Consider the following 44,903-nt stretch of genomic DNA (forward strand, 5'->3'; position numbering starts at 1 on the left):
ACCGAATACGTTGACGGTTGGATGCAGTAAGGCCCATTGATTTACAGTTCACTCCAACCATAATATAACTGGAAATTTGCCCTCAAACAAAACACACCAGCCTCAATCTGGTCCGCACAGCGGACCCTACTGTCCCTGCGTTTAGCCATGGCGTTTCGGTTCCCGCAACCGCGCGAACCGTCTACGTTGGTGGCCAGAACGCGACTGACGCTGATGGCGTACTCGTTGGTGAGAATGATCTGTTTGCCCAAACGGTCAAAACGTTAGAGAATCTCCAAGCCGTTCTGGAAGACGCCGACGCAACCCTGCACGATGTGGTGAAATGGTCGGTCCTCGTCATCGAGGGCCAATCTGCAATGGATGGCCTTCGGGCATTTGGCTCTGTTTGGGGCAACCACCCGAATCCGCCTGCAATCACGGTGGCGTTCGTTTCGGGGCTGGCGATCCCCGGTGCATTAGTAGAAATCGAAGCCGTCGCCGTCGTCGAAGCGAAAGTAGGGTCTGCTATGCGGACCGAATACGTTGACGGTTGGATGCAGTAAGGCCCATTGATTTACAGTTCACTCCAACCATAATATAACTGGAAATTTGCCCTCAAATAAAACACACCAGCCTCAATCTGGTCCGCACAGCAGACCCTACTGTCCCTTCGGAGACTTTTAAGTGTCCAACCACACACGGGGTGCTACTCCGTAGCTGCGGGAGTTGGGTTGAGGATCATTCCCTGGTTCTTGCCGGGTAATGAACCGATGGAGCGGATCATTTCAAGGATCGAGGACTCTTCCCAATTGTCTTCGTTGACTCGCATGGAGAGTAGGACTTCTCCGTTTTTTCCGGGGAAGGCTCCTTCGACAAGGTGATACTTTTTGCGTGTGGGGGGATCTTGGCCGACTTCAAAAACGAAGAGGACTTCTTCTCCCTGAACATCGATCGGGAGACGAACCGTTTTCGATTCGTCCACAACAAGCGGCGTCCCTCCGCCCCCTTTTTCCATTAACGTTTTTCGAATGTGTCGTTGAACGTCCTCATCGGACCGGAACTGGCTGTTGATTTCAATCAGCGTCAACAATCCATCGCCTGCAAACCGTTCATAATAGACCCCTCGAATGCTCATCAAATAGGCTGCGTTAAGTTCAATGGTTCCCTTCGGTTGGTAGCTGTCAGGGATGTGGATCTCAACAATTTCTTGAGTCAGTTGCATGGCCCGGTCGGGATCTTCATAGATCTCCGGTCGAAACCACCACATTGCGCCGCTACATGCGCAGCAGAAGAAGAGCAGAATCGCTGAGACAAACCCGGCGACCAGTACCAGCATCGGGTGAGTGGGGCGGTCCTTCTCACTCTCTTCTGCAGCCAGCATTTTCTTACTGGTCAGTGGCTCCTTCTTGTCTGCCATGGTTTCCTTAATTTAAGAGCTGTTTTTAGAACCAGTCCGGAAACTTGTGGAATAGTCGTTGTTCTCAATGTTTGAGACAGCGAATTCAAGTTTCAGGATCTGTTCTAGAAATGATGTACGCGTTCTGCCTCGTGGAAATGAGCGATATTCTACATCAAAAGCACTCTCCTGGGGCACACGAAATATGTAAGTGTTCTAGAGGGGAATCTCCAGTTGCGACGCTGGAGCCGTTAATTGATCACGATGTGCTTTAACAAGCTTTTCGATTTTCGAAAGGATCTCAGGGTACTTTTCGTTCAAGTTGAAACGCTCACTGGGATCATGATGGAGGTTGTACAGCAGCGGGACTTCGTGCTTCTCACGTTTTCGGGCATCGGCACCATAAGCGCCCTGTGTGTAATAGTGTGCTTTCCATTCCTGATACCGCACCGCCATCAACTCTGTGCCACGATAATAGTACATAGTTTCGCGAGGGCTTTTCCCTTCACCGAAAAGAACGGGCGAGATATCGAGACCATCGACGATCCGGTCATCTGGGACTTTTCCGCCTGCCAGAGTGATGAATGTTGTATACAGGTCCATTGTACTTGCAAGTTCCAATGAGACCTGACCGGCAGCGATTTTCCCCGGCCACCAGGCGATTCCCGGCTCTCTCATCCCACCTTCCCAGGTACAGCCTTTTCCATCCTTGAGGAGTCCGGCTGTTCCGCCATGCTCATTAAAGATCAGCCATGGGCCATTATCACTTGTGAAAAAGACACAGGTGTTTTCGGCGAGTCCTTCGTCTTGCAGTGTTTTTAAAACCTGACCGACGGACCAGTCAATTTCTTCAATCACATCACCATACAGTCCACGGGCACTGTGGTTTTCGAACTCCTTGCCGCGAAACAACGGGATATGAGGAAGTGAGTGTGGCAGATACACGAAGAATGGCTGCTCTTTATTTTTCTTGATGAAGTCGACAGCGTGTTCGGTGTAACGCCGAGTGATCGTTGTTTGATCTGCAGGACGTTCTACGACTTCAAGATCCTGAAGGATGGGGACATTCCAGTATTCGACCTTTGGTTCAAGAAAAGCGGTCCGTCCCTTTGGAGCAGCGTCATTCAGGCGATCCATATCATTGGAATACGGAATACCGAAGTAAGTGTCGAACCCATTGTTCGTTGGCAGAAACTGTGGCAGGTGCCCAAGATGCCATTTTCCGAAACAGCCTGTCGCGTAGCCCGCTTCCTTGAGAGATTCAGCGAGTGTCACTTCCGATGCAGGAATTCCGCCACCTGAGTTCGGAAAGAGAACTCGTCGTTTGTCGCTGCACATTCCGTTTCGAATCGGAAGTCGCCCGGTGAGCAAAGCGGCCCGGCTCGGCGTGCAAACTGATGATGCGGAATAGAATTGCGTGAATCGCATCCCTTCCGCAGCCATACGATCCAGATTCGGCGTTCGAATCGTCGGGTTCCCGTAACAGCCGAGGTCACCATACCCGAGGTCGTCAGCGAAGATAATGACAAAATTAGGCTGGTCAGCTCCCTTCGCCGACACCGAAGTGAGTTGTGTGCTCAGAATAACACACAAAAAACCGAGGAGAATACGATTCATCTTGAGCAGATCCTTATTTTGATTAGAGGTGGTCCTGAAACTTGAAATTGCTCTCTCAAACGTTGAGAAAAGCGACGATCTCAGAGGTTTTCGGACTGGTTCTAGTTAAGATCTGCATCATGAATGGAATCGACTTCAGAGTCAATCAGCAGGCTGCGGGCTGATTGACTCGTCGAGCCACGAAAAGTTCAATCCTCTTAGAGCGGCTTGCTCTACCGTGTGCCCGTGAAGAACGCATTTCTTTAGAACTGATCCTGAAACTTGAAATTGCTCTCTCAAACGTTGAGGAAAGCGGCTATTCCAGAGGTTTTCGGACTGGTTCTATTAAAAATGCTGTTCGCCACGAAGCAGAACCTGCAAACCAATTCGAAAGAGGCTCTAAGCTGGGGAGAGTTGGTGCTCTGCCCAAAGTGCTGCTCCTAGCACGCCGGCGTCATCTTCGAGTTTTGCCGCGACGACTTCAAAACTGTCTCGGTAAGCTGGCATGACACGTTTGTTTGCTGAGCGTTGAACTTGGGGCACGAACAGTTCTGGCATCGCTTCGACCAAGCCACCACCTAGAACGACCATTTCTGGGCCGATCAGGTTCACAGCACTGGCGACAGCAATACCGATGTAGCGGGCAGCTTCGGAGATAATATCCTCGACCGCCTGGTCACCTTTTTGGATCGAAGATGACAACGCTCCACTGCGGATTTTGGAGAGATCAACGCCGGAGTTGTCTAAGAGGTTCGGGGCATCTCCACGGTAGGCGGTTCTTGCAGCTTGTGCAGCAATCGCAAGTCGACTCGCGACTGATTCCAGACACCCACGTTGCCCACACCCGCAGCGTGGACCGTTTGACATCACCTGAATGTGACCAATTTCAAAAGCGGAGATGCGCGAGCCGCGCAGAATTTCTCCCCGATAAATACATCCGCCGCCGATTCCTGTTCCAGCAAAGACAGCGATTGCTGTTCGAGTTCCTTTCGCAGCTCCGACTCTGTACTCGGCGTATGTCCCTGCATCGACATCATTCAGAACGGCAACGGGGCAACCCAGTTCTTTGGAAACCTGCTCTTGAAGTCGAACCTCTTCCCATCCCAGGTTGGGGAGATCAAGCAGGACACCTTTCTCCATATCGATTGGGCCGGGACAGCCAATCCCGATTCCCTTGAGTTGTTTCGGCGTGAGGTCCGCTTTTTTCAATGCATCCTGAATCGTCTCGATGATTCTGTCGACGCCCTGTTTGGCGCTTGTTCCTGGTTTAGTCCGTTTCTTTTCCTTGGCGAGGACTTTCCAGTCAGCGTCATAGATCTGGGCGAGCATCTTTGTGCCACCTAAATCGAAACCCATCCAGTATTTTAACTCATTGTCTGAAGTCATTGTTCCTCATTAACACGGTTGTCCCTGAAGGTTCAGGGGAGAGCGCGGGTTTGCCGTACTCGAATCACTATCGATGAAAACGGTCGATTCAAGGTCTCAGGGGCAGAGCTTATCAGTGATGCCAATTAATCATCACTTCAATTCCCTTCAACGTCAAATCCAGATTGAATCCGTTCTCTAAAGTGGGGACATGTGTGAAAAGAAAATCGTAAGCAGGCTCGACTTGCGATTGACGGTAGCTTGCATAGTACAGGAGATGATTACAGACGTACCGCCCGGCATTTCTGCTGAGTTCAGTAGGGACTCCATCTCTGAGTAATTCTCTGGCCAGAAATTCAAGATCAAGACGATTGGCAATTTCCGGTGGGCCATCTGCCACAATGGGTTTGTTCTGGCGGAGTTCGCCCGCGTTGTCCTGAATTGAAGCATCGTCCAGGTTCACACCCAGCGTTTCGAGCCGCAGAGTGCTCTGATGTCTACCAACGCCGAACGAGAGGACTAGAGATGGTTGAATTTCTGAAATGAGTCGATCGAAGATTTTTTCGACTCCTCGATACTCAACCGGGACAAGTTCTGAAACCAACTCGACTCCGTTCACAGTAATGACATCGTTTCTGATCGCGTCCACCAATTGTTGAGTCGGGTTGATGGGACAGCCCGGGAATGGTGGGAATCCGGTGATCAGGACTCTCATGGCAACTGCTTTGAATCAGGAGATTAGCTTTCAAGCCCTCTTTTCCGGGGCATCTTAAGCGTCTGGTTAAAATTGAAGGCAACTCTCGCCATCAGATCGAAACTTTCCCGGGAATTCGGGCTCACCTTGTTGACGCCCCCGATCATCTCGGAATAATGTCGATAAAGTTGAGATTTCCAGGAAGAGTCAACGCAAAACGCGACGACACCCTGTCAACACGATACTCAATGGATCGTGTGAATCATACAGTTTCATGCGATCTTGAGTGATGAATGTCATGTGTGATCAGAATTTGTGCATGCTTGTGGGCGTGCAACTGAATGAGAGCAACAAGACATTTTAGCATTGATGAACGATTCGCCCCTATCCGGAAACTTCCATCACAAAGAATTTCCTCAGTGTTTGAGAAAGGAAATTCAGGTTTTTGGATCAGCTCTTAGTGAGTTTGAGAAATGACATCTGCGACAAAAAGTGTTCCTGACGAACAGGGGCGATTTGGAGAATTTGGACGTCGATTCGTCCCGGAAACTCTGATGGCTGCTCTTGATCAATTGTCTGAAGAGTATGAGCGAGCAAAAAAAGACCCCGACTTTCAGTCTCAACTCGATCATCTGTTGAAGACATACGTGGGACGTGCCAGTCCGCTTTACTTCGCTGAGAGACTGACCGAACACTGCGGCGGCGCGAAAATTTTCTTCAAGCGAGAAGATCTCAACCATACCGGAGCACACAAAATCAACAATACCATCGGGCAAGCGTTACTGACGCTCCGCATGGGGAAAAAACGTGTCATCGCTGAGACCGGCGCCGGACAGCACGGTGTTGCGACAGCCACGGCATGTGCCCGGTTTGGGCTCGACTGTGTTGTCTATATGGGAGAAGAAGATATTCGACGCCAGAAGTTGAATGTCTTCCTGATGCGCAACATGGGGGCTGAGGTCCGCGGAGTTTCATCAGGTTCGAAGACGCTCCGGGATGCAATTAACGAAGCGATGCGAGACTGGATGGGGAGTGTTGACTCGACACATTATATCCTTGGCTCTGTTGTTGGACCGCATCCGTTTCCGATGATCGTTCGAGACTTTCAGTCAGTGATTGGAAAAGAGACCCGCGAACAGTGCATCGAATCGCTCGACCGACTCCCGGATGAAATTGTCGCCTGCGTTGGTGGTGGATCAAACGCAGCGGGGATGTTTTATCCGTTCATTGAAGACTACGACGTGAAGTTGACTGGAGTTGAAGCGGGCGGTCGAGGTCCAAATCCCGGCGACCATGCGAGCACGCTGACTTATGGGGCTCCTGGTATTTTGCACGGCAGCTACAGCTACGTGATGCAGAATGAAGATGGACAAACGGAGGACGTTCACTCGATCTCGGCAGGGTTGGACTATCCGGGAGTCGGCCCAGAGCACAGCTACTGGAAAGATTCCGGTCGCGTTCAGTATACCATCGCCAAAGATTACGAAGCGCTGGAGACCTTCCAATTGGTTGCAAAGCTGGAGGGAATCCTGCCCGCTATCGAAAGTTCACATGCTGTGGCACATGCCATGAAAGCTGCAAAGGAAAGATCAAAAGACGAAGTTGTTGTCGTCTGCCTGTCTGGTCGTGGTGACAAAGACATCAACGAAGTTGCCCGGCTTACAGAATTGGATGTTTAGAGTATCTTTCGAATTGGTTTGCAGAATCTGCCTCGTGGCGAACAGCATTTTTCTTAGAGAAATGCGTTCTTCACGGGCACACGGTAGAGCAAACTGCTCTAGAGTATTTCCAATACTTCTCGTGCCGGCGAAGATCGTAAGCGCTCGCCGTGAAGCGGAACGAGAAGACCAATATTGGATTGACCTTCATTTGCAGCATTTAGTTGAAGATTTATTCGCTCTAACAAAATTTGACCAAGAGATCGAAAGTCGTATAAGTCACCACGATTTCAACACTCTTGTCAGAGCTTCTTAGACGACGTTCATTGGTATTGGCTCATCGGTTTTCGATGTTGGGAGTGTTTTGTGGGATCTCGAATATCTGAAGTCTTTGCGACGTTGAAGCAAGACAAAAAAATGGCATTTATGCCTTTCATCACAGCTGGCGATCCTGATCTGGCTGGGACTCAAGAGGTTTTGAAGAGCTTGGCAGCCGCCCAGGTTGACCTCATCGAAATTGGATTTCCGTACAGCGATCCGATTGCCGATGGCCCAGTGATTCAAGCGTCATACACTCGCGCACTCGGCGCCAAGGTTACGGTCCACGCGATTTTTGATTCCATTTCAGAATTAAAGGATGAAGGCCTTCCTCCGCTGGTCGCAATGGTCAGTTACGCGATTGTCTTTCGGGTTGGGCTCGATTCGTTTCTGGAGCAGTGTGCCGAATCAGGAGTTTCAGGGCTGATTATTCCTGATCTTCCCGGTGCGGAGGCGAAAGAGGTCTTCGAGGCTGTGACATCAAAGGGGCTTGATCTCATTCAACTTGTCGCTCCAACCACTCCGCGCGAGCGTGTGAAGCAAATTCTCGAATGCTGCTCCGGATTTGTGTATTGCATTGCCGTTGCCGGAACGACTGGGGAAAGACGTGAAGTTGCTGATGCGTTGCTGCATCAGTTGAAATGGTTGCGAGAAGAGACTGATTTGCCGTTGGCTGTCGGATTTGGGATCAGTCAGCCGGAGCATGTTGAGCCACTGCGCGGCTTGGCAGAAGGGGTCATCGTTGGTTCGGCACTGGTTCGAGAATTCCAAAAAGTTGCGGATGGAGAGATTCCCGCTGACAAACTTGGAGAAGCGATCTCTGCATTCTCAAACAAAATGGTCGAAGCAGCACACGCGACGAAGCAGTAATCGCTTGGTAGAAAGTGCAAAGAGGGCTCGGATTCCTTGAAATAGTTGCAAAGAATCGATGAGAGGAGTTCGATGCCGATTTGGACAGAAATGCTCTTACTCCAGTCTTTGCAAGGGCTTGTTGCATTCCTGAAGAAATTTGAACTTGAATTGGCACGTGGAATGCAATGACTTATTTTGGTGACTGAGTTGCTTCGGCCTGAGAAACCGAAGCTGGGGGATTGAGACCCACCTCGTGAGAAAGGGTGAGTTAATATCTGAATCACCTACCATGAATGCATAAAGGCCGAGCGATGTGAGATACCGCTCGGCCTTTTTTGCGTTGATAGGTTTGAGTTGAACTCTTTGCCCTGTTCGCTTCTGGAAAGAAGTACGTCTGAAAAAAGTTAGTCTTGCTCAACCGAAGACGATTCTTCATTGAGAGATTGAATTTGATCGCGTAATTCCGCTGCCTGCTCGTAGGCTTCTTCTTCGATGGCCAATTTGAGCTCGTTCTTCAAGCGGATCAGTTCGTACTGCTTGCGGCTCTCTTCCGAGACTTTTGGTGGGATTTTCCCCACGTGCTGAGTTTCGCCGTGGTGAATACTTTCCAGTAACGGGATCAGCTCATCATGAAAGTGCTGGTAGTCATGCGGGCAGCCCAGGCGTCCCTGGCTGCGAAAGAGTTTATATGTCATCCCGCATTTTGGGCACGCTTCGGAAGTCGACTCGACGGGACTGTCCGAAGCGATACTTCCGATCGGTCCGATGGAGAGGGGATCTTCCAGGTCATCAGGAATTCCACCAACGTCGACCGTGTTGAGATATTCGCCCACACACTGATCACATAAGTGCAGTGCAACGGTTTTGCCGTTTTTGATTTCCGTAATATGGTGAGTGGCCTGCTTGTTGCAGCGGAGGCACTTTTTCATCGGAGTCCCAATTATTTTGGATGGTGAAGAGACCGCGCTGCGGCTGGAGATGACATCTCAGCTTCGGCACTGCTACCCATCTCAATTCTATTCAGCTGGAGTATCAAGTCAATCGGTACCGGATCTGTCGAGAAAAGGCCAGATGACCGACAGTTTAAGAAACGTAGGTCGCAATTCGATTGAAAAACGGTCTCTGACTCTCGCTCACCTCTTCGACAATCCATAAGATGTTGATACAGATTTTCTTCTCAGGCAGCGACGATGCATTACCACCCTTCATTTGAACAACTTGTCGGGCGAGTGGGGAACGCTGGATTCATTCCAGTGTACCGCAAGCTTTATAGTGATACATTGACTCCCGTTACGGCATTCTGCAAAGCCAATTGGTCGGGACAATCGTTTCTCTTCGAAAGTGTCGTCGGTGGTGAAAAAGTCGGCAGATACAGCTTTCTAGGAGGTGATCCGTTTCTGCGAATCGACGCTTACGGCAATGAGGTCGAAATCACTCGAGATGGTCAGACCGAAAAGAAAACCGTCGACGATCCACTTGTCACCTTGGGCGACTGGATCGACCAGTTTTCATCGGCCCCGCACCCGGATTTACCCCGTTTTGTCGGGGGAGCCGTTGGGTATGCCGGGTATGATGTCGTTCGATACACCGAGAATTTGCCCAATCCACCCGAAGATGATCGGAAGTTACCGGACTTTTCGTTCGCGTTTTACGATTCGATGATCATCTTCGATCATATTGAGAAGACAACGCTTGTTGTCGCTCAAGTTCCCACAGACACGGGAGACTTAAGAGGTGAGTACGACCGGGCATGTTCGCAAGTTGATGACCTCTGTGCTCGCCTGCAATCACCTCAGCGAATTCTTTCGTTGACTGATGTCTCACCAGATCCTCCCATGAGCCAGTCGTGGAAGTCGAACTTTTCTCAAGAAGAATATGAGCAAGCTGTCGAAAGCTGCAAAGAATACATCAAAGCCGGCGATATTTTTCAGGTGGTTATCAGCCAACGCCTCGAAGTCGAAACATCAGCGACACCCCTTGAAATTTACCGGGCACTGCGGGTTGTGAATCCGAGCCCGTTCATGTTCCTGCTGCAAACTCCCGGAGCGACTCTCGTTGGAAGTTCCCCAGAAATCATGGTCCGTGTCGAGGATGGAGAAACGACCATTCGTCCTCTCGCAGGGACACGAAAACGTGGAGAAACCGAGGAAGAAGACCGGGCACTTGCTGAAGAATTATTGTCTGACCCCAAGGAGCGGGCTGAGCACGTCATGCTTGTCGACCTGGCTCGTAATGATGTTGGTCGCATAGCGAAATACAACTCCGTCACTCTGAGCGATGTGATGGTTGTCGAGAAGTACAGCCATGTGATGCACATCACATCAAATGTCAAAGGCCAGCTGAGAGAAGGTTTGACCTGCCTTGATGCTCTTCGCGCAGGTCTGCCAGCCGGGACAGTTTCCGGGGCTCCCAAAGTGCGGGCCATGGAAATCATTGATGAGTTGGAAAAGCATCGACGCGGTCCCTATGCCGGAGCAGTCGGATATATTGACTATACAGGCGACATGGACACCTGTATCGCTCTTCGAACGATGGTCATGATCGGGAATAAAGCGTATGTCCAAGCTGGGGCAGGAATTGTGGCCGATAGCGTTCCCTCAGAGGAATATCATGAGACCCTCAACAAAGCCAAGGGGCTTTTGAAAGCCATTGCCGTCGCTGAGGCGTCAAAATAGTCGCTCAAAATCAGCGATTCACGGGACCTCTCAAGTGTCCGATTTGGTGTCTGGTTTATTGATTTTTTTGCGAATTGGCGATCTTAACACCTTCAGCTTGGCAGAACTTGCCGATCTGCGTGTTCGGAATGGCGTAAACTGATTCGAATCTTGACCATTCGTCTTCTTTCTCACTACAAGCCCCGATGCTTGGGCTTTTCTCAAGTGAAATTGACCTACCGCGGCTCGGAATTCTCCGAAAAATCCGCAAATCCCTGACTTCAGCCTTCCAATCCTCAGTTCCGGTCCAGTCGGCACAATCGGCTGCCGATAATTGATATGACCGGTACTACCGGATCAACTGGAAGAACGTATTTACCTGCAATACTTGGCACAATCGTCGTACTACGGATGGCGACGAGATGGCCACGGTCTCAGCTTTTGGGGCAGACAATGACGTCGCGCAAACCCTACCTCTTCGGATTGCTATTTCTCTTGTTCTTACCTTCCCTGTCTCATGGGCAGGTCGGTTACACCACGGACGAACAGGTCACGGGTGATGCCAGCGGAACGCTCTATTCCGCAGTCGTCCCACTCGCATTTCCGCGGAGTTACATCTTCGCGAGAGGTGATTTTGGTGACCGTCCAGGTGTTTTGGACAACTACTTCGCAACTGGTGGGTTCATGCCCATGCAGTTCCACGGACCTGACGAAGTCTTCTATCTAGAAGGCCAGGTCTGGTTGACGGAGCAGAACGAGAAATCCCTCGTCGGAGGTAACTTCGGTGTTGGTAATCGTTGGCTGATCAGAGACTTCTCACAGATGGTCGGTATCAATGCCTTCCTCGCCTGGGACCAAAAAGGTTCAGGGAACAACTACGACGGTGCGGGCGTCGGAGTGGAATGGCTCAGCGATTACCTCGGGGTCACAGCCAACGCTTACATCCCTTGGAATCGACGGGTCAACAAGTTTGGGAATGCGACACCCATTAAGGAAATGACTCACTTCACCGGGTCCAACCTGGCTTATGTCACCCTGCAGCCTGTCGAAGAACAGCTCCTTGGAGCAGACTTCGAAATCGGCTCAGCCATTCCGCGTGCGGAGTGGCTATCGCTGTTTGGTGGAGCTTATTACTTCGATGCTAAACAAGGAAATGATTTCTCCGGAATCAGCGGTCGAGCTCAACTCGACTTCACGAGCGCGATCGTGAACCTCGCTGTGACCGACGATGACCGATTCGGAACCAGTGTGAACCTCACTGGTGAGTTGCGACTTGGCGATGGTCCACTCGACTTCACTCCTCGATATCGGACTCTCGACAACCAAATGTTTGATCGTGCACGACGTCAGGCACGTATCCAAACTTTGCAGTACATCGCACAAGGCGAAGAAATTGCTATCAATCCTGCGAACGGATTGCCCTTTGAATTCATCCATGTTGATAACACAGCTGCTCCTGGCGGAGACGGGACATTCGAAAGTCGATTCAATCAACTTGACGATGCCAGCAATATGCCGACGGCTGATATCATCCTGGCATACAGCGGAAATACCGAGCACGGCGGACCGCATCTTAATGCGAACGGTGGTCTAGTTCTCGAAGACAATCAAATTGTTCTCGGAGAAGGCTACAACTTCTTACTGGAAACAGCGAACTTCCCCGGACTTCCTTGCCCATTGCCAGACTTTGCAATTGGTGCAACCGACAACCCGTACATCGCCGGAAACGCTGGTGCTGATCTGATTACCCTGGCGAACAACAACCAGATTCTCGGATTGAACATGCTTGCTCCGACTGGTGGGAATGCCATCGTTGGTACGGACATCACAAACACTGTCATCGACGAAATCAATCGTGATGTCATCTTCGGTGTTGAAAACACAGGTGCCGGTGGTGGAATTCTGCTGACCAACATTGGTGGAACTGCAGACATCACCAATATCGGGTTCGATATCACTGACCCGGCTGCCGCAGGCGGAATCGTTATCAACAACACAGATACTGCAGACCTGACTCTGACGATCAACAACGATCTGATGAAATTCCCAGGCTTAGTCGTGATGGGTGGTCAAACAGGAATTGGAATCGCAGCAGACAACTCAAATATTGCTGCTGATATCGACAACATCAACAACAGTGACAGTGAAACGGGAATTGCGATTGTAGGCCGCAATGCTGCGAACATCACAGCGGTTGTCGACAACAGTAACTTCACCGATTCAACTGGCGATGGATTGAATGTTGACCTCGACATGTCCACCGCGACTGCGATGTTCACGAATGGTTCATTCGACAATTCTGGTGACGCTGCTGGCGACAACGCGATTGATGTGACTCTCACGGATAATTCCGTATTCAACCTGGGATTGACGAACATCACAGGCGACAATGCGTTTGATGACGGAATCTTCGGAAGCATTGATGACGGTTCACAGCTGACAATCGTGGCCAACGATACATCCTTCTCAGGTGCACAAAATGGAGACGGACTTGATATCGATGCCACGATGGGTTCAATCTTTAGCGGGTCATTCATCAATGGCTCCTTTGCTGATGCTGGTGGCAACGGAATTTCACTCGACTTCGATGGTATGGGAACCACAGGTGTTCTGACTCTCGACAATGTTCCGCTTGATAACGCAGGGTTGAATGCTCTGGAAGTGATCGCGGACAACAACGCTGTTGTGACTGTCACAGGAGACGGAATTTCCGGATCTGGTGCGGGTGAGGATGGAATTCACCTCGACGCTGACAACACTGCGACAATTGGTGTCGTCTTGACAAACACTGGATCGTTCGCAGGTGCGGGCAATGATGGTGTTGATCTGACCAACGACAATGGTGGTCGTATCATTCTGAATGCAACTGGCGAAATGGGAATGCCAATCGACTTCAGTGGTGCCACCACTGGAAACGGATTGATCTCAACAGCCAACGGGTTAGGAACTCGTACTGATATCGATCTCGTATCAGGTGCGAACTTTGACAACGCTGCTATCGACGCAATTAACATCAGTTCAAATGCTGGTGCTTTTACCACACTTGATGGAACGATGATCTCAGGTGCTAATGCTGGAGATGACGGAATTCAGCTCAGCAGCAATGCTGGAAGAATTGATGTCAACATCACGCAAGCTGGCTCCTTCGCAAATGCAGGTCAGGCAGGTGGTGGAACTGGAGATGGAATTGACATCTTCAACGAAGCTGGTGGAAGAATCACTCTCAACCTGGCGGGTGATGGCGGCAGCATTATCGACTTCAGCGGAGCGGAACAAAACGGACTCGTTTCGAATACCGATGGCGATGGGACTGTGACGGGCATCAACTTGTCAACAGGAGCCATGTTCGATAACGCCGGTGAGGATGCAATCAATCTCACCAGCACCGACTTGGGCATCACTCAACTTGTTGGAAGCATGGTTTCTGGATCAAATGCTGGTGACGATGGGATTGATCTGAACAACGATGGTGGAATGATCAACCTCCAACTCACAAACACTGGCTCATTTGCAAATGCTGGTCAGAATCTGCTGGGTGGAGGCGATGGAATCGATTCCGTCAATGACAACGGCGGAGTGACAGCGATCAATATCTCTGGAGCCGGCGGGATGCCTGTTGACTTCAGTGGTGCAGAATTGGATGGACTCTACTCCTCGACTGGCTTAAATGCCTCGACGGACATCGATTTCAACACTGGGGCGATGTTTGACAATGCTGGCAATCATGCAATTCATCTCGAAGCCAACGATGCCGCTGGTGTAAGCCTGACCGGAGACAATGTTTCTGGCTCAATGGCTGGCAGCCATGGAATTCTCATCAACGCTGAGAACTCTGCTGGCGTCGTGAGCACTGGAGTAGACGTGAATCTCACCAACACAGGTTCCTTCGCAGGAGCAGGTGGCGATGGCCTTCAATTCAACGGTACAGACGGTGCTGATATCAACATCAACATCGCTGGCACAGCTATGACTCCTGCTGACTTCAGCGGGGCTGCGGTCCGAGGAGTGAACGGGAATCTTGATGCCTCTATGGGTATCTTGACGCTCACCAACACCAACTTTAATGGACCACTCGGTAGCGATGGCATGTTCATCGATGCCAACAACGATTCTGTCTTTGTCGGAACAATCACCGACTCGACCTTCAACGACGCCACAATGGGTGACGGAATTGAAGTCAACATGGATGGATCAGCAGGAATGTTGACCCTGACCAATGTTGATGCCAACAACGCCGGTGACAACGGGCTCATGCTTCGAGCCGATGACACTCTGGCACTTGGCAGTTCGACGCTCGATGTGAATCTGAACAATGTGAACCTCAACAGTGCAACTTCGGACGCGATCAATGTGATTGCCATGGATGGCGGATACATTGATATCGATGGCACCGATGTCGACGGCATGGACGCCGGAGACATGGGTGTCCAACTCAGTGCTATTGCGAGTCGTATCGACTTCACACTGAACAGCACCGGGACAAACAACTTCACAAACTCTGGCGATACCGGTTTGGTCTTCAACGGATCAAACATGGCCACCATCAATGTGAATGTTTCGGACACCAACTTTGATGACACAGTTCCTGGCGGATTTGGAATCAACGGAAGTCTGACCGATTCCGTAGCAACATTGAATCTCACCGACGTGACTGCGAACAATGCCGAGTTCGCTGGACTGCGAGTGCGAGCAGATAACTCAACCGTAAGCGGAACACTCTCAAATGTTGAGCTCAACGATGCAGGAACCGATGCAATCTTTATCCAGGGGCTCCTTGGAGCAGATGTTGACTTCACGATGAGTGATATCTCTGGCCTGCGAGCTGGAGACGACGGATTTGACATCGTCACAACGGATGCAATGACAGACGTCAACATTCAAATTGACGATTCAGATTTCAGCAACTCAACGAACAACGGACTGGAATTTGACTTCCGTTCCTCGTCAAACATTACATTCAACTCTGACACAGGGTTGACAGTCAATATGGCTGGTGCTGATTCACTGAACCTGTTCGGTGACACACTGGCAACAGCAGATATTGACATCACTAACGGCTCATTAATGCCTGCTTTCGATGACATGACCGACGCCACCATCATGGGTGGGGCCATCGGAGATGTTCTGATCGATCCAACTTCAGCGGCTGGAGCAGGTGACAACGGTCTTGAATTCAACGTCACGACTGGTGGTCAGCTGAACTTCACACTCGGTTCTCCAATGGGACCAGATCCTGACTCACCACTCTCAACAACGATGGACCCTGTTGGAAGCAATGGAGTCATCGGAACAATCGATGCTGGTACAGTCAACCTGACCTTCAACAACAGCGACATCAATTCTGATGGAAGTTCCACGGGTGACGGTATTAACGTGACCGGAACCAACGCTTCAACCTTCAACCTGGATCTCAACAACAGCGATGTGAACGGCTGGGGGAACGGCAATGGTATTATCGTTGCGATGACCGACTCAACAGCTGGCATCAACTTCAATGGCAGCACTGTCAATGATGCGGGATTGAATGCAATCGACCTGACATCAAACGGGACATCGACAATCGATGTTGGATTTGATGCCAATGGGACAACAATCCAAAACACTGGTGGCACTGCAATCAATGCACTTGCCAATGGTGGAACAATCAACTTCGACTCTCCTGGCTTCTTGACAGTTGACACCACTGGCGGACAGGGAATTGCCCTGAACGCTCAGAACGCTGGTACCATCGACTTCCAGGCGATGAACGGATTGACGATCGATGGAGCTGGACAAGCTGGTCTTCTCATCGATGCGGAAACAGGCTCGATGGTTACCGTCGATGCAATGGGCACGATGGCGAATCCCTTGTTGATCCAAAACTCTGGAGGTCAAGGTGTTGCCGTCAATGCTGATGGAGATTCCATGGTCGATGTGACCCTCCGAAATGGATCGATCCAGGGCAACGGCACAGATCCAATGTTCCTTCCCGGGCATGGTATTCAAGCTGTCGCGAACGGTGACATGGTGATGGGTGATGGATCATTGATCAACCTCACGCTGATGGACATCGATATCACAGGCAACACAGGAGACGGTGTGAATCTTGTCGCCAACATGGGTGACAACACAATGATGGGAATGCCAATCACATCGGGAATTAATTATTCACACAACGGTGGAACGATTGGAAACAACGCTTTACCACCAACAGATGGCGTGACCGGCTTCGGAATCAGTGCGACCGCCAATGGTGGCGGAATGGGATCTGACACGATCATCGGACTCTCGTTGAACAACGTGTCTGTTCTGAGTCCTCCACAACCACCAGGAAACGAAGAAGGTGCAATTAACCTTGTCATGAACAATGGTGGTGTGATTATTCAGGATATCACCGGCGGAGAACTCTCCGGACCAGTTATGGTTTGTGCAGATGGAAATGGCTCGTTTGCCTCGCTGTCTCTGGACAACGTTCTGATTAAACCAAGTGTTGATGGAGCTATGGATCCGGACGCCGCTGCGATTGTCCTCAAGGCAATCAATGACGGTAGCGTCGAAGCAAACTTCAGCAACATGACTGGAGCAACAGCGATCAGCGGTCATGGGGCCCAAGCTGTCGCCTTCCTGGCAGACACCGGTGGTCAAATTAACGCGACTTTCACGAATATCGAAATGAACAACAACCTGCTTGGGCTCGGGACTCTCACAGGTCCACTTCCAGCAGGTCATCCGGATGAGCCAATCTTCACGGGTGTGGGCTTCGGACTTGAATCCGTCGTTCAAGGTCTTGTTCAAAATTCAGGTATGGCAGCTTCCTCAGCGAATGTCACATTCACCGACGTGAACATTTTTGACAACGCCGGAGCGAACGCTTTTGAAGTTGATGTCTTAAATGGCGGTCAACTCAATCTGACGGTTGACAACATGACGACCTTCAACAACGGTGCACAAGCCGGCGAAGGTGAGTTCCAGGTCAATGTCGAAGATGCAGGATCAGTTGCGACGATCAATATTGATGGCCTCACAGCCAACGACAGCGGAGGAATCGGTGTCAACCTGATCTCCAGCGGTGGCGGAGCCTTTAACATCGAACAACTCAACGACATCACAGCGAACAACGCTACCGAAGGTGGTTTTGTCCTTCAAGGAGATTTGGTTGACAACGGAGATGCACTCAATCCAACAGTTGTGACTCTCAGCAACTCCAGCTTCAACAATGCCATGGGAGGTGAAGGTGTTCTCATCGGCCTCAACACTTCAGGAGAGACTGAGTTAAACGTGACGAACGTCATGGCAAACAACGCGAATGCAGCAGCATTATTTGGAGGAGTTGATCTCGTCCTTAATAACAACGGTGTTGGTGGTGATCAAACAATTAACGTAACGAACGTTCAATCAAATGATTCCACTGGTGTTGGGTTGTATTCTGCAATTATCGGGCTTGATGCCACGAGTACTGGTTCGATCAACGTAACCGGATCATCTTTCAATAATGCTACAGAGGAAGGCATCCTCACCGAGTTCGTAGGAGCCCCCGGTTCAACTGTAACCATCGACATCACAAACACCAACGCGATGAATGCTGGTGCAGATGGATTCGGAGTGGACAACATGGGTGCAGCTATCACTGACATCAGCTTGGATACAGTGAATGTGAGCGGAGCGGGTGACAACGGTGTTGATATCACAGTTGCAAACCAGATCGTTCCGATCAACGTTTCGCTCGACGCAGTGACAGCTGACGATACCGACAGCACTGGAATCTTAATTGATCTGGACAACATTACTGGTGGTGACTCAGCAGTCAGTATTGCAAACTCAACTGCTAACAACACGATGATGGGAACCGGTGGTGGAATTGACATCAACCTCGATGGCGTGACCGGCGGAACTCAAGCGATCAGCCTGGACAATGTCTCCGCACAAAATGCTGCGGGAGTTGACGGACTGGACATTACCGTTGCGAACACTGTCGCAACCGACATTGTTGACATCGACATCACTGGCTCCAACTTCGACGGAGCAGCGATGACCGGAGTTGACATCAACGTCACAGGTCCAGCGATTTCCAACATCGATATGACCGACACCACAGCGAACATGGCTGGGCTGGGCGGAGTTGACATCAACCTCGCGGATGCTCAAGACATGAGCAGCATCACACTAAGCAATGTTGACGCAGTCGGATCAATGGGCGGAAACGGACTCCTCGTTGACGCAACACTCGCAATGGGTGCAACCATCGACGTCGGCATCAACGGCGGCATGGGCGGAGTCAGCGACTTCTCCAACTCCTCCGGAAACGGCGTGCTTCTCGACATCACCGGAGATGCAACCAACACCATCAATTTGTCTGTTGACGGCTTAACCGCCAATAAGAACGGTGGAGACGGATTTAACTTTGCAGTGATCAATGGTGAAACTGTGGATGTTAAAAACTTCACCAACGTCACCACGAACGAGAACATGTTGAACGGAATTGATCTCCAGGCAACGAATGGAAGTAAGGTTGAATTCGACTCGATTGGGGGAGGTTCCTTTGGTGATATCACTTCTACAGGTAATCAAGAAAATGGCATGAACATTGAAGTCAATACGGGGGCAATGTTTGGCCCGGTTGATTTTGCAGGGGCGAACAATCTGTCGAATAACAGTCTTGGAAGTGCAAACTTTCATGCTCTGAACATTGACGTTCGCGATTCTAATTCGTCAGCAGAATTGAGCTTCAATGATCTGACCATTGCAAATACGGCTCTCGATGTTGGCGGCAATCCTCTAGGCGGCGGGATTAATCTGGCGGTCCAAGATATGAACGCATCTTTGATATTTAACTTAAACGATAGTTTAGTTCAAAGAAGTGTTCGATCTGGAATCAGATTGAATGCTACGAATGGTGGAGATTTCGAGGGGACGTTCAAGGGCGTTGAGATCCTTGATAACGGAGTTGGAGCAACAACTCGAGGTGAAGGTTTCATTGCGAACATTCAGGGAGCAAACACAACCGCTGAAATCGTCTTTTCTGATGTTCATTCAGACAACAACTCCACAGGCAGTGGATATCTGATCAGTGTCGAGTCTGAAGGATCACTTGACTTAGCCATCAATGATGGCACAAGTGGAAATGGAAATGCTAACACTGGTATGATCATCAATGCCGACGGAATGAATACGAATCTGACAGTCACTTCCACCGGTGCTAATGTCTTCAGTAACAATATGGGCATGGATGTAGGTGCTCCAGTTGCTGTTACAGGTGACGGTGGCGGTATTGAGATCAGTTTGACTGATCAGGTGACTGCTGGATTGGGACTAAGTGTTTCAGCTACGGGGAATGCTGGCGATGGTGTGAGCATTGTGACCGACAACTCCAGTGTTGATCTGACGATGTTGAGTCTGAACGGTGGAGGATTGGCTGTTGATGGAAACGCAGGGAATGGACTTCGAATCGATCTAGATAACCTTGCTAATCCGTTCGATTTCATTCTTGATGATTTCACTATCAACAACAATGGTTTAAGCCAAGCAGACATCCGACTGGCAAATATGTCGGTTGATAATATCTTCATTGGAGATGAAAACGATAATGGTACCGGCGTGAGTGTAGCGAGTGCCTCAGGTACCGGAGATGGTGTTCGCTTGAGTCTGGATAACATGACGGTGAATAACAACTTCAGTATCCACCGCCTCTCTGCGTCAGGAAATGTTAACAGCGGACATGGCCTGAACATTGAGATAAACGATAGTACACTGACGAACCCCGCTACAATCACGGAGAGTACATTCACATCGAATGGACAAGCTGGTGCAAGAGTCCTGCTGGAAAATGGTTCACAGGCAACATTCCAGGCATTCCAGACAGTTGATGGTGTGAATCGGTTTACCAATAACTTTGAGGAAGGGATGCTATTCGAACTGCATGATGAGATGAGTAGTTTGGATATTAATAATTTTTATGGAAACCTGATTACAAACAACATGGGAATAGGATTGCATATCATTGCAGACGAGCCTCTTCAAGCTCCGAACGATCTTGATATGATCGGACCAAGCTTGAATGTTGTTATTGGAGACTCTGCTCGTACTGTGAATACTATTACAGGCAATAGAGATGCAGCAGTTGCTCTCGATATGAGAGCTGATTCAACTGGAACGTTCAGCATCGAAAATTCAATTCTGGCTGGAACGCTCAATGGTGCTGATGCTAAACACTTCGGAGATGGGTTGGCGGTCTTGCTTTCCAATGGTGCTAGGCTTACGGGATTAGAATTGGATGGAGCGGGAGCAATGCTCAATCTTAATAACAATGCTGGCAGTGGTCTTAGAACCAATATTACTGATGTCTCAGAGATGACTAATTTCGTAGTTCTCAATAGCTTGATTGAGGGGAATCAGCAGCATGGTATTAGTGTTGAGAGAATGGTTGAAGCGGTTTACACCAACGGTGTAGTTATTGGTGGTCCTGGAGAAGGTAATATCATTCGGAATAATGCCCTGAACGGTATTAATATTGTGCATAGCAACTCACCGTTGACGCTGACGATGGACTTGGACATCACCGGGAACCAGCTGTCTAATAACCGCCAAGACGGAATATTTGTTCAAGCGAAATCTGATGGCCGAGTCACTGGTAATATCACTGATAACGATATCACTCTTAGCCAGGTAGGTCGTGACGGAATTCATTTCCAGATTGACAATGATGCCGATTTAGGAAGCGAGTTGCTAGCAAATGAGTTCTTCTCGATTGATGGGAACTTCATAAATCAAGGGGCTCTCGGTCGTGACGGAATTCATTTCGATATCAATCGTAGCGTTGGTTTCGTCGCTGGTCCCGGAAATGCTTTTGCTCATGTACTGATCAACGATAGTCTGACTCGACAATCACAAATTATAAACAGTGGTCGTCATGGAGTCACGATTCTGGATGACAGCGGCTTTTCGAACCCTGGAGGACCGATTACACAAAGCCGCTACAGGATCAATGACACTCTGATTCTGAACAGTGTGCAAGACGGCGTTCACGTTGAACAGCGTACAATCAACCCACAATTTGTTGACTCTCGTCAAGGTGGTGTTAGCGTGGAACTCACCGGTAGCGATGGCGTGGGGGCAAACGGCATGCGAATCGTTGGAAGTGGTAATAACGGAGTTGATTTCGATTTCCGATCTGCAGCAGTTAGTGCAAACGAAGCGGGTCGAAGAATAGATAATGTTCGTAACAACGTGTTGATTCAAAACGCTCGTGTTACCTCCAGCGGAAATAATGGAGTCGATTTCTTCTTCACTGATTCATCTAACACTGGAGTCCCGTTACAAGCAGGCGGTGCTAACATTCAATTCGGTGGCGACAGTGCTGATTATGTTCACGCCAATGGGCCACTTCCAGCTTTGACCGATTCACGTGTGTTCGTGCAAAGTAATACTAACGATGGTATTCATGTACAAATTGACTCTCGAGGGTTCTTGGGCACAACCAACCGAACAGTGACCAACACCACTATGAAAGGGACAGAAGTACTATCCAACGGTGGGCGAGGGTTGTTTGTGAGTGCTCAGCATGACGCAATGTTCTCTACTACAGGTAGTTCAACACCATCGGACACATCAACTAGGTCGGTTTGGGTGATTGGCGATTTGGCAGCTCCATTTCCATCTAACCGTTTCAATAACAATATGATGGAAGGTGTTATCTTCGACACACAAGCACGTGCGATTAGTCAGAATGTATTTACAGGTACTGTGGCTACAGCAAGAACACGTAACAACCCCGATGTGTTTGTGCTTGTAAACGTGAATCGTAACCCAAATAATGGTACTCGTGTGAGTAGCCAACACTTCTTTGGAGACATTCTTAATCCGAACATTGATCCATCTGGAGATGAAACTCGACGACGTGTAACGACAGATGTTGAGTTTTATAACAATCAAGTCAACTCGAATGGTACTTCAGAAGGACGTGATGGTTTGGTCTTTTCAGTTGGAACTCTCACTCGTATGAATGCCAGAATTCAAGCAAACCAGTTTGATGGTAATGGCGGTTTCGATGTGAATATTTTCCCTGTGCATTCCAATGAGCTAGTATTGCCAACGTCAATTGATGTTGGAGCACCAACTGCAGACGACCGAATTGTTTATGACCCAGTTGCTTACATGGACGTCATTTTCGGAGGTCCGCTAGCTTCAGATCGAAACAGTGCGCAATCTGTTCAAGTGCTTTCAAACGGTACAAACACATCAGCGATCACACAGACTGGCATCATCAACCAAGCTGATGCGTTTAAAGCAACAGTACGACCGGTTTATATGATGGGACTAGTACGCTTCGATTCGGAATGGCAGACTTCCTTTGAGGATAACCAGAACCCCGGCAGCTTCCTGGATTTACCAGCGACTGGGCTGGCTGACTTCATCAACGGTACTTTTGCGACTCCAGTCTGGCCTGATATGGTATTCCCCCCATCTCCGTAGTTCTAAACCACTTAAGACAGCGTAGAGTCCGCATTACGGACCTTGGGTTGGCGAATTACTAACACATCAACTTCAACATGGTCGCGAGTCACTACGGTGGCTCGCGACTTTTTTATTTGATCTCGGGAGAGAACGCAGTGGGGGCGTTTGGGCTCATCGCTGGCGAGTCATCGACATGTTTTTCAGAGGCGTCAACAGGGGCGGCTCGCTGAGTTGATTCGCTGGTCGCTTTGAAACAGTGGTTGGTGAATCTCATCATCTGAGAAAACGCTTGGGATTTCAAAAGCCGAGGGCAACATATGTTTCCCTCGGCTTTTTTGTGGATTCGTTGGCGCTGTCTTGAGCCGACATTGAGTGGGGTCGCTGCCGTCGAAGAGGCTTCCATATATTCGACACCTGAGTGCTGGGGCAACTGTCATCGTGAAAGGCCTCAATCCTAGAGCATCTTTCGAATCGGTTTGCAGGTTCTGCCTCGTGGCGAACAACATTTTTACTGGAGAAATGCGTTCTTCATGGGCAAACAGTAGAGCTAACTGCTCTAAAGTGGAGAGGCGAGGTGCTGTCTGTGGAGGTGGGCTCCTTGATTCTTTCACACAGGTTTACGACAGTATCTGCAACATGAACGACCAGTTTTCAGACAGGATTTTTTGATGCCACGCTTTTTGGTCCACACTCTTTTCTTGTATTTCCTCTTGAGCGTTCTCTCTGCCCCCTGTTTCGCGCAGCGATTAGAAATTCCTCGCCGTCACGAGAAGCCGCCTGGACCTCCTCTTTCTGCAGAGGAAGCAGTCAAGAAGATGGTGGTTCCGGAGGGGTTTTCTGTTGAACTCGTCGCTCATGAACCGGATGTCATGAATCCGGTCGGAATGGCGATTGATGAAAAGGGACGCTTTTGGGTTACCGAAAGTTTCGAATATCCGCGACGCTCCCCAGGTCCGGGACGAGACCGTATCAAGGTTTTGGAAGATACCACTGGTGATGGAATGGTCGACAAAGTGACGGTCTTCGCTGAGGGGTTAAACATTCCTTCGGGGATCGCTGTTGGTCATGGCGGTGTGTGGGTTGCGAACGCACCGGATCTGCTCTTCATGCAGGATACCGACGGAGACCTTAAAGCGGACAAAATCGAAACCGTTCTGACTGGCTTCGGTCGCACCGATACTCACGAGCTGCCCAACTCTTTGACGTGGGGACCAGATGGTTGGCTGTACGGATTGAACGGTGTCTTTAATTATTGCCATGTTTATTATTCGAAAGAGAACCCGAACTACGAAGCTGATCATCCCGGCTTCAAGTTCACTTGTGCGATGTTCCGCATTCACCCTCGCACACGCGAGTTTCAGATTTTCGCAGAGGGAACAAGTAACCCCTGGGGAATTGCATTCAATGGTGACGGAGAAGCGTTCATTTCCGCCTGCGTGATTGATCACCTGTGGCACATTTCCGAGAGTGCCTATTACATTCGCCAAGGTGGACCTTATCCACCGCACACGTGGCCAATGGGTTCGATCGTCGATCATAAACACCAAAAGGCTGCGTACTGCGGAATCACCTGGTTCGACTCGGAAGCCTATCCCGAAGAATATCGCAACGTTCTGTACATGGGGAACATCCACGGTGGTTGCATCAATGCTGATATCGCAGACCGTAGCGGAGCGACCTACAAAGGCCGCCCACATCCCGGATTCCCCGCACCTCAGGGCGCCTTCGAGCACGATACCGTTCGCAAAATCGGTGAAGGTGACGATGCGAAACTCGCCGACTTCCTGACCGCCAACGATGCGTGGTTCATGCCGGTTGTGCAAAAGGTCGGCCCCGATGGCTGCCTGTATATCTTGGATTGGTACGATCGCTACCACTGCTATCAAGACGCAAATGCTGACCCGGAAGGTGTTGACCGATCCAAAGGCCGCCTGTATCGCGTTGTTTATCAAGGGCATGAAAACAAGAAGGCTGAAGACCTGGGAGCCAAATCGGATGATGAACTGATCACCCTTCTGGGGGATTCAAATGTTTATAAACGAAACACAGCTCAGCGACTTTTGCAGGAACGAATGACGTTCGATCTGGCGAAGCAGGTCCTCGCTGTCGTGAAAGACGAAAAGACAAGCCACACGCAAAGAATGCACGCTCTGTTTTGTGTTGTTTACAGCGAAGACTTCACGAAGCTGTATGGGGAGATGCGAAGCATGTCGACGTCGGTTAAAGATGAGATCGAGCCATGGTTGGTTCGCCGGACTTTCGACGACGCTGAATTTTCTAAACTCGCGCCGCAGCAAATGAAAAAAGATCAGAATCTTGATCAGACATTTAAGAAGTACTCTCCACAAATGCTGGCTCAGATGATCATTGGAGCCAGCAAGTTTCAAGGGGAAGAAGAGTTCGCTGTTAAATACTTGCTAGCGATCTTGCGTGTTTCCGGCAACGATCCAATGCTCAGGCATCTCGTCTGGCAAAACCTGCTCCCTTTAATTGATGATCAACCTGACGCAGTTATTGATGGGCTTCGCGAATCACTCAATGGTGCGAAGGAAGATTATGCAAGTGGGATTGGACCAATTTGCGAAAGAGCAGTGCCCGTTTTATGTGAGAATCGATCTCTGTCGGGAAAAACTTTGGGAGGGCTGTTTGAAGCGGTTCTCAAGTCTCCAAACTCTACGCCCGCATTCAAGTCCAATACTCTCGCATTGCTCAGCCGATTATTACGTGAAGGACAACTTTCAAAGGATCAGCGAGCTGAGTTGTATCAAACTTTGAAGCCTGTTCAATTTGACAACCCCAATCTGACCGTTGTCCTGGCTTTGCTCGGGGATGTCGAAGCGATGCAGGTCGTTCGCAAAACTTTCAATGACAGAAGCAAGCCACAACCAGAGCGTTTGGAAGCTCTCAGGGTTCTGGTGGCTGCCAGAGCCCCTCGCATCGTCAGTAATCTAGGTGACGCCATCGGCGGATTGAAGACAGCGAAGTCGTTCCGCATTGCAGCGATCGAAGCGGTCGGCGGAGTCAATGACCCTGAACTCGCGGGCTTCTTGCTTGACAATTATCCGACATGGGAGGCGGATGTTCAGCCACGCGTGATCGAAGTTCTCACGCAGCGAGACACCTGGTCTGTTGCTCTACTTAAAGAGATCGAAGCCAAGAAGATCGACAAGGAAGCGGTCAACTTGAATCAGTTGAAACGAGTTTCATCTTTCAAAAATGATGAACTGCAAAAGCTTGTTGCCAAAGTTTACGGACAAATTCGAACAGATCGTCGATCCGATCGGCAGCATGTCATCAATTTCCACCGAGATTTTCTTAACGGGACACCGGGAGATCCGCACAAGGGGATTGCTGTCTTCAAGAAAGTTTGTGCGCAGTGTCACAAGATGTATGGCGAAGGGGCTGAGGTCGGGCCAGATATCACCCGCAACGGCCGCAGCAACTGGAATCAGCTGTTGCAAAATGTGTTCGATCCGAGCGCCGTCATTGGTCCCGGATACCAGGCGCGACTTTTGGCGACTGAAGATGGCCGGATCTTAACCGGATTGCCTGTTGAAGAGAGCGACGAGCGAGTCGTTCTTAAGATTCAAGGAGGCAAGATCGAAACGATCCCGCGAGATAAAATCGAAGCCTACAAAATCAGTGAAGTCTCCATGATGCCCGAAGATCTGGAGAAACAGCTCAAACCACAAGAACTCGCAGATCTGTTCGCCTTCTTAGCCTTGGACCGTCCACCGAATGATCCGAATGCAAAGATTCTGAGCGGAGCACCGAAGCAGAAAATTCGAGATTAAGCATTTTCATTGGCTGTCTCGCCCGTGAGGTCACAGGGATAACTTCGTGAACTTCTCGCCGCGAACCAGAGCGTGAACATCAATTCGCAAGATGCGAAAAAGATTCTGAGCCTTCGCTGTACATCTCTGCTTGTGCTGCGAGGGTTCCCTATGGAGTTTCTTCGACAGTTGAACGTTGACTCCTGTTGAGCTTTTGCTGGGCAGGAGTCTCGAAGCGGTGTTCGATGACTTCTTCCAAGACGTTAATAACAGCGAGGTCAGTATTGCCTTTGAAATCGACTTTCAAGTCTTTGATGGCTTCCTCATTGCTGAGGTGAGCTGAGGCCAGTCCGGACTGTGTCAGCTCGACGTAGTGGCGTACGACTCGCAGCACTCTCGCCCCGATTGGAACGGTTTGGGCTTCGGCTTTTGTCCAGTCGCTGTTTTGCATTAAGACCAGCGGAAAGGCCCCCGAAAGAGAGGCTCCCAGCGATTTTACAAGTTCCGTCCCATGGAACGTGTTCTCTTCGCAAACGATATTCTGATCCAGATCACCGACAGCTTTGCGGATGACGCGGGCAGTGATTTCGATATTTGTGACATCCATGAGCAAGGCTGCCACGCGGAGGTCATCAATTTCTCGCGGGGTCATTCGCATGCGGATTGCGACTTGTTCGCAGAGATGATTCACTCGTTTCGTACGGACTTGAAGTACAGGGTCCGCACATTGCAGGTATCGAGAGAGGACTTCCACAACGCCCACGTGGGCTTCATGAACTTCGGTGACTTTGGTGTTTCGATCTTCGTTGAGTGTCCCGATGAGGATCGCAGTGATTCCAAGGATCGCTCCCCAAACCATCACACTCAGAGCGACGATGACAGGTGTTTGCTCAAACGAAAAGCGTGTGAGGTCAGCCATAATGACAACCGTTGCCGTCACGACAGAAAGCAACGCCAGTGTTCCGGCTCGATAGCGTCCAAGGAAGAAGCCTGCGAGCACTACGGGCAAGTAGAACAGGTTTAACACGACAATTCGTGAATGTTCAATCGAGTACAACAGGGCCCCTAACGCAAGGGTGATCAACACCAGGAAAATTTCCAGTTGTCGTTCGGTTGATTTGTCGATCATTGCCATTGGTCCCTATTTAAAGCAAGCAGTATGTCAGTGTGAGTCGTAGTCGTGTGTGAGAGCAGGACTATAAGTTGAAAGAGGACTCTTGAAAATTTGGGTCGTTCACTCGTTTCCAAATGGAGCGGAGAAGTTTTTTTCGCTTTGGAAAACTGAAAAGATGCACGTGACTTCAGTCGATCGCTGCAAATTTGACAGTCTTGTCAGGGTCTTCTTGTCAGGTCTTCTTATTTGCCCGATTGTGCCTCTGGAATTTTGTTGTATTGAATTGCGGTCGGTGTATAGCTGCCGCCCCGGTCGGAAGGGATGTGATCTCCTTTCAAAGGAGAGGCATCCCGGAAACGTTCGGCGATGTCTGCAAACTGTTCATGAATTGAAAGGAAGACATCGACGATGTCGGCATCGAACTGTTTGTGAGCGTTCGCTTCGATCTCAACCACGCAGTCCACATGTGGAACGGCATCCTTGTAAACCCGTTGGGATGCCAGCGCGTCATACACATCAGCGACGGCAACGATCCGGGCGGCAAGGGGAATTTCTTTTTCTGCAAGTCCGTAAGGGTACCCTTTCCCGTCCCAGCGTTCGTGGTGGTACAGGGCGATGTCTCTGGCCATGGAGAGGAAGTCCGAATTGCCTAATCTGCATTCGATTTGATGGATGCAGTCACTTCCGAGTTCAGCGTGCAGCCGTATTTTTTCACGTTCTTTTTCGCTGAGAGTGTCTGGCTTTAGCAGAATTGCGTCTTCAACTCCGACCTTTCCAATGTCATGTAATACGGAACTGATTCCAATCATGCGGACAAAGTCAGAATTCACCACCTCAGCGAATTTCGGATGCTTCCGCATCGCTGTGGCGAGTCTCACCGAGTACATGCTGATGCGTTCCAGGTGTTGCCCCGTTTCCGGATCTCTGGATTCTGCAAGCTTGGCCAGTCCGAAGATGATCGCGTCACGAGTCCGAACGAGTTCGTTGACAGCAACGAGCGAGTCTTCACGATGTTTCTGAATACGATTTTCAACCGCTGTGTAAACTTTGGAAATGACCATCCAGTTCACACAGAATTGAATCCCTGTCAGCCAGATGACAATTCCAGCTTGAAGAATGCAGTTCGACAGCGCATGGTGTGGTGTCGCGGCAGCTTCGAGATGACTTTCAGCGGAGACGACGAGAGATGCGTGCCCAACTGTGTGTTGAATCCAGAGCCCGAATATAAGGCAGAGTGCCTGTGAACAAGTCAAAGTGACTATGATTTTTTTAAGAGATGACATATTTAGCCCGGTGTAGTCAGATGTCGTAGTCGAAGCTTAGATCGGAAATCGCTAGAATGCCGGGAATTGTCCTCAGATAGGAAAAGCTTGAAGCGGTTTCTACTGATTGTTGGACCTTTGCGGTTTCTGGCTGGATTCTGCACGGAAGTCGTGCTCAAACTTTTCCCATACAACCAGTCGAATCCGTACGATTCGTACATCACGGCTTTAGCGAGCTCTTCAGTCCATCAGGTCAATCGCTTAGCTTCTTCACCGAATTCGAAAGCGGAGAATCAACACTGCGTACTCTACGAATCTACGATACCGATACAGCTGCATCTTTGATTCAGGACGGAAAACTGGTTGCCTTCGCAACTGAGACGGTCTATGGACTGGGGGCGAATGCGCTGAACCCAGTCGCAGTTGCAAAAATTTTCGAGGCAAAAGAAAGACCACATTTTGATCCGTTGATTGTACATCTCTGTGATCAAAGCCAGTTGGAAGAGTTTGTTGAAAGCGTTTCTGAAACAGCGCAGGCACTTGTCGATCACTTTTGGCCGGGACCGTTGACGCTTGTCTTGCCGAAGAGGGATATCATCCCGGACCTCGTCACATCCGGCTTGCCAAACGTTGCCATCCGGATTCCAGAGCGGGACTCTGCTCGGGAACTGATTCAAAAGGCAGGTGTCCCTATTGCGGCTCCGAGCGCCAACCGATTTGGAAGCGTCAGCCCCACAACAGCTGAGCATGTCCTCGATGGACTTGAAGGTCGTATCGATGCTGTCCTGGATGATGGCGCCTGTGACATCGGCGTGGAATCAACGGTTCTTGCTTGCCCGGCGGATGGGACAGCCACTCTACTTCGACCGGGTGGGCTCTCTCTGGAAGAAATCGAAAAAGTCATCGGGAAAGTTAATCAGCTTGATCCCCATGAAAATCGTGACGATTCCCCTCAAGCAGGCCCGGGAATGCTCAGTCGACACTATGCTCCGTCCAAACCGATTCAAATTGTCAGCAGCCTGCAAGAGATTCGTGACTGCAACAGCAAGGGCGCCTTAGTGATGGGCTGCCAGGAAACGAATCATTTCGCAGTGGTAGAAAATCTTTCTCCGAGTGGTTCGCTCGTTGAAGCAGCAGCCAATTTCTTTGCAGCACTTCGACGACTCGAAAGGACCGAGATCGATTCGATTGTCGCAATGCCATTTCCCAATGAAGGTCTGGGCCGCGCACTTAACGATCGTTTGAAAAGAGCCGCTGCGGAATAAGGCCGCCTATCGTATTTACTAGAACCAGTCCGGAAACTTGTGGAATGGTGGCTTTTCTCAGTGTTTGAGAGCACAAGTTCAGGTTTCAGGATCAGTTCTAAGATATGTGTGCAACCGGTCTCGTGGTTGTGAAATGTTTACGTTTTGGCAGGTTTGCGTTGTTTGAGTGGCGGCAGGCCGACGGCGGCTTCGACTTGTTCAGCGGCGTAAGCGAAACGGGAGAAGAGTCGCATCTGAACACCGGCGAGTCGCTCGAATGTTTCTTGAGTGACATGGGCGATTCCGAAAAGGTCTTGCGGTTCGGGAAGAATGGGAAGCGCGTAGTCAGCGAGTGTCGTTCCATCGTCGTCGTGGTCGAAGGGATACATTTGTTCCTTCATTTCTTCCTGAAGTCGTTTCAGGACGCTATGCAAACTTCCCATCTGTGCTTCGATCGCTTCGAAGAGTCGGGGGCGATGTCGGTTGTCGAGTCGACCGCACAAGACACGGAGCTTACTGAACGACAAACGGAGATCGGGAACCTTGTGCATCATTCTGATGACGTAACGCGAGTCTTCTGCATGTCGTCGAATTTCCCACATTAAGTCCTCGCCACGTTCAATCTTGTTGTGGACCTGTTGCACTTGCAGAAGTTGGAGTGCGTTCGAGAGTCGTTCCTCCGCGACTCCCTCAAATTCGAGCATTTTCGCCCCCAGATTTTGGACACTTTCCTCTGCCTGTTTGACTCGCCGCCGGACCAGGTTCTGGTTTTTTGAATTAAGCCGAAAGTCGACAGGTTTGATTTTCAGGTCCGCATTTTGCAGCGAAGCGGCCTGGGCTGCGAGAATCCAGGTCGTTTCTGCTTCGTCGTAACATTTCGTGAGAGTTTCGTACTCATCAACAAGCGAGAGCATTCGTTCTCGGCTTGCCTTGAGATTCTCAAGAACTTGCTTCGGGTTTTCCGGAGCGACCGAGACATTCTCGAAGATGCTCAATGGACGAAGAATAGGAATGTGGACTTGAAAATAGCGGTCCAACGCTTTCCCTGCTTCGTACTCTGCATCCCGTTTTGCAATGAGGCTTTTCGTCGGGCGAACTTTCTTCTTGTCGAAGTCTTCTCCAAGGACAGATTTGTAGTATCGAATCGTCGCAGCTTTACAGATCTTTTCGAAGTCGTGAAACAAAACCGATGCAGGCAATTCACCAAAGTTCATCGGCGGTTGAAATTCACCTTCTGATCCATCGGCCTGAGAAGACTTCACTCGATCACGATTCGTGGGATGTGAATCAAACCATCCTGTGACGGATTCGCGTTCATGCTTGTGTAACGCTTTTTTAAATTCAGGTGTGATGTGCGGAATGTTGCTGATCGAAAGTTGCGGGAAATTATCAGCCAGTCTGCCCTCCGCATAAAATTCTTGTGCATCATTCGACGCCATCTGATGAGCCATCATGATTGAGGATAAATCTTTACAGGTCCTGGCGAACGTCTTGGTGCCGACCATGCGGGTTTCGTAGCGATCGGCGTCGTATTCCATTTGTCGGAGCAGGTAGCTGCAGATTCCGTGACCGACAATCCCGACAAAAGCGATCAGCTTCCGCGCCAACCAGACAAAAACTCTGGCTGCGTAAATGAAGATGGCGAGTCGCATATCGATTGATTGCGACGCGCCGGTCAAGAAGTTGTCCCAGCCGTCTCGATCGTAGGCCGCTTTCAGAAACCAGTAATTGATTGAGCGGATGACTGCGCTCAGCCTCATTCCGTAACTCTGTGAGAAGTGACCAAATTCGTGAGCCAGGACCCCGGTGAATTGTTGAACGTTCAGCCCGGCCGCCAGCGGCAATCCGATGACCAGAGTTAAGTTTCTGTCGAACAGGCTGCGAAGTCCATCACGAAATCCAGCTGAAGCATTCGGTTCACAATTGACTCGAATCGATTTCGGAACCGGAGCCCCCACGGCTTTGCAGATCGCTTCGACATAATCAAACAGAAACGGCTCGACTTCTCGTTTTAATCGAACAGGCTTTTCTTGATTCCCCCAGCCTGAGAAAACAGGTTTGATCAAAAAGAGGATTGTTACAATTCCAAAGAAAATCGAAACCACATTCCAGAAGGCGGACTCACTATGTCCCGCGGCAAGGTGTGTCCAGTTCCACCAGACTGTGTGGCTAATTAAACCGATCAACCCGAGATAAATCAGCGGCAGCAGAAGCATTGCGATCCCGACTGTGGTCAGCCCGATGCGATATCCAAGACTGACTGGAGTCCTGGGGACCGCCACATTCAGAGCAGAGAGAATCTCTTCCTGAATCAGAGTTCGATTTTGCCTCTTTCCCATCGTCACCGACTTCTGTCTTCGAATTCTTTGTGAGCGAACTGAATTCTGTCGATCGGGACATCCTCGTCCCAGCTCTCTGCCCAACCTCGATAGTGTATCCGTACGCTGTTTGAAGCGACCTTTAAGACGTCAGCCGGAAACCAGCTTGTGTTCCAGCGAACAAGCACAACTTGACCTTTTTTTAGCTGAGAAGCCATTTGAACGGTTCGCCCCGACGGGACGATTGAGCCTGGTCCATCGTAATTCAGTGTTGAACCGGTCGATTGGGAAGCGACAGTCGTTTTCTTAGACGGCTGGTTTTGAAAGCCACTCCCTTGAGAAAACGTTTTTTGATTTGGAACAGGAGATGAAGGAGGCGGTGAAACTGATGGAAGGTTGAGGTGTTTAGGATCCGTGCCAATTTCTGGAGAATCCGAAAATCTCATCGAAGGTGCCGGGATCGGCTGCAGATTGAAATCTTTCGCCGTTGGGACATGCATGTCGAGTTTCGGAATCGCCATCTTCCTTTGGATCTCCCGCATCCGCTGTGCATGAGCTTGATTCGATGTCGGGACAGATGTGTTCGGCTTTGTGTGTGGATTTTTGCCCGGTGTGCGGGCGAATGGATTCGAGGCAAAGCTTGAATTACGGCCAGAGGAGGAATGTTTCCGACGCGTACTTGCTGTCGATGTGCGAGGATCGGTGAAGATCAATGAGACCATGAATACCAACACCGCCAGAACAACCACTCCTGTGCCGCCATGGCCGAGGCGTTGCATCACTTGCCAGAAAGGCGATACGGAATCGGGGTCATTGTCTGCCTCGTCAGTTTCTGGGGCTTCTTTAAGCTTGAAGACCGATTCGCAATATTGACACTTCCGCTTGGTGCCCAGTCTCTGCTCATTGGCTTGATACCGATGCCGGCAGATGTCACAAGCGACTGTCACCTTCACGATTTTGCCCCGCACTGAAAACTTGTAGTGATTTCGATTACGAAACTCTCGGCTCATCCAATCTGGTTTGAACGAGTACGACATCCAGCAAGCGAGCCAGTGAGTGTACGGGCCGACTGATGCGGAGTCTCATTCTAAGTCTGACAATGGAAAGTCTGACAAAAGACTATACACCAATGTTCAAATTTGGAGAAGCGAGTATCAGTGGTTGTTGATGCGAATGGCGGTTTTCTTTGAGAAATGCTGTTCGCCACGAGGCAGAATCTGAATACCAATTCGAAAGATGTTCCAGAAGCAGCGGTTCTCTGCATGCGGTTTTACTCTTCGCGAGTGGTTGTCTCCAACTCGACGAGGACAGGCTCAGGCGGGGGAGCAGATGTTGCTCCGACCAAAACCGAAGGGGCCGATGCTTTTGAATGGTCACGACCATCGTACGCGTGGAAGTCATTAAAGAAGTGCTTCTTGGCGATGCGATAGGCCCAGCTACGTTCCGGAATCGCCAGCTCTGGATTGTATTGTGACGGTCGGACTTGCATCGCCTCAAGTTCTTCCATGGCTGTGTGGCGGACTGTGCCGTCTTCTGCGCCGTGCTTTTCGATGAGTTGTTTCAACAGGTCTGGCCGTTCCAGCACAATACATCCGCGAGTTGTGTCTCTGGCGAGTTCACGGAAATCTTTGATGTATTCCGAGTCGAGTTTCTCAGCGAGTGAGCGTTTGTCGTCGTGGATATTGTCCTTGGTGAATTGCACAATCGGACAGGGTTCGACACCGCCCCAAGGGTTGATGTGATGAGTGATTCCTGTTGCAGCAGGACAAAGTGCTTGCCCGTCGTGGTCGTAGTAGGCATCGACGAAGATGATCGGTTTGTTGACTCGACTTTCGACGACAAATTTACGAATCCGCTGTTGTTGCTCCTGCGTCAGGCAGAGATCGGGTGAGGCATCTGGTCCCATTGGACGGTACACATGGAACCAGGTGTAGAAGACTCCCATCTCGATGAGACGGTCTACCCATTTGTCGGTCACAAGGTCGTCGATGTTTGTCTTGCAAACGCTGGTGCAAACTCCAGTGAAAACTTTGTTGTTCAAGCAGTTTTGAATGCCCTGCATTGTCTTCGAGAGCACGTCTTTACGACCGCGTCGTTCATCGCTGACAATTTCACTTCCCTCGACGCTGATGAGCGGAGTGACATTGCCGAGCCGGCGGAGTTCTTTAGCGACCTCATCAGTAATGAAGTGCCCATTCGTGAAGACCTGAAAGTAACAATCAGGATGGGCAGCCAGAATCTCAAGAATTTGAGGATGCATAAACGGTTCACCACCGACGATCCCAAAGAAAACGTTTCCGTTCGCTTTGGCCTCATTGATGAGTTTGTTCATTGCTGTGACATCGATCGTCTGCTGCTTCGCAGCCACATCCACCCAACAGCCGGTGCAACGGAGATTGCAGGAATTGATGATTGAGATGTACAGAAACGGCGGAAAGACCTGTCCGGTTTTCTTCATCCGCTTTTTGAACTTGTGGACGGATAAAGATCCCTTGATCCCCATGTTCCAGAAGAGTTTCCAGACGAGCCGCTTGTCGGTCTCGAAGAGTACTCGTTTTGCCATCCGCAAATACATTGAATTGCCTCGGTATTGAATCAAGTGCTAGTCGGCGATGCCAACAGCAACAAGAAAAAGGCTGTCGATCTCAAGTCTAACAGATCGTATAATGAATGATTCCGGCACGTTCGTCGAACGGGTCGGTTTGAAGACATCTCCAGTCTAGAGCATTTTCGTGAATGATGTACGCGTTCTATCTCATCATGTCTATGATTTTTTCTGACAAAAGTGCGTTCTTCACGGACACGAGAAACACAAACGTCTTCCAGCAGTGACGTGTTCCCTTGTACCGAAATGATCTACAATCAAAATAACCAAGAAAGACCATCTCTGCCACTGGTGGAGAAGAATTGAGTTGGGGGATTCCGTGTATACGCCGGTTAAACAAGATCAATCCGGGACATCTTGTTTTGTGGCTGGCGATCGAAATGGATTTTCAGCGATTCCGGGATATCATTAGAGGTCAACACCTCCACCTTCTGGGTATGGAACGGACCTGAGTCTCTGGGACTTATCAGAGACTTCATTACCAGAAACCTGAGAGTACGAAGACAAACTAAACGACTCATTCATATAAGCTGATGTGATATCCTGTCATTTGAGATGAGCAGGTTCTCTACCTGCCAGGGAATCGTGACAGTTGGCAATTCAGGTCCACAAAGAGACTTATTGAAAGACGAATCCGTTCGGAACGGAAACAGAAATGACCGCGAAACAAGAAGCAACAAATTTGGATCGCCAGAAATGGATGTGGCCGTTCGAACTGCTTGAGCAAATTGGCGAAGGCGGGATGGGCGTTGTGTATCGCGCTCGCTATGTCGTTAACGACCGTGAGGTCGCTCTGAAAATGCTCCCAAGTGATGTCACCGATGAAACCACGCTCGCACGTTTCGAACGCGAGCTTGAGGTGCTGAAAAACCTGAAGCATCCGAATATCGTCCGCTGCTTTGGTGGCTCGTGTGAGAATAAACGTCGCTTCTATGCGATGGAACTGATCTCCGAAGGTTCACTTGAGGACAAGCTTCAGGAGAAGAAAAAACTTCCTTGGGAACAGGTGATTTTCTATGCTCTGCAGATGTGCGATGCACTCGAGTGCTCTCACGAAAAGAAAGTCATTCACCGCGATGTGAAGCCCAGCAACTTCTTGATTACAAAATCAGGTCAGTTAAAACTGAGTGACTTCGGGTTGGCTTCCGTCGCAGCCGCTCGAAAAATTACGGCTGCTGGAAAAACTGCGGGAACATTTCTTTACATGGCTCCCGAGCAGATCCGGGGCCTTGAAGTTTCCCCACAGACAGATCTTTATGCGCTCGGATGTGTCCTCTACGAATTGGTCACGGGTGAACCGCCCTTTTTAGGATCAACTCCGGCAGCTACCCTGCACATGCACTGTCGGGATACGCCACCACGACCGACAGAGAAGGCATTCGATTGCCCGATTGCGCTGGAACGAATTATTCTGCAACTTCTTGAGAAAGAAGAAGGAAATCGTCAGTCATCTGCAGCGGAGGTCGGGCGACAGCTGAGAAGTGTCAGGCAAACAGTGACGGTTGTTTCCAACCCGAATGACAAAGGCTTGGATCGACCACTTCAGAGGCCAGAGCTTGAAGACCCCGCGACAGCATTTTTTAAGACTGTCGGTCCCGGGAAAATTCTGAAACATGACTCCATTCCCAACTGGGTCGTGATCACCTTGTTTGTTTCGCTGCTCTGCTCGTTAAGCTGGAACTTGGTTTCAAGTATTCAAGCTCACTCAGGTCGTCAAGGCGAAAAGCTTTGGGTCGAGGCAGCAACTCAGGGCCAGCCCCCTGTACGAATCGAGGCGATCGGAGCACTTGGGAAAATCGCTGGGGAAAGTGGTCACAATCTTGATGTCATCAGGAATGGATTGAATGATGAGAACTGGCAGATTCGAGAAGCCAGCGTCCTGGCCATGGAGGAGAGTGGCGGACACGCGAAGAAATTTATTCCGACGTTGATGCAACTCAGTAAGCAGGACGAAAATGAAAAGGTCCGTTCCTCAGCCTTAAAGGCTGTCGAGACATTGAAGACATCTAAAACGCGGTACAACTATCCTTTCGGCGGAATCCTGATTGGAACAATGCTCTTCGTCGCGATCGGCGCAGGGATCTTTTTCTGGATGAAGTCGTGATGATCGCTGCAGCGATTAAGTTGATGCTGCAGGCGTGAAACTGCAACGCTGAAACTGCAACGCTGAAACTGCAGGCGATTATCACAGAGAACCAGTTCGACATTCTCGAAACCAATCCCCACATACGCTCACGAGAAGGTCACTTCTTTCGTTATGACTTTGGATCAACTGAATCTCGATGAATCTCCGATCAAAATCGGGACACGTATTATTCCGACACGCTATTTCCTGGCACCGCTGGCAGGATATACACATCTTGCGTTTCGTCGTGTGATTCGAGAGTTAGGCGGTCTCGGACTGGCAACTACGGATCTGGTTCTCGCATCGCAACTTGTTGCTGAAAGTCAGAAGTCGAAAAAACTGATTGAGACAACACCGGATGACACACCGCTTTCGATTCAGATTTTTTCGGGTGTCACAGCAGAACTCGTTCGCGCAGCCAAGTGGCTTGAAGATCGAGGATATGCAAGCATCGACATTAACATGGGGTGTCCCATGGCGAAGATTAACGGGTCAGGTGGCGGTGCTCGATTGATGTGTGATACAGACGGGGCGTGTGCTTCGGTTGGGGAAGTCGTCAACGCAGTGACTGTACCCGTGACCGTCAAGATGAGACTTGGTTGGGACAGAGAAAATCTCACAGCTCCTATTCTGGCAAGAGAGTTTGAAAAGCTCGGCGTCGCTGCAATTACCATTCATGGTCGAACACGGCAGCAGGGTTTTCATGGCGAGGTCGACCGCCAGGGGATTAAGGCAGTCGTCGAGGCTGTCGAGAACATTCCGGTCGTTGGAAATGGCGACGTCCGTACACTCGAAGATGCACATCAAATGCGTGCTGAAACCGGGTGTCAGGCAGTTGCGATCGGTCGCGGAGCAATGCTCGATCCGTGGATCTTTGCAAAGCTCGCGCAAGCCGCCACTGGAGAAACTCCCACCGAACCAAACGCAGACGAGCAGGTCAACTTTTTACGACGACACTTTCACTATATGACCCAGCAGTACAACGATTACAGTTGTTTGCTCTTTCGGAAATTCGCTGGCTGGTACGGACTGAAGCTGGGAATCCCCGACGATTTAGAAGATCGCCTGAGGCGTTTTGAATCGATTTCAGAGTTTGATGAAATCGCTGACCAAATTCGGGCACGCCATGGAGAGCGCGAAGCAACTCTTCCAACGGCATTGATCAAAGTTCCCAACGGACCTGTTGAACGTTGGTGAAAAAATGCACGCTGGAAGTGGTTGCTAAAGCGGTTTGCTGCACCGTGCACCCGTGAAGAACGCATTTCTCTAGAGCAGTTTGCTCTACCGTTTGCCCGTGAAGAACGCATTTCTCTAGTAAAAATGCTGTTCGCCACGAGGCAGATCCTGCAAACCAATTCGAAAGATGCTCTAGTAAAGATACCGTTCGCCCACGAGGCAGAATCTGTACACCAATTCGAAAATGCTCTATCCAGCTTACTTTTCTTCTTCGCTCTTCTCATCGTGATGAGAGGCCAAACTATCTGGAAGCTCCAGGACGGGAGGGCGACGTTGTTTCTGAGTTTTCTTCGGAACGAGTTGGCGCATCGATTCAAGTTTTCCGAAACAGAGCAATCGATCACCCGGTTCGAGAATACGATCTGACCGCGGATTCGGGATGACAGTCGTCCCACGATAGAGTGTCAGTGCGTTGATGTCTTTTTCTCTTAAGCCTGAGTCCGAAATCGTTCGGCCTACATATTCTGAGCCTTCGGGAATGTGAAGTTCAGTCACACCGTAGCCTCGGCTGACGGTGAGCCTTTGTCGCAAGTCGATTTCCGGGAAGTCGACCTGAGCCGCGATGTAATCGACAATCGTGCCGGCAATATCGAGTTGTGTACAGGTTTCGATTCCTTCGAGGCCGGGCGATGAATTAAGCTCCATGATTTGCGGGCCAGTCTTCGATTCGAGCATGTCGACACCAGCGACTCGCAGTCCCATGATCTGAGCTGCCCGGACGGCAGCGTCTCGGTACTGCTCATCCAGATCGACCTGTTCCGTCACGCCGCCTCGGTGGACATTGCTGCGGAATTCCTGTCCTTGTGCGACGCGTCTCATCGCTGCAACGACCTGATCCCCAACAACAAAAGCACGAATATCTCTGCCTTTGCTCTCTGCGACGAACTTTTGAACAAGTACGTTCTGCTTCGTACTTTGTAGCGTTTCAATAATTGCTTCCGCGATCTTGACGGAATCTGCCAGGATCACGCCGACACCCTGAGTTCCCTCGAGGAGTTTGATGACCACGGGAGCGCCACCGACTCGCTCGATGGCAGGAAGAACGTCGTTTTTATCACGAACGAAAGTCGTTTCCGGAATTCCGATTTGATGTCGACTCAGGATTTGCATGCTTCGGAGTTTATCCCGAGAGTTCGAGATTCCGTTTGAAGAATTTGCGCAGAAGACGTCCATCTGCTCGAATTGACGAACAACAGCGGTCCCAAAATAGGTGATAGAATTTCCAATTCTGGGCAGGACAGCGTCGTAGTGGCTGAGCTGTTTCGTGCGGAAATAAAGATCGGGAGTCCCCTCCTTGAGATCGATAGCGAACTTCAAGGTGTTCAGGACTTTCACCTCGTGCCCACGCTGAATCGCCGCTTCCTTGAGTCGACGCGTGCTGTAGCAATTGGTACTGCAAGAAAGAATGGCGAATTTCATCAGGAACCTATGGTATTACTGTGTATCTTCCCTGATCAGGTCGTTTCTCCTAATCAGCGTCTCTTCTCTGGGCGATCAGTCAGGACCGTTGGTTGGTTATTGACCGTTTCGCATTGAGAGCATTTCCAATGCTTTGCTGGCCCGTGAAGATCGCCATCGAGGTTGCATTCGCTCCTCGTTACAGGCGGAATTTTAGAACTGACCCTGAAACCTGAACTTGCCCTCTCAAAATGCTCTCTTGAGCATTGAGGAAAGTGGCTATTTCAGAGGTTTTCGGGCTGATTCTAAACAAATCTTGGAATTGCTTTGTGCAAGGTAACATAAACAGGCAAGGCACTGTTAGCAGGCTGCCGTGTGCAAATCGGTTCTGAGAGTGGTTTCCAATTCCAGAATTCGGTTATGTCACCTCTACTGAATCGTCAGGAGGAAGCGGATTGCCAGGGGGGGATGTGCAACAAGCGACAAACTTCCGTTCACCGTTGCTCGCACCGTGGCATTTTTCGAACTGGTATTCGGAGCCTGCCTCGTGGCGCACGGCAGTGTTAACGGTAAGTTACCGGTAAAGTACGCTCTTCACGAGTATGCGACAGAGCAAACTGTGTCATGCGAACCAAGTCCTAATCTCTTCCACTCTCTTTTGGGCTGAGAATAAGGCTCAGGCTACACCAGTTTCATGTTTCGCCATCGGAATCGTCACGATCTCTTTCTTGTCGATCGGTTTCGCCTCTTCATTCTGAGCAGAGTTCTCAGTTGACTCCCAGCGATCAATGAGGGTCAAGATCGCAGGCAGAGTGACAAGAGAAATGAACAGGCAGCTTCCCACGCCGATCACCAGGATTGTTCCGAGCGAAACAAGCCCCTGATGTGCTGCAACAACCATGCTCCCGAATCCAAGCATCGAAGTGAGTGATGTTAGAGTGATGGCATTAATTGTACTTGGAGAAGTTTCATATCGACCTCTTGAGTGGCGCGCGTCGTGAATGACGTGGACACCATCGTCGACTCCAATTCCCAAGATCAGCGGCAAGACAATGAGGTTGGCCGGATTCAGGTTCATGCCTATCATCCCCAGAATGCCGAACATCAAAAATCCGCCAGCCAATGGTGGGAGAAGAGTCAACACAGTACCTCGAACACTCTTGAAATCGAGCACGCTTGCGACAAGCGCGACAATCAAGGCGTACAAGCACGCGAGCTGAAGGATGTTCACAGGTTCGCCCGATTTGAAACGCAATGAATACGCAAATCCAACAACCGCCAAGGGGGCAACGAGAGAAACCAGAAGTGTTCCCGCCTTCAGTGAGTCCACGAGTAGGACCAGGGAAATGACTACGAGTGCATAAATCGCAGCGTCGAAATAACTCTCTCGAATCTGGCGTGCGGCTTCGTAGTTCTGTAACGGAGTCCCCGTTGCTTCGGGATCGATCGAACGGATCTCTTCGACGAACGCAGTAAGTGGCTCTTCTTCCCAGACTTGCTCACTGGGATAGATTCGCAATAACCAGTGACCCGATTCAGAGACGAAACGCTCATGGATGCCTGGAAGGAAATCGTTTGGGCTGACGGGTTGTGGGCTCGAAACTCTCTCGATTTCCTGAAACTGCCGATGCAATGCCGTGAGCATTCCGTTTTGATAACCCGACAGAACCTGCATTTGCTGCGGAAGTTCCATCACGGTGAGATTGTCGAGAAAACTGTCGAGAGATTTCGCAGCTGAGATCGCAGAAGGTTCGGTCCGGGAGGAAAGTGTCGCGTAGAGCCGGTCCATCGACTGGCCTATCGAGAGTGGGTCCAGTTGAGGGAATTCTCGTGGTAAGTCGGAGAGTCGACTTAACCGAGAATGAATGGCCTGAACAAGTAAGTTTGTTTCTTCCGGTGGGAAATTCGGCATATAGGATGCCATCCCTTCGACGCGCGAGACAGTTGGCAGCGTGAGAAACTCTTCCTTCAGAATGCGAGCTTCCGAGATCGAATCGGCAATCGAAATTGCGTAAAGCAATGAGCCGTTGGTCTCCTGAAAGATCCGTTTTTGGAGTTCGACGGAATTGACACCCTTGGCTTGCAGATTCAAGAGATTCGAATCGTATTTCACCTTCGATTGGATGGTCCCGTCCTGGATTTGAAACCCTTGGGAACCGATGCCAAGAATTGCCAGCAATGTGACGACGGTCACCACTCCGGGATGGTTTCGGATCAGTTTGCGTAATGCGTTGCCCTGGAACGGCGTCGGCATTTGACGCGGCTCTTTTTTGCGATCTGCGAGCGTGACCAGGGCTGGGAGAATGGTGAATGTGGCAATTGCACACAAAAGAACACCACCACCTGCAATCACTCCAAGTTCTGCGACTCCGAGAAAATCTGTGAATGTTGCACAAAAGAATGCCAGTGCAGTCGTCACGGCGGCGGTTACGATTCCCGTTCCGACGCTCCGTGAGGACAAGGACAAAGCCCGGTGCAGTTTTTCGTTTCGGTGCCGAAGTTCGATGTAATGCGCGAGGTAGTGAATCGCATAGTCGATCCCCAGCCCAATCAGAATGGCAGCGAACGAAACTGAAAGAATATTCAGGTGTCCGATGGCAATTGTAATATACCCCAGCGACCAGGCGAGGCTGATCGCCAGCATGAACAGGGCGAGCAACGGGTGCCGAAACCCGCGAAAGCCGATCAGGAGAATTAAGCCGACTCCAATGAAAGAAATCAGCGAGGCTTTCATCATATCCTGCTGAGAGCGTTGCATCTCATCCGCTTCCAGGACTGGAATCCCGGTCAGCCCGACTTTGACGTTTTTATATTGTTCTTGGGCTTCTGCGCAAATGACTCGCATGCGTGCCAGCGATTTGGCTCCCCCAGCGAAATCTGTCGAAGCATTCTTGGGGGTGACCAGTATGAAGCCCATTAGACCAGAAGCTGCCAGCTGGTATCTCGTTTGGAATGCGTCTCCTTGAGGCGCCGACGAGCGGGAAACGATTTCTGGCCAGGGGGACTGAAACTGCTGGGGATTCTGAAGAAACTGATTGAGGCTTGAGCAAAGTTGCTCAGCTTGTTGAATAGCGGCGGCAAGTTCTTCCTTCGCCCCTGAAGCTTCCGTTTGCTGAATGAAGTCATTCAGCCGAATTGTGTACGATTCAATCCCCGCTCGACTCCACTGTCCTTCCAGGATGGGGGAGTACATTTTCAGACGTGCATTTGCCTGCTCCAACTCGAGTGGAGACAAGTATTGCAGGCCCTTGCTTTCGATGGCAGTCGAATCGATCCGGTAGAGGACGCGATCGAATAGATCGGGATCTGAATCGAGTCGCTGACCGACAGTGTCGATCACATTCTTGACGGTGATCTCATCATCCGCTTCGACGACGATAACGACGTCTGCCTCATCTCCAAATTTTTCCGTGTAGTTGAGCCAGCGTTGGTGAAATTCAGAGCTGGGATCGAGGAGGTCGGCTCGATTTGTTTTGAATTCGAGAAAGCGAATGGTGACAGCCAATGAAAGGGCTGTCATCAACCCCACAATCCAAATTGTTGCGGTTGGATTTTGAGAGACCGAAACCGTGAGTCTCTCAAGGAAACGAGGCAGTGCGCCAGGTTCGGAGCGATCCCTCGTCTCACCATCCATGTCTACGCTCCTCAGTTGAAGGCATCTTCAAGCAGTTCCATCGGTTGCCCTCTAACACAATATGATAAATCGAACATCGGACAAAACAACGACAGCCGATGTTTTTAAATCCCTGTAGCTTTCATGTCTTACCCGTCATCCTCACGAGCAATGAAATCTCCACAGTGAAATTCACGAAGTGTTTCGGTCAACATTTTGTCACGTTCCTGGGAGTTGAATCCTCCGGTAATTCCCAGCAGGGAACTTCCAAAGACAACACAGGCCACTTCAACGACTCGCATGGGCAAGCCGAACTCTCGCATATCTGCAAACAGCTCATGCACGCTGCAGACTTCACCGAACTTCACACCTTGGTAGTGGAGTTCGATCCCTCGGAGGTCTTCGCTCCATTCATAATCGAATGGTCCATACTCCCGACGGCGATGCGTCACCCAAAAACGGGTGTCTTGAAATCGCAGTCCTTGAGGACGAGACTCCTCGGATGCAGACACGAAAATGCTCCATTCAGGAAAGGAAGTATTAGAGCTGGTCCTGAAACTTGAAATTGCTCTCTCAAACGTTGAGGAAAGCGGCGATTCCAGAGGTTTTCGGACTGGTTCTAATAAAAGATCATACGGGAGGATTGGTTGCCTTGGAAAGCCCTTCTGCAGAGGCTGAAGTGATTTTCGACTCAACCGGCAAATCTTGACGGTCTCAGCTGAAACACCTAACCAACAATATGATGCTGCTCGACACTTTAAAAAAACCGTTTCAGGCAATGTTGGTTCATGTTGCAGATATACAGTGCTGTCTGGTCGATACTAAAAAGAGATGATCAAAGGTGAAGTATTGAGCAATCAATGAAATCCGCCTTTGACGAAATAGAGATGCTAGTGGTCAGACAGAGAATCTCAAATCGACTGGAAGTCATTGAAAGTGTGCGAAAACAAGCGTTTCAGCTCACAATGTGAAACTGAAGATCAAACAGGGGCTGTGGATTTGATTGTTGTTCGTACTTTTTTATAATTTTCGAGTCGGGTTGAGTTGACGCCAAGCCGACTTCTAGTAGACTCCCGAGCCCGTCAGCAATGGCGGGAAATTGATTTCAGAAACACAAGTTAAATGAGCTTCTGGAGTCAGCACCCACCAAGCAGTGGGTGAACGATCTTTGGCAATATGGTTGGTGAACGTTTTGTGATTTAACGTTTTGCGTTAAGCCTCACACTTTCGGGTGTGAAGCGTTATTGAGTATTGGGCGTGTTGTTGTTGCAAGT

General features: G+C 50.0%; 23 protein-coding genes. 9 read left to right on the forward strand and 14 right to left on the reverse strand.

What is annotated here, in order from left to right:
* Nucleotides 1-107 precede the first annotated feature (107 nt).
* The gene (locus tag ACN0YR_RS23585) at nucleotides 108-542 is read left to right on the forward strand and encodes a RidA family protein (protein WP_417851690.1); all 435 of its coding nucleotides are present in this window, start codon (nucleotides 108-110) and stop codon (nucleotides 540-542) included.
* Between the two features lie 143 nt (nucleotides 543-685).
* Here the strand turns inward: ACN0YR_RS23585 and ACN0YR_RS23590 are convergent, their stop codons facing one another.
* The 4 genes from ACN0YR_RS23590 to ACN0YR_RS23605 all read right to left on the reverse strand — a co-directional run bounded on the left by ACN0YR_RS23590 (nucleotide 686) and on the right by ACN0YR_RS23605 (nucleotide 5,051).
* Nucleotides 686-1,396, reverse strand: a complete 711-nt coding sequence (locus ACN0YR_RS23590; RefSeq protein ID WP_417851668.1) for a hypothetical protein — start codon at nucleotides 1,394-1,396, stop codon at nucleotides 686-688.
* Between the two features lie 195 nt (nucleotides 1,397-1,591).
* On the reverse strand, nucleotides 1,592-2,992 hold the full coding sequence (locus ACN0YR_RS23595) for a sulfatase (protein WP_417851669.1): 1,401 nt from the start codon (nucleotides 2,990-2,992) through the stop codon (nucleotides 1,592-1,594).
* A gap of 378 nt (nucleotides 2,993-3,370) precedes the next feature.
* Entirely contained in the window at nucleotides 3,371-4,357 is a 987-nt protein-coding gene (locus ACN0YR_RS23600; protein WP_417851670.1) for an ROK family protein, read from the reverse strand.
* 112 nt (nucleotides 4,358-4,469) lie between these two features.
* A complete protein-coding gene (locus ACN0YR_RS23605) occupies nucleotides 4,470-5,051 on the reverse strand; it encodes a hypothetical protein (RefSeq protein ID WP_417851671.1) in 582 nt (193 codons plus the stop codon).
* A gap of 452 nt (nucleotides 5,052-5,503) precedes the next feature.
* Between ACN0YR_RS23605 and trpB the strand changes: the two genes are divergently transcribed.
* Both trpB and trpA read left to right on the forward strand, forming a co-directional pair.
* Nucleotides 5,504-6,709, forward strand: a complete 1,206-nt coding sequence (gene trpB / locus ACN0YR_RS23610; protein ID WP_417851672.1) for a tryptophan synthase subunit beta — start codon at nucleotides 5,504-5,506, stop codon at nucleotides 6,707-6,709.
* 345 nt (nucleotides 6,710-7,054) lie between these two features.
* Complete coding sequence (trpA, locus tag ACN0YR_RS23615) at nucleotides 7,055-7,876, forward strand: tryptophan synthase subunit alpha (RefSeq protein WP_417851673.1); 822 nt, start codon at nucleotides 7,055-7,057, stop codon at nucleotides 7,874-7,876.
* Between the two features lie 386 nt (nucleotides 7,877-8,262).
* Here trpA and ACN0YR_RS23620 read toward each other — a convergent pair whose 3' ends face one another.
* The gene (locus ACN0YR_RS23620) at nucleotides 8,263-8,787 is read right to left on the reverse strand and encodes a UvrB/UvrC motif-containing protein (protein ID WP_417851674.1); all 525 of its coding nucleotides are present in this window, start codon (nucleotides 8,785-8,787) and stop codon (nucleotides 8,263-8,265) included.
* A 261-nt stretch (nucleotides 8,788-9,048) separates the two neighbouring features.
* Between ACN0YR_RS23620 and trpE the strand changes: the two genes are divergently transcribed.
* Both trpE and ACN0YR_RS23630 read left to right on the forward strand, forming a co-directional pair.
* Nucleotides 9,049-10,533, forward strand: coding sequence for an anthranilate synthase component I (gene trpE / locus ACN0YR_RS23625; RefSeq protein WP_417851675.1), 1,485 nt, complete (start codon nucleotides 9,049-9,051; stop codon nucleotides 10,531-10,533).
* 432 nt (nucleotides 10,534-10,965) lie between these two features.
* Nucleotides 10,966-22,959, forward strand: a complete 11,994-nt coding sequence (locus ACN0YR_RS23630) for an inverse autotransporter beta domain-containing protein (protein ID WP_417851676.1) — start codon at nucleotides 10,966-10,968, stop codon at nucleotides 22,957-22,959.
* 112 nt (nucleotides 22,960-23,071) lie between these two features.
* Here ACN0YR_RS23630 and ACN0YR_RS23635 read toward each other — a convergent pair whose 3' ends face one another.
* Nucleotides 23,072-23,218 (reverse strand): hypothetical protein, encoded by a 147-nt coding sequence (locus ACN0YR_RS23635; protein WP_417851677.1) that lies wholly within the window; start codon nucleotides 23,216-23,218, stop codon nucleotides 23,072-23,074.
* 391 nt (nucleotides 23,219-23,609) lie between these two features.
* Between ACN0YR_RS23635 and ACN0YR_RS23640 the strand changes: the two genes are divergently transcribed.
* On the forward strand, nucleotides 23,610-26,735 hold the full coding sequence (locus tag ACN0YR_RS23640; protein ID WP_417851678.1) for a PVC-type heme-binding CxxCH protein: 3,126 nt from the start codon (nucleotides 23,610-23,612) through the stop codon (nucleotides 26,733-26,735).
* A 148-nt stretch (nucleotides 26,736-26,883) separates the two neighbouring features.
* Here the strand turns inward: ACN0YR_RS23640 and ACN0YR_RS23645 are convergent, their stop codons facing one another.
* Nucleotides 26,884-27,843 (reverse strand): HD domain-containing phosphohydrolase, encoded by a 960-nt coding sequence (locus tag ACN0YR_RS23645; RefSeq protein ID WP_417851679.1) that lies wholly within the window; start codon nucleotides 27,841-27,843, stop codon nucleotides 26,884-26,886.
* Nucleotides 27,844-28,070: 227 nt separating this feature from the next.
* Nucleotides 28,071-29,111 carry an HD-GYP domain-containing protein gene (locus ACN0YR_RS23650; RefSeq protein WP_417851680.1) on the reverse strand — a complete coding sequence of 347 codons (1,041 nt, stop codon included), beginning with the start codon at nucleotides 29,109-29,111 and terminating at the stop codon, nucleotides 28,071-28,073.
* Nucleotides 29,112-29,431: 320 nt separating this feature from the next.
* Here ACN0YR_RS23650 and ACN0YR_RS23655 point away from each other — a divergent pair, with 320 nt between their 5' ends.
* Nucleotides 29,432-30,355 carry an L-threonylcarbamoyladenylate synthase gene (locus tag ACN0YR_RS23655; RefSeq protein WP_417851681.1) on the forward strand — a complete coding sequence of 308 codons (924 nt, stop codon included), beginning with the start codon at nucleotides 29,432-29,434 and terminating at the stop codon, nucleotides 30,353-30,355.
* Between the two features lie 137 nt (nucleotides 30,356-30,492).
* On the opposite strand, the gene ACN0YR_RS23660 is transcribed toward ACN0YR_RS23655, so the two are convergent.
* The 3 genes from ACN0YR_RS23660 to ACN0YR_RS23670 form a co-directional block, all read right to left on the reverse strand.
* The gene (locus tag ACN0YR_RS23660; protein WP_417851682.1) at nucleotides 30,493-32,673 is read right to left on the reverse strand and encodes a M48 family metallopeptidase; all 2,181 of its coding nucleotides are present in this window, start codon (nucleotides 32,671-32,673) and stop codon (nucleotides 30,493-30,495) included.
* 2 nt (nucleotides 32,674-32,675) lie between these two features.
* On the reverse strand, nucleotides 32,676-33,662 hold the full coding sequence (locus ACN0YR_RS23665) for a hypothetical protein (RefSeq protein ID WP_417851683.1): 987 nt from the start codon (nucleotides 33,660-33,662) through the stop codon (nucleotides 32,676-32,678).
* A 260-nt stretch (nucleotides 33,663-33,922) separates the two neighbouring features.
* The gene (locus tag ACN0YR_RS23670; protein ID WP_417851684.1) at nucleotides 33,923-35,227 is read right to left on the reverse strand and encodes a radical SAM/SPASM domain-containing protein; all 1,305 of its coding nucleotides are present in this window, start codon (nucleotides 35,225-35,227) and stop codon (nucleotides 33,923-33,925) included.
* Nucleotides 35,228-35,912: 685 nt separating this feature from the next.
* Between ACN0YR_RS23670 and ACN0YR_RS23675 the strand changes: the two genes are divergently transcribed.
* Both ACN0YR_RS23675 and ACN0YR_RS23680 read left to right on the forward strand, forming a co-directional pair.
* Entirely contained in the window at nucleotides 35,913-37,361 is a 1,449-nt protein-coding gene (locus ACN0YR_RS23675; RefSeq protein WP_417851685.1) for a protein kinase domain-containing protein, read from the forward strand.
* Between the two features lie 153 nt (nucleotides 37,362-37,514).
* Nucleotides 37,515-38,579 (forward strand): tRNA dihydrouridine synthase, encoded by a 1,065-nt coding sequence (locus ACN0YR_RS23680; RefSeq protein WP_417851686.1) that lies wholly within the window; start codon nucleotides 37,515-37,517, stop codon nucleotides 38,577-38,579.
* A gap of 237 nt (nucleotides 38,580-38,816) precedes the next feature.
* On the opposite strand, the gene rimK is transcribed toward ACN0YR_RS23680, so the two are convergent.
* The 3 genes from rimK to ACN0YR_RS23695 all read right to left on the reverse strand — a co-directional run bounded on the left by rimK (nucleotide 38,817) and on the right by ACN0YR_RS23695 (nucleotide 44,141).
* Nucleotides 38,817-40,037, reverse strand: a complete 1,221-nt coding sequence (gene rimK / locus ACN0YR_RS23685) for a 30S ribosomal protein S6--L-glutamate ligase (RefSeq protein ID WP_417851687.1) — start codon at nucleotides 40,035-40,037, stop codon at nucleotides 38,817-38,819.
* Nucleotides 40,038-40,692: 655 nt separating this feature from the next.
* Complete coding sequence (locus tag ACN0YR_RS23690) at nucleotides 40,693-43,650, reverse strand: MMPL family transporter (RefSeq protein ID WP_417851688.1); 2,958 nt, start codon at nucleotides 43,648-43,650, stop codon at nucleotides 40,693-40,695.
* A gap of 128 nt (nucleotides 43,651-43,778) precedes the next feature.
* Entirely contained in the window at nucleotides 43,779-44,141 is a 363-nt protein-coding gene (locus ACN0YR_RS23695) for a hypothetical protein (protein ID WP_417851689.1), read from the reverse strand.
* Nucleotides 44,142-44,903 lie beyond the last annotated feature (762 nt).

It is taken from the genome of Thalassoglobus sp., from assembly GCF_048270125.1.
GTDB lineage: Bacteria > Planctomycetota > Planctomycetia > Planctomycetales > Planctomycetaceae > Thalassoglobus.

Bases quoted from the DNA above. Each gene is read 5' to 3' on its own strand.
- ACN0YR_RS23590 (WP_417851668.1), bottom strand. From the start codon at position 1,396: ATGGCAGACAAGAAGGAGCCACTGACCAGTAAGAAAATGCTGGCTGCA.
- ACN0YR_RS23595 (WP_417851669.1), bottom strand. From the start codon at position 2,992: ATGAATCGTATTCTCCTCGGTTTTTTGTGTGTTATTCTGAGCACACAA.
- ACN0YR_RS23600 (WP_417851670.1), bottom strand. From the start codon at position 4,357: ATGACTTCAGACAATGAGTTAAAATACTGGATGGGTTTCGATTTAGGT.
- ACN0YR_RS23605 (WP_417851671.1), bottom strand. From the start codon at position 5,051: ATGAGAGTCCTGATCACCGGATTCCCACCATTCCCGGGCTGTCCCATC.
- trpB (WP_417851672.1), top strand. From the start codon at position 5,504: ATGACATCTGCGACAAAAAGTGTTCCTGACGAACAGGGGCGATTTGGA.
- ACN0YR_RS23620 (WP_417851674.1), bottom strand. From the start codon at position 8,787: ATGAAAAAGTGCCTCCGCTGCAACAAGCAGGCCACTCACCATATTACG.
- trpE (WP_417851675.1), top strand. From the start codon at position 9,049: ATGCATTACCACCCTTCATTTGAACAACTTGTCGGGCGAGTGGGGAAC.
- ACN0YR_RS23630 (WP_417851676.1), top strand. From the start codon at position 10,966: ATGACGTCGCGCAAACCCTACCTCTTCGGATTGCTATTTCTCTTGTTC.
- ACN0YR_RS23635 (WP_417851677.1), bottom strand. From the start codon at position 23,218: ATGATGAGATTCACCAACCACTGTTTCAAAGCGACCAGCGAATCAACT.
- ACN0YR_RS23640 (WP_417851678.1), top strand. From the start codon at position 23,610: ATGCCACGCTTTTTGGTCCACACTCTTTTCTTGTATTTCCTCTTGAGC.
- ACN0YR_RS23645 (WP_417851679.1), bottom strand. From the start codon at position 27,843: ATGATCGACAAATCAACCGAACGACAACTGGAAATTTTCCTGGTGTTG.
- ACN0YR_RS23650 (WP_417851680.1), bottom strand. From the start codon at position 29,111: ATGTCATCTCTTAAAAAAATCATAGTCACTTTGACTTGTTCACAGGCA.
- ACN0YR_RS23660 (WP_417851682.1), bottom strand. From the start codon at position 32,673: ATGGGAAAGAGGCAAAATCGAACTCTGATTCAGGAAGAGATTCTCTCT.
- ACN0YR_RS23665 (WP_417851683.1), bottom strand. From the start codon at position 33,662: ATGAGCCGAGAGTTTCGTAATCGAAATCACTACAAGTTTTCAGTGCGG.
- ACN0YR_RS23670 (WP_417851684.1), bottom strand. From the start codon at position 35,227: ATGTATTTGCGGATGGCAAAACGAGTACTCTTCGAGACCGACAAGCGG.
- ACN0YR_RS23675 (WP_417851685.1), top strand. From the start codon at position 35,913: ATGACCGCGAAACAAGAAGCAACAAATTTGGATCGCCAGAAATGGATG.
- ACN0YR_RS23680 (WP_417851686.1), top strand. From the start codon at position 37,515: ATGACTTTGGATCAACTGAATCTCGATGAATCTCCGATCAAAATCGGG.
- rimK (WP_417851687.1), bottom strand. From the start codon at position 40,037: ATGAAATTCGCCATTCTTTCTTGCAGTACCAATTGCTACAGCACGCGT.
- ACN0YR_RS23690 (WP_417851688.1), bottom strand. From the start codon at position 43,650: ATGGATGGTGAGACGAGGGATCGCTCCGAACCTGGCGCACTGCCTCGT.